This window comes from Syntrophorhabdaceae bacterium (genome assembly GCA_035541755.1).
In the GTDB taxonomy this organism is placed as follows: domain Bacteria; phylum Desulfobacterota; class Syntrophorhabdia; order Syntrophorhabdales; family Syntrophorhabdaceae; genus PNOF01.
The window spans coordinates 1-57,671 of record DATKMQ010000176.1; the positions used below are offsets into that span (position 1 = coordinate 1).

The window sequence follows — 57,671 nt, forward strand, 5'->3', positions numbered from 1 at the left end:
GAGCTTTATGGCATGAAGGAAATGTCCATCCACAATGTCATCAGGGTAGGCTATGAAATTCTGGGCCTCATTACTTTCTATACCATCGTAGGCAATCAAATGCGCGCCTGGACCATCCCCAGGAACACGACCTGTGTGCAAGCTGCCGGCAAGATCCATACCGATATGGAAAAGGGTTTTATCAAAGCCGAGGTGATCAACGTAGATGATTTTCTTAAGTGTGGCTCCGAGCACACGGCCCGTGAAAAGGGACTGCTCAGGCTTGAAGGCCGCGACTATATGGTCAGGAATGGGGACATTCTTCACATCAGGTTCAATGTGTCTTGACAAATGGGACGGGAGCGCCTGCTCGTGATGTGCAGTGAGGCGCCGGGAGAGAACAGAATGACTGACGCACCCGAAGAAATGAAATCCTTTTTCGACCTCAGAGTGGATGGCTATGATGAACACATGGCCTCCCGGGTTGAGGATTACAACAGTTTCTATGATAAGATTGGCGCCGCTTTCAAAAGTACAAATGAACCTATCGAAGTCCTGGACCTGGGTGCGGGAACGGGAATTGAATTACAATTCATTCTGGCCAATGCGCCAAATGCTAGAATAACCGCTATCGATCTATCCGAAGTGATGTTGAAAGAATTACTTCAAAAGTACGAAACTTTTAGTTCCCAGATTAGAACTATTGCCGATTCTTACCTTTCACTCGAGTTCAAGCCACGTACCTTCGATTATGTGGTGTCCGTGATGACACTTCATCATCTAACTCTGAGGCAGAAACGCGCTCTTTACAAGAAGGTGAAGAAGCTCCTTGTTCCGGGGGGTACATTTGTCGAAGGAGACTACGTCGTATTTTCCCTGGAAGAGCAAAGAAGACTTTTAAGGCAATTCCATTGGCAAAAGCGGAAGCATTCTTTATCGGAAGACAAACAATACCATATCGACATTCCTTGCAGTGAAGAAACACAGATCCGGACACTGAAAGAGGCGGGATTCCAGGAAGTCGATGTTATTTTTCGCACATCAAAATCAAATATCGTTGTTGCCAAAACGGAAAGGGCGTAATGCAGTTCTGTGCTTGCTGCCGCAGCGCCGTATTGTTCCAGACGATAAAGGAGAAATGAATGGCAAGGCACCATATTAAAACCGAGTATCTGGACATTAATACCGCTAAATGTACAGCCTGTGGTAAATGCGTCGAGGAATGCCCAAATGACGTCTTAAAAGTGGTAGGGATCAAATTCCTTATTAATCATCGCCATATGAAAGTGGATAAGCCCGAAGATTGTATTGGATGTTTATCATGCGCGCAAGCATGCCCGGAAGGTGTCATTAGACGAATTGCGTAAGGTGCAAAAGACTACCCGCCTCTGTACGAACCGGTTCCTATCGATAGAAAGTGCACATTGACAAAGGCGTATTAGCGGTGCGGAGGGGACGCGCGGAAGGCGCGCCGCTCCCTTATTCTACAGCTCTATCCATGATCTTCAATTTTGTCGAATTGGTACGGTGAGCGGTGACGGGCGCAACCGATAAGCGACATGCAAGCGCCGAAGGGTTACTCAGAAGAGCCTTTCCTGGATACCGTGCCTTGTTTGATCGTACGGGAGGTCATGGAAGTATCCTTCTGAACGGAAAAGCAGGAGGTACAATCCGTTCACGTTGTTTGTGTTGAAACATTTCTTGATATGTCGCTCGCGCCTGCCCTGCGTCCATTCAGGGGTCAGTGAGGTGAGTCAACCCTATCAGGACGAAACATGATGGCGGTTGTTTCCCGCCTATCTCCGTATCAGCGATTCAATCTTTTTGCCAGTTGCCTTGCCCAAAGTGTCAGCCAGAGAGTCACAAATAGTGTTGTCCCGATCAAAAACTTGAATGCCACCATTGCCCACAGCCAGATAGTGCGAATTTCAGGCCATGATGCACCTAAGCCCCATAGGCACTGCATTTGAGCGGGCTGCCTGGCCATGATTACTATGTAAGCAAGCCATTGAAAAAGTAGGATACAGTAGGCGATAAGGACAGTCCACCATCCGGCTACGGCTGCTGCCCGTACTTTTCTTATAAACATTTCATCCATACCTGCCTCCTCACTCTACTACCCGAATGTATGTATGGACTGCAGTTTAATCAACAGTTGTAAGAATCTGGCCTAAGACCTCCGGTCACTGCCACATAGCGCAACAGAACGGCTTGACAATGCCAGCATCCTCTTTTTCTTGCCCGAGTGCGGAAAAATAAACCAGGTTTCTAGATTGGGTAACGACCCGAAAGGCCGTCACGATGTGGTTGAGTTACCGGCGATATTGCAAGGACGACCGTTTCCTCCGTCCTTTCAACTCGTATTTGATAGTATCATGCAAGATGCCCGGCTATTAGCTTTCGGCTATTGGCTTTCGGCTATTGGCTGGCGACATTCATCTCATTTCTTAACTTTCATAGGTTCGTCGCAACAAATTAGATCGCACGTTTCAACACAATCACACAAGGCATCCACCGTTACGACCATACCACAGACGTTACAACTCAATTTGCTACCCTTCTTCAGTGTGGATCTCTTAGCGACCTTTGTTTTCTTAACTTGTTTTTGGGGTTGCTTCTTCACTACTTTCTTTGTTGGCATCGCACTACCTCCTTTTTTGCTCTGTTATGTAAAAATTGTTCCTAGATACGTATCATGTCAAGGGCTTTGCAGGATAACAACTAATTTCCGGCGGCAACGGGCAGGTTTTACGCGATCGAGCTGTGCACACTTCGTAGCTGAACCGTCCAAATCTCTCGCTTTGCAAACAAATAATCCTGATCCTCTGCTCAAATCCCCACCACTTAGTATCATTGGCGCGGCAGAACTATGATGATCTCAAGTCCTCCGTTCGTATTTGCCGCTTCAATCGTGCCACCGAGTCTTTCAATAGCTTTCCTGGCGATGGTGAGACCCAATCCCGAGCCCATGGCGGCGGATCGTTTCAGGCGGTAAAAAGGATCGAACATGCGGGAAAGCTCCTCAGGGGAGAACTCCTCGGAGGTATTCCTGAACCTCAACTCCGTCGTATTCGGCTTCCACGCCACCTCTACGAAAATGTCTTTTCCATCAGGACAGAATTTAATTGCGTTATCGAGAACGTTTGTGAGCGCCACGCGCAGCGTCTCCTTATCGGTAAGAAAGGAAGCACCCCGTGAGAGCTCGGCGGCAACATGAAGGCCTTTTCGTTCCACGACAGGATGGAATTTCTCGAGCAACTCGCTTGTAAGATCAGATGGATCGACCGGTTCAAGCCTGAGCGGAGACTGTCCCATCTGAAGCTTCGACAAGTCCAGGATACGACCGATGAGTGCGTCGAGCTCGTCTATGTCTTCCCGAATCCCGTCGAGGTGTTCGGTAAGATCCCTTGCGTCCAGAACTCCCTCTCCCGCCTTCTCGTGAAGCAGTTCTTCCGCAATCCGAATTCTTGTGAGCGGCGCTCGCAGCTCATGGGATATATTTGCGGTAAGCTCTTTTCCGCCTCTTATCATACCTTCGACCTTGTCCGCCATGTCGTTAAACGTCCGCGCAAGGTCGCTAATCTCGTCCTCACCCCGGACAACGACCCGATGAGAGAGGTCCCCTTCCGCGATCAGAGCGGCGGACAAACGGAGCTGCCCCACCCGTCTACGGAGCTGCCCCACCCGTCTGGTGATAAGCCCTGAAACAGGCATTGCGGCCAGGGCGGCGATTGCGCCTATCATGAATAGACCCACGGCAAAAAGGCGGCTGGGCGCAGAAGATGGCGGTCTCTTGAAGAGAATGTGGAGGTCTCCCACGTGTCTTCCCCAAGGGCTCAAAGGAATAACCGTATGCATATCGAATTCCCTCAAGGCATAGAGTCTGAAGAACCTGTAACTGCGGGGACGGGCCTGTCCCGAGGCTTCCGGCAGAGATGGGAGTTCGCCGGAAAAAGATTTAAGCACCAGCCTGCCGTCATTTCCTGTGAGCCATACCTCTGCGCCGGAAATCCTGGCGAAATCTGAAACAAATTCCTTGAGGAGGACATTCTTGGATAATTCAGTATCAGGAGAGGATACGATTTTATCCTCCGCAATCCCTTTGACCGACTGAACCTTTGACTTGACGAGCTCTTCGAATCGTACCGCAAAATGTCGCGCAGGAACCATGATGAAGAGAAGGAAGACGAGGATCTCCGTCATGAAGAAAACCACAAGAAAGGACAGAAATATCTTTGTATAGGTCGACCTGAGCTTCACCGAGAATCCACCAGCATATAGCCCGTGCCCCAGATGGTCTTTATTCGCCTGGGTGCTCCGGGGTCAACCTCCACTTTGGATCTAAGCTTGCTGATATGAACATCGATACTTCTGTCGAAGGCCGTGAAATCACGACCGCGGGCGAGCGTCATGAGCTGGTCGCGACTCATCACCGTGTTCGGGTTTTTCATGAGCACCTCCAGAATCCTGAACTCCGCGGTGGACAGTTCCATTTCCCTGCCTTCCACGGTAACGGTCTGCTTTGCCGTATTCAGGGAAATCCCTGCAGCATTGATGGTAGTATGGCGGATCTGTTCGTCCCCGTCTGTCTCTGAATGGATGGATCTTCTGAGGACTGCCTTGATCCTGGCAAGAAGCTCTCTGGGATTGAACGGCTTCGGCAGGTAATCGTCTGCGCCCAGTTCGAGCCCCACGATACGGTCAGTGTCGTCCCCCCTGGCTGTAAGCATGATAACGGGCAGCCGACCATAGTCCTTCCTCACCTCTTTGAGCACTTCCAATCCGTCTTTTCCCGGCAGCATGATATCCAGTATGACGAGATCGGGTAAATCCGTGGACAGGATGCCCGGCACATCGACACCGTCGGCCAGGCATCTGACATGGAATCCGTGATCTTTCAAGTACTCTCCAAGAAGCTTGCGCAGCTTTTCATCATCATCAATGATTAGAACCCTGTTTGCCACGAATGTCACCCCTTTTTGCATTCTTTTGCATCTATTTTACACTTTTTTTCACATCAGACAAACTGTCTTTACATTCGGGCGCTATCCTGTTTCCACAGGGCAACAGCCCACAAAGAACCGGGAGGAAGCAATGAAGATACGAAAACGTTTCGCGGTTTTTGGAAGTATGGTAGGTATAATTCTCGTCTTAATGGTCGCGGGCATAGCCGTGGCGGGCTGCGGTCAGAATTCCGGCCCGTTCGCCGGATGGTTCCATCGCTTTCACGTATCCGACCGAGATATGTCTGGCTTCATATTGAAACGGCTTGACCGTAAGATCAAGGAACTGAGTCTGACCCCCACTCAGAAAACAAAGTACGATGAGTTCCGGGCACAGCTGAAAGCACAAATGCTCGCTGCGAAAGAGGACAGAAAACAGTTCAAAGAGGCTGTTCGCGATGCACTTGCCAAAGAATCACCCGACGTTGCGATGCTCACCGCCATGATGAAGAAGAAGATCGAAAGCGCTTCCGTAACCCTGCAGGCCGATCTCGACCTTTTCGCATCCTTCTATTCAACCCTCGACCAGGGCCAAAAGCAAAAGGTCATTGCCGGGATTCAGAAAAGGATCGCTGCCAGAGATGCGTGTCGGGAGGAGGGACAATGAGAGATTTCACGAGGAGAGAATTCATGCGTGCCGGGGCGATATATGCCGGGTGCGCTGCAGGCTTGCTTGTGCTCGGCGGCAAGGCCCTCTCGGCACAAAAGGCAAATGCGGCCGGAGCCGATTTTGCCGAGTCGAGCTGCAAGTCCAAAGACAGAACAGGTAAAAAGATTCTTGTCACGTACGCGAGCCGCTATGGGACAACCGGCGCAGTGGCAGAGGCGATCGGACGAACGCTCTGTGATGCGGGCTTCGACGTGGACACACGCCCCGCTAAACATGTGGAGGACGTGGGGCGGTATGGCGCAGTTGTAGTCGGAAGCGCGGTAATCAGGGCATCGTGGCTACCCGACACCCTGGAGTTCATTCGAAAAAACCGCGACGCTCTCGCTAGAATGCCGGTCGCTTATTTCCTTACCTGCATCACCCTTCACGAAGACAACGCGGAGACCAGAAAGCTTGCCAGGACTTACATGGAACCCACGCTCAAGGCCGCGCCGGATGTACAGCCCGTGGACATGGGGTTCTTCGCCGGCGCCCTCGACTTTAGCAAACTGAACATGGTGGTTCGGATGATGATGAAGGCCAAAGGGGCACCGGAGGGAGATTTCAGGAACTGGAACGCAATCAGGTCGTGGACAGAGGGTCTCGTCGTGGCTCTTAACAGGCTAAACACGATGCCCTGAGCACCGCCTCGCAAATAGGGTGTCAATTGAGAAAGGACGCCTTAGACCAATCCGGGAGTGAAAGGCGGGTAATGTCCTAATTTGGTTCAAATTAGGACATTACCGAAAAGCGAGAGGCCTTGACGCTTAAGCTAAACGAATCCCGGAACTATTCTATGAGTGTTCCTTTTCCGGTCTTTTGATATTCGAGCACGATATGCTCGGCGAACGCCGCCCTGGCCTGCGAATTGGCTTGAAATCCACGGAGGTTGCACCAATCGATAAATGTTTCCGGATCGAAGTCTGCGCGAAGAGCGATATTGCCGGCACGCTTGATCTCTTGCCGCTGCCTTCGGACGAGGGTTTTCCAATCTTCAAAAGTCGCAGGCATATTTTCTGAATCGGTAAAGATTGTCAGCGCCTGATGATAGATGCGCTCATCCCTGAACCAGACAATTCCTATAATATGATTCATCCCCTCTTCTCGCTCGTTCGACGGATCCCCCGTTTAATGTGTAGAATTGCTCCTTACACCATCAAATCCGGTTAATATATTAATATTAAACTCGTTTCGATACATTTTCAAGTGCGCGCGAATGATACCTCCATGCGAGCAGCGTCAAATCGTAACGCGAATGGGGCACATGCTATGCGCTGTCCAAGTGCTTATATTCATGTTATAATGACAGGCGCTGCTACGCTTGTCGCATAAGGAGGAGATTATGGCAGAAACGACCGTGAAGATCGAAGGCATGAGCTGTCAGCACTGTGTAATGGCGGTGAAAAAGGCTTTGGGAGGCGTTCCGGCGGTGATTGAGAGTGACGTACAAATAGGAAGCGCGCGTGTAAAGTACGACGAATCAAAAACGAAAGAAACAGACATTAAGAGCGCTATCGAAAAGGCGGGTTACAAGGTCATCAAATAGAGAGGGTTTTCGCCCGAACTCCATGGAAGATAAGTATCCGGCCATTCAGAGCACAGACGATGCACAAAGTGAGGCCAGGGCTTTCTCTGCGTTATCGCTTGACCAAAAGCGAGCGTTCTTAAAGACGCTTGATAAGACGCATTCCGAACCTGCGGGAATATTTCTCAATGCCGTGTACCCTGTTGAAACAGACAAGGAGATCCTGAAACTCATTCGCAGGCTCCTCTTCAAGCTGAAGGCCGCCGGGGTTAAGGTCGAGGAACCGAAGGCGGTGGGAGACACGGTCTTAAGACGCATCGAGGAAGTGCGGGAGCACCGCGGTTTCCTCACAAATTATGACTACACCGAGACAAGGCTCGTGGTGGCAGGCTTCGAGTTAAAGAGGAATACCTATCTTTTTCTTAACGCCGAGATTCATTTCGCAAAAGGCCTCACAGAGCTTATGAGCGCACCGGTGGACAAGAAGGGTTTTGAGGGCATCCTCAATGAATACCGGAAGGACACCAGACGACCGATGCTTTTCGAAGAGATCTCTCCAGCCTACGCCGCGTGGCTCATCGAAGAGGGGTCTAACCGTTCCCACAAATTCAGGGATGAGATCAAGCCTCTGAAGTCCTTTATTGCCGGCGTGACCGCGGGTGTTGGCAGACCGGAAGATGTCTATGCGCTGAGCGTATCTGAAATGACCAATGCAGCGAAACTCGACGCCATCCTTGCCCACGATATTTTTGACCCGTTATCGATAACCTGGGATTCCCTCGGGGAAGATAGAAAACAATACTCAAGTGATGGCGCATCCTCCATCATCCTGCCGTCTCATATGGCGGCGCAAAGAAAGACTGAATATCTGGAAAGGCTCTCTCAACGCTCTGACATCAATGCTATGATCCCATTACTTAAACGCATGATGGAAGACTACGCATATCTTTTCTACTGCATGAAGGAATTCTCCTATTACCGGGGACTCATGGCGTATCTTGCCGGAGAGGCCGGGGCACACGATGTGCTCATCCACTTTCTCAAAAAATCTCTTGAAAAAAAGGAAGAAAAGCCCGAAGGCCAGGACACAGGCCAGGGGCTTATCATAAACCCATATGGGTAAGTTCGTCGTTAAGGACCGTTTCTACAATAAAGCCAAACAAGAGGGGTTCCGGGCACGCAGCGCCTACAAGCTCAAAGAAATTCAGGACAAATTTCACCTGATAAAGAAGGGCGACAAGGTACTCGACCTGGGATGCGCGCCGGGAAGCTTTCTTCAGATCCTCTCCGGCATTATCGGCGAACGCGGGCATGCCTTTGGCGTCGACATTCTGCCCACGCCCCCGTTGCCTGCCGCGAATGTCAGTACGACTTCAGCCGATATCCGGGCGGTAGATGTCAAAAACGTTCTCGCCGATCTGTCTCTCGATCATTTCGACGTGATTACCTGCGATATCGCCCCGAACCTCTCCGGTATCAGGGACGTTGATAACGCCAATATTGAAAACCTCTTCGAGGCCGTGCTGAAAATAGTGCGTGAAGGCGTAAAGCCCGGTGGAACTTTTATCTTCAAATCCTTTTTTACGGGAACACTGAAAAATATTACGGTAGAACTACAGAAAGTATTTGGAAAGGTTTCCCTCTATAAACCAACAGCCTCCCGGAGTGCAAGCGCCGAGGTCTACCTCATCTGCACGGGGAAAAAATAGCACAATAGACCTCCTCCAATTGAAAAGACAATGGTCGATATTACGAGAACGCGGGGCGCCCGCGAAAGCCCCCTCTCCGACAGAAAGAATCGTATAAACATATCTAAACTACTGCATACACTATACTTAGAAAGCATAGGTATGAAATAGGAAATCAACTGATACAAACGCCTTCTTTTTTTCTCCTATAATCTCCGTATGATGATTTTGACTGATAAGACGCATTATTCGACAATTGAGAAAATCAATCAGGAGGCGTTATGGAAAAAGGGATCGCTCTTCTTTAACGACTATGGAGGTGTCATGCAGAATCAAGGCTTGCGGTTCTCAATTTCATATGTAAAGTCCATGCGTCTATACTACGGCTTTGTGACAGGTATAGCCGGGTGGATCGGCGTCTCCTACTATAAATTTTGTGAACCGGACCAATTTCATGTGGGCAGGGGTATTCTTATCCTGATCGTGCTTTTTCTCAGCTGGGGCGTCAACCAGATTGTCAATGACTACATGGGACTTGCCGAAGATCGTATTAACGCGCCCAATCGTCCGATGGTGACCGGCGAATTGAATCCCTCCCTGGCCATTGGTATTTCGTTCTTACTGACCGTTGGAATGCTCGGTCTCTCCTGGCAACTTAACCCGTGGTCTATTATCCCCGTTATCCTGGGGGTTATCCTGAACATAGTTTACGAATACGCCAAGGCCTGGTCCCTGGTAGGAAACGGGGTATTCGGGTTAGCCATAAGCATGGCCACCGCGTATGGCTTTCTCGCCTCGGGCCCGCTCCCTGAGCCTCTTTTTACGAAGAACAGAATAGCCGCCATGATACTCGTGATAATCCTCAACGGGCTTATGACCTACTATACATACTTTAAGGACGTGAGAGGAGACAGGAGAGCGGGAAAAAAGACGTTTATCGTACGACACGGGCTGAGAGTGGCCAGATCAACAGGTATCGCCGGGGCTTTCCTGCCCACAGCGGTATACCTCTTTTTTCTGATAGCAAAATGGATGCCTTCAAGTGATATCCTCTTTATGGAACATTTTGTATTTTGCGGTGTCATAACGATATTCCTGCAGCTATGGACGGCCGTACTCTACTTCAAATATCCCTATGGTGAACGAACATACTTCAGCCTCGTCACAAATATAAGGGCCTGCGTGGCAGGACAGGTAGCTATTATCGCCATATTTAACGGAACTCTGGCGCTCTATTTGCTCTGTGGAAGTTACGTCTTCATAGGATTTCTCTTCGATCTTTACAGGGATGCCAGGTCGTAATATGAAACGAGACAGCTCACGGTATATTACAGGTTTCAGAAAAGCAATCCTCTACACATACATCAGTCTCAGCGTCATGCTCAAATATCTAACGCGACCGGCGCTCTTTCAATGGTCTCTGAGAGCGTTCTGTCTGTTTCTACTCAGGTCTTTCCGGCTCCTTCTCGCATTCCGACACCACAAGGCGGTCCGCGTGGAGGGCGGCTATAAACTCGATCTCTACCTGCCCGCATTTCCGTCCAAGGCCTTCTTTTCCGCGCTTGAGGGCAAGGTTATTCGTAAACCTCCATCCCCTGTCACAGTAGTCTTCTCAACTACCAAGGCCTGTCAATACAGGTGTTCTCATTGCTACCAGCGCAAAGATGAAAACGCGGATATGGATGAGACACTTATGGTCGATACGGCAAAAGCCCTTCAGGAAATGGGTGTAGCCATGTTCGACATTGAAGGAGGAGAGCCTTTTTTACGTTATTCCCGTCTCCTTTCCCTGATCAAGAGTCTCGATGAACGGTCCGAATTGTGGGTCAACACAACAGGGGCGGGCATAAAATCCGGCATGCTCGAAGAACTGAAAAAGTATGGCCTTTTCGGTCTCATGATATCGATCCATTCACCTGACCCAAAAAACCACGATGCACTCACCGGTGTTGAAGGCTCCTTCGATCTTGCCTGCAAGACCGTCGGGCAGTGTCGTGCCGTGGGACTGACCGCTGCGATAAACAGCGTGCTTTCTGAAGAGGAGGTGCGCATCGGTGGTCTTGATCGGCTCATGTTCCTCGCAAGAAAGCTCGATGCCGATTTTGTCCAGCTCATTCATCCTAAACCGGCGGGCATGTGGCTCGGCCATAAGCAAGGTATGCAGACCGATCCAGGACTTATCGCCTTTATTCAGCAGGAACATATCCGCTACAACAGTCATCGTTATGCCGACTATCCCTCCTTAAGCGCCCAGGTTTTTGAGGAATCCGAGAAGACCTTCGGCTGTACTTCCGGCGGTATCGACCGCTTTTACGTGAACGCGAGCGGCGAGATCCAGCCTTGCGAGTTTCTCAACATCTCTTTTGGAAACGTCCGGGACGAACCTCTCACAACCGTATTCGCCCGTATGAGATCGGCTTACACAGAGCCATGCTGTGACTGGCTCTGTGTAAGCCAGGGGGAAAATATTTATCATCTGATGGAACGTTATGAGACGCACGTTACTCCTCTTCCCTGGACTATCGTCAGCAAACTTGTCAAAGAATGGCACAGAGGGAAACCCACGCCGCTGTACGAAAAACTGGGGATTTACCGATGAAGTATCGTCTGGTCATGAACCCGTCTTCCCGCTCAGGCAGGGGCGTTCGACTCTGGGAGGCATGGAGGGACCGTCTTGCAAGGGCTTTAATCCCCTATGAATCCTTTGTCACGGAAAAGCAGGGAGATGCATGTCGGCTGGCCAGGGAATGCGAGGGGGAATCCGTGGTCGTCGCAGTGGGAGGCGATGGCACCATCAATGAAGTTTTGGATGGGATCCTGCAATCAGGGAACCCCGGCCTGCAGATGGGTGTGCTCTACGCGGGCACGAGTCCCGATTTCTGCAGATTTCAGCGTATTCCGGTGGATTGCGAAGAAGCACTGGACACGTTGCTCAAAGGCAATATAACTGAGGTTGATGTGTGCCGGATACGGTATACCGATGAAAAAGGGAATAATATCACGGCCCATTTCGGGTGCAGCAGCAATATCGGCATGGGTGCTGCAGTTGCCCGCTCTGCCAATCAAATGCGGCGATCTTTGGGTGATACGCTCGGTACCGGCGCCGCTCTCCTGAAGACCATCTTCAGCAGCCGGCCCGCGGATCTGGACATGATAATCGACGGGGAACCCGTGTCTCTGGCAAAGGTCAACAACCTCTCCGTGATCAAGAACCCTTATCTGGCATCGGGACTGAAACTGGATTTAAGCGTGAGACCTGACGATGGGAATCTATGGGTGATGGGTCTTTACGGAAAAAGCAGGTCAGGCTTTCTGCGGCTTTTGCCGGGCTGGTACACCGGGTCTGTTGTTCGTTATCCCGGAATTTATCTCAGGAAGATGCGTACAATCAAAGTCACTGCCGCCCCGAGGCAGGAAATAGAATTCGACGGCGATCCACGCGGGCGCCTGCCTGCAGAGATCGAATTATTACCCAAAGCGCTACGACTGAGGGGCGCCTCCTATGAAAGAGCATGAATGGATCGGACTCATTACACATGGATTGAAACGCGATGCACGTCAAAGAAACAGGCTCTTTGAATGCGATGCCGAGATCCTCGAAATGAACGGGCAGTTGTGGGCATTAACGCTCGACCAGTTCTCACCTGAAGAAGACATGTTTTCTTCTGAAGAACCGGAAATTCTCGGGGCCAATCTTGCGACGGCAACCATCAGTGATCTTTTCGCTGCCGGAGCAATGCCTGAGTTTTTTCTGCAGGGACTCACCATCTGTCACAGCGCCGACAAGGTGTTTGTCCGCCGATTGGCTCAAGGGATCGTAAGCGTTTTATCGAGTGTCGGCTGCGCCTTGTGCGGAGGAGACCTTGGAGAGGCCGAACAATGGCGGTTCAGCGGCTTTGCCATGGGTCGTGTTCGAGACAACAAACCTCTGTCCCGTATTTTACCCGAACGATCTCATTCCATCTGGGTTACGGGAAACTTCGGAGACGCCAACCTTGCAGTCCTTGAGAAAGGACCGACCCCCGTGTTTGAAGTCCGCAACAGGGAGGCTCAAGTCATTCACAAATATGGCACCGCCTGCATAGACACAAGCGGCGGTCTTGTGGATGCGCTGTGGTGGTTGCATACGCTCAATCCGGATACGCGCTTCGAGATCGATCTCAATCGCATCCCTCTGGCAAGCGGTGTCCGGGAGGCGGGAAAAGCCGAAGTTCCGATAGAAGCCTTTCTATTAGGCGGTGCTGGAGAATATGAACTCCTCTTCAGTGTGCCTGAGCCTATTACGTCTGAGATCCAGGATGCTTTGCAGACGATTCAGACAATTCGTATCGGAGAAGTGTACCCGCGTAGCCACGCCGGTCTGTATTTTCGGAAACAGGGTGTAGTTGTCTCCAGGATGGAGACTGAACCTCCGTGTCCCAGGGAGAACTTGAATCGGGAAGCCTATATTCAATCCGTCCTGAGCGTGGCGAGAAAGCTGGCCGGAGAATAAAAGGATATGAATTACAATCCTCTTTTTAAGCAGCTTAATTTACGAAACATAGTCTTAAAAAACAGGATTATTCGTTCCGCTACCTATGAAGGCTGGGGAGATCCGACCGGCGTCCCGCAACCCGGATTGGGTGATCTTTACGCCACACTTGCGCGGGGCGGAGTAGGCGCTCTGATTACGGGATTCGTTTATGTCTCAGCGGAAGGCCGGGCCATGCAGAAAAGACAGTGCGCTATGGACCGTGATGCAATGATCGAACCCTGGCGGCAGATAGTAGGCAGAGCAAAAGAGGCGGCAGCCGATTTGAAGATCTTCATGCAACTCGCCCATACAGGCCGGCAGACAAGAAGAGAAATAACGGGGCGAGAAGTACTCGGCGTTTCGTCAAAAAAATGCTCCTATTTCAGGCAAAGTGTCAGGCCACTCGACACGAGGGAAATATCTAGGATCATCGACGATTTCGCGCAAGCGGCCAGGCGGGCGCAGCAAGCTGGATTTGACGGTATTCAAATCCATGCGGCTCACGGTTATCTGATTCATCAGTTTTTATCGCCATTAACCAACCGGAGAAGGGACGAGTGGGCAGACAGGCCCTTATTTCTGGAGCAGATCGTCAAGCATATCAGGGGACATTGCGGCTCAGGCTTCCCCGTGCTCGTGAAGTTGAGCGCCATGGAAGACACCGAATGCGGCATCCGTTTGTCAGATACCATTCAAACCATTGAGCGCTTAAAACCTTTGCAGGTCGATGCCTGGGAGATAAGTTACGGCACCATGGAGTATGCACTGAATATCATTCGGGGAGCTTTGCCCTGGGATACGGCCTTTGAAATCAATCCACTTCTGTCCGGTATTCCCAAATGGCTGCGTACGGTCTGGAAAAAATGTTTCATGCGACAATACGTGAAAAGAATCATGCCCTTTTCGGAGGGATACAATATACCTTCGGCAGCGGAAATAAAAAGGCGAACCGGCGAAACCGTACTGGCAGTGGGAGGATTACATTCCGCGTCAGTCATGCGCGATAGTCTTACCCTGCATGGCCTCGATGCGGTTTGTATTTGTCGCCCGCTGATTTGCGAGCCGGATTTTCCCGAAAAGATCCGTCTCAAGTCTTCGAACCAGTCAGCCTGTACAAAATGCAATCTTTGTTTGATTCATTGCGATGGCACGACGCCGCTGCGCTGCTACGGCACAAGCGTAAGAAAGCATGGTGACTGAAATGAAACATTTCGAGGATTTTACGGCGTGTAGGAATCAGGATATTTTCCAAAAGGCGAACGATTTTTGTATCGAATCAGAAAACGAAAATCTCAAACCCTACGTGGATGCTTTGATGGTCCATACGTTAAGCGGAGCCAGGAGCCGCTCTTTACTCGAAGAGCGAGACGGCAACGTCCATGAAGTTATTATGCTCGGTTCCAATTCCTATTTTACACTCACGAGCCATCCGGACGTGGTAGCCGCTGTCAAATCGGCCTGCGATCAGTACGGCTACGGCGCTGGAGCCGTATCTCTGTATGCGGGCATGAGTGACCTGCACCTTAAGCTGGAAAGGCAGATCGCGGAGTTCCACAATACCGAGGACGCCATACTCTTTTCCTGCGGATATGCCACAAACGTAGGGGTGATCTCGGCGCTGTGCGGCCTCGGTGATGTAATTATCAATGACGCATTCAATCATGCCTCCATCTTTGACGGATGCCGCTTGTCCGGTGCTGACACACAGGTCTACCTGCACAGAAACATGCGCCATCTGGAAAAGGTACTCCGACGTATACCTCATTCGAAGAAAGGTCGCCTGATTATCACTGACGGGGTCTTCTCAATGGATGGTGACTTAGCTCCGCTTAATGAGATCGTGGATCTTGCCTCGAAGTATTCCGCTCGCGTCATGGTAGATGATGCTCACGGCCTGGGTGTTGTCGGCCCCACAGGTCGAGGCACCGCGGAAGCCTACGACGTCGTGGACAAAATCGACTTACACGTTGGAATGCTCAGTAAAACTCCTGGAGCCATAGGAGGTTACTGCGCAGGCACGAAGGCTCTTGTGCGTTACCTGCGTTTTTATGCCAGGACCTACTTTTTTTCCACAAGCCTGCCGGCTCCGGTAGTTGCCGGTCTTATAGAGGTCTTTAGATTGCTGCTCGAAGACAAAACGGACCGAAAACAATTATGGACCAACGTTAACCGATTACGCGAAGGTTTGATGAGATCAGGGTTCAATACGGGAAACAGTCAATCGGCTATTATTCCCGTTATTATCGGTGATGAGACTAAGGTTATCAATTTCTGCAACGATCTCAGGGTTAACGGTGTTTACACCAATATCGTTACATATCCCGCAGTGAGAAGAAAACAGTGCAGGCTGAGGCTCTGCGTCATGAGCACGCTCACAGAAAGACAGATCGAGCAGGTTTTAGAACTGTTCAGTACCCTCGGGAAGAAGCACGGTGTTATCTGATAATAAGCGATTTGTGTTTATAACGGGCGGCACCGGATTCATCGGCAGTTACACTGTAGATGAATTTATCGGCAACAATTGGCATCCCATCGTACTGGTTCACCGGACTGCAAGCCCGCAATTGAAAGAGATGGAACGCAAAGGACTCATCACCATGGTCACCGGTGATGCTGCGGACGAGTACGCCTTAAGATCAGCCTTCAATGAAACTATCCGCAAATGCCGCTGCGTTCCTGAACGCGTTGTCCATTGTGCCGGGCGGGCAAGCGACATGGGAAGAGATAAAGATTTCAAGGCAATCAATTTTGATTCTCTGAGATATCTGACAAGAATCGTGTCGGAATTTGGGGTAAACAAAATCGTGTTTATATCCTCCACGGACGTTTATGGGTTGAAGGATTTCAGTCACGAGCAGGAAGAGGAACTGACCTTTTTTCGTCATCCTAGTAATCCTTATCCGGCATATAAAATTGCGGCTGAGACATGGTTAAGGGCTCACCTCGCTCCTGAAAGATATTCGATCGTGAGGCCCGCCGCTGTGTGGGGAGCAGGCGACAGAACCCTGACGCCCCGATTTGTGGCGCTGCTTCGCAAAAGCCCATGGATAATCCACTTCGGCCCCTGGAAAGGCAAGAACCGCTGGCCTCTGGCCCACGTGAGAAATGTCGCCGCTGCAATTTATATCGCCGCAACAGATGAGGATCTTTCCGGAAAGGCCGTTCACGTGCTTGATACTGAATATACCTCTGTCGATGAATTCTACCGGATGCTGGCAATGGTTTATACACCCGGTAAAACGTTTCGTTCCGTGAGCCTTCCCTTTTGGATCGGGTATTCTCTTGGCTTCGCCGCCACTACATTGTCCAATCTGTTGCGTCGTGATTGCCCGATATTCGATCCAACCCTCTACGGTCTGTACTCGGCAAGTGCAAATCTCAATTTCAGCAACCGTCACTTTCTCGCATACATGAAGAGGGCAAACCGGCAACCGATTACGCGCGAGCAAGGACTGACAGAGCTGGCAAAAGAAGTAGAACAGCATACCCCGATAGTTCGTTCGTCTCGTCCCTCATAAAATCTGATGAAACGGAAGCGTCCTTACCCAACGATCACGGATATGTAACGGGGGACTCTCTTTCTTTTCATCTGGCCGTCGGTGTATAGTAGTATCCATGATCAACCTTACTCGCCGTGTAAGAAAGACGATCACGGCGCTTATAGGCGTTTTCATCCTTGCGCTCATTCCATTCTCTGCTATTGCGCAGCGACAGGAACCCTTTGCGATCGTCAGCGACACGCATATCAGGACGGGAAACTACAGCGTGTACTCCTCTTTCCTGCGTCTCATGGAACAGGAGAAGATCAACATGATTATCCACACCGGGGACGCCATCGATAGCCCCGGTGAGCTCCGCCAGTGGGCGAAGTTCCTTGAACTTACCGGACCGGATAAGACGCTCCATCTTGCACCCGGCAACCACGACATATCAGGCAGGAGGAGTCTCTCGGTTTATCTGCGTTTCTTTCCAAAAACATATTATTCCTTCTCTGAGGGAGATACTCTTTTCGTTCTCCTTAATACAGAGCTTCCAGGAGAAAAGGCCAGCATTACCGGGGAACAACTCGCGTGGCTCAGAACAGAGATCGGGAAATCGTTCAAATATAAATTCGTTTTCCTCCACGAGCCGCTCTATCCCATAATCGCAGGGCACGGCCTTGACAGGCATCCCAAGGCGAGAGACGACCTCCACCATTTGTTCGTTACCCACGGGGTTTCGCTTGTCGTCTCAGGCCATGATCACCTCTACGGCCGGACCATAAAAGATGGGATTCTCTACGTCACCGCGGCAACGCTCGGCGGATGGCTCCCCTTCGGCTCGAAAGATTACGAGGCCTTCCGATACATCGTGGCAGAAAGAAACGAATCTGGCTACTCATTTCGTGTGATCGATATGGAAGGTGCGACAAGGGATCAGTTTGTTGTGGGCCGCTAATCCCGCTCATTTTCGCTTGAATGGCTCGACCGGGTAGCAGCCGATCGGTAACTCCCGTTTGCTTCCGGCTGGTGTATCTCATTTTGTTCTGTCATACGGTGCCCTCGTATGCTAAACTAGCGGGATCATCGGGAGAGGGCTGTAATTGAATTGTCGGTTCAGTAAATAGCCACGCAATTTCGTCGCACCGTCCGTCATAGACCGAAGAAAATACGGTCGGCAAAGCCTGATGTCACTTCATGTGAGAAGTATCGCAAAAAAATGCCATAAGGATATCAGATTATGAATAACCATATAATCGGCTACGTAGCCGCCTTTCTCACCACCTTCGCAGGTATACCCCAAATCGTCCGTCTCCTCAAACTCAGGGAATCGAGAGACATATCACTGGCAACGGCGCTTTTTCTTGGCATCGGAGTGTTGTTGTGGCTCATCTATGGGCTCGCCATAGGCGACAGGCCGCTCATCGCTGCAAACTCCATCTCCCTGTGTATTTCCGCTGCCACGGTCCTTCTCGTGCTAAGATACCGCTAAAACGACCGCAGAATTACCGCCACCACCTCCCGTCGGTAATCGTCTCGAACTGCAGATAAGTGAGGCCGGTCCGGCTAAAGTTTTTCCTTATACCCTCCTCACCCATGTTGCTATGCTGTTCCGTTATCTCTTGACAACGAACCAATCACGGGCAAATAATGAAGAAGAAGAAGCCTGAGCAAGGCACGTCCGCCTCAATCATACCGGACTTGTACTTGGGGCGCGATGATGAGAGGTTCACCGGCTCTTCGGAGGACGAGCACCATGTCAACGAAGGAATTTATACGATGACGAGCAGCGTCAAACCTTTCGGGGCCGGCAGGAGCAGCTTCGAGTTCGTAGACACGGACCTCGTTCTTCATGCCCTTGCGCTTACGCCGTCAACCGTCTTTGTCGACCTCGGGTGTGGAAAAGGTAACTATACTTTAGCTGTGGCCTCAACTCTTCAGTCGCAGGGCCGGGTATACGGAATTGATGCATGGCAGGAGGGGCTTGACGAGCTGCGGGAGCGCGCAGCGCGTCTCAGTCTAAAGAATATCATTACCATTCAGGCGAACTTAAACGAGCACATACCGATCGAAGACGGTACGGCAGATATTTGCTTCATGGCAACCGTTCTTCATGATCTACTGCGAGACAGCACAGGCAACAAAGCACTAAGCGAGATAGCCAGGGTCCTGAAACCTACGGGTCGAATAGGTATCATTGAATTCAAAAAGATCGAGGACGGTCCCGGGCCACCGCTCAAGGTTCGATTATCTCCGGAGGAAACGGAGCAAATTATCTCGCCTTTCGGGTTTGTGAAGGACCGGTTGACAGACCTCGGGCCTTTTCACTATCTCATTACCGCATCTTTCGCAAAGAAATAGCGGTAGACGCATTGCAGCGCCTCAGGAACGGGTGTTTCTTCCACGAGACTTAAAGAAACCTGATGAGACTCCGAATATCCAGTTGTACGTACGTTGAAGGGCACAAGATGCGGCAGAGCGAGCGGATGCGCTTTCCCTAACGTGCCGTCATGCGGACACATAACATATAACACGGAACACCGTTTACATAAGCTCTTTGAGCTTCACGTAGTCCACCTTACCAGTCCCGAGCTTGGGTATGTCCCGTATATAGATGATCTCTCTGGGACAGGCGAGGTCGGACAAACCCCTCTCACGTATACGCTCCCGCACACTCTTCAATTCCGCGTCTTTATAGTTAGTGACGAGCACAAGCTTCTCGCCCTTCTTTTCATCTTCCACGGGCATAACGACAACCGTTCTGCGCTCGCCGTACAAGCCTGCCAGCGCTTCCTCCACGGCTGTAAGCGATATCATCTCTCCGCTCACCTTGGAGAAACGTTTGAGCCGTCCCACGATTTTGATATATCCCTGAGGGGTCAGCTCCACAATATCACCCGTTTCGTACCAGCACTCATCTTCAACGAGATATTTGTGATTCGCCTTTTCATTTTTCAAATATCCCTTCATCACATTTTTGCCTTTCACGAACAATCCACCCACAGTCCCCTCTTTGCTGTCAATGCCGGCGACGGGGACGAGTTTGCATTGCATGCCGGGAAGCAGCTTGCCTACGGTCCCGTATTCATATTCAAGGGCGCTGTTCATGGCAACGACAGGCGAACATTCAGTCGCTCCGTAGCCTGACATGACCCGCACTCCGTAGGTTTTCGCATAGTTCTCGAAGACTGCGTCATTTAAGGCCTCTGCGCCGCAGTATATATAGCGCATGGCACGAAAGTCATAGGGATGAGCCTTTCTTGCGTATCCGGCAAGAAACGTGTTGGTACCCATGAGAATGGTACACGCCTCATCGTAGACGATTTCGGGAACGATCCGGTAGTGGAGAGGGTTCACATAAAGATAGGCTTTCGCGTTGGCAAACAGAGGCAATATGGTGCCCACGGTCAGACCGAAACTGTGAAATATCGGCAGGGCGTTAAAGAAGTAGTCATCTTCGGTGATGTCAATCCTGGACAGTGTCTGATGGATGTTGGAGATGATATTCTCATGGGAGAGACAAACCCCCTTGGGCACACCTTCAGAGCCGGAGGTGAAGAGAATTACGGCCGTTTCCTTCTGTTCGCCGGATGTCATCTTTTTATGGGACCCGGGGAACGCGCCGGATATGAGTCCTGAGAGCTTTGCCTTGAGGCCGATTTTTGCTTTCAGGTCCTCCATATAAACGAGCTTCCTGCCATCGAATACCGAAGGCGCCAGTTTCACGCGGTCGAGGAATTGCCTTGACGTAACAATAGTCTTGAGATCGGCCAGGTCCATGGCATGTGCAAGTGCCCCGGGGCCGCTCGAATAGTTGAGAAAGACGGCAACCCTTTTGAAAATCTGAAGGCCCATGAAGACAAGGGCTGTGGCCGTCATGTTGGGAAGGAGCACCCCGATATTTTTATCGGGAAACCCCGCCAAATACCTGCCAAGCACAAGGGCCCCCGTGAGCGCTTTTCTGTAGCTCACCTGCACACCGGTCGCGTCTTTGTACGCCATCCGGCCCCCGTTCCTTTTGCACAGGTTGATAAACTCCCGACCGATAAGCGATGTCCGGTTGTGTTTTTCGTAGCGCATGCGACAGAGCATCTGGTAGATGGTATCCGCCGCGGCCTTCTTTTTCATCCTGGGGGCAAGACCATCGAGATTCATGGGCTCATGGATACGACCGACGGTCATGGTGAGGCGGGCGAAAATCTTTCTGCCTCGTTTCTTCCTGGAGAAGATCGTTGAATAGATGTTGTCGAGGTAGATCGGAAGTATATGGGCGCCCGTTTTGTAGGCCACAAACCCGGTGCCCTCGTAAATCTTCATGAGGTTTCCCGTGCTCGTCATACGTCCCTCAGGAAAGATAAGCAGGGCCGTACCCCTGTTGACCTCGTCGATAACTTCCTTCAAGGCATAAGGATTCATGGCGTCAATGGGCACGGTGTATTCATTCTGCATAAAAGGCTTAAAAAGCCTTTTCTTAGCCACGCCGCGGTCTACTATGATCTTCAAAGGAAGCTTGATATATGTCCATATGAGAAGTCCATCCAACAGGCTCGCATGGTTCGAGATGATGATGAGCTTTCCAAAGCTCTTCGGCACGTTCTCGAACCCTTCAATGACGATTCTGTGAATGAGCGTGAAATAGCATTTAAAAACGAACCTCAGCGTCTCAATCACGAGCACCCTGAAATGGCTTCTCTTATCTCCCACAGGTCACCCTCGAGAATCCTCCTCGCCTCATGTTATCACGGATCTTTTCTGTTGCCTTCACAATGATCTTCATGTCGTCTCTTTTCATTCCGGACATGATCTCGCGCACCCTCTCAAAATACCCGGGCTCGAGCTTATTAACCACATCTTAAGCCTTTTCTCGTTATCTTCACGATATTTATACGCCTGTGCCTGGGATCAGCCGCCCGCTCCACAAGAACAGCCCGCCGACTCTCTATCTATTACGTGCCGCGATTGTCTGTTCCCGAAGGTGCGCCATGAAACCGTAGGGATCGCTGACCAGCCGGAAAGCTATCCTTCGCCCGTTCGTAAGCCTCAGAATGATTTTCCCGAAGTTCAGTAGTTTTCCTAGACCGGGTTGGTAAATGTCGGCATCGGCTATTTCGATGAGAGGGATTTCCCATGATCGCTTGACCGGCATGAGCACCCGAATGATCACACGGCGGTCCGTAATGACAAATTCGCTCCTTTGAATGCTCAAATAAGCTAAGACCCCCCATATAACGGCTATGGCAACAAAAAGTAGGGCCGGCAGCCCCTTTGACGGCACGAGAAGTCCTGTTATGAACAGGAGCATGAGCGGACCGCCGAGTAGTGCCCCGTGAAGACCCGTGCGATACACTATCTTTTCGTTCGCCTCTAAAATTTCTTCTGCCGATGCCATGGAACCCCCCGCCGCGCGAGTAAGAGTATTTGGAACTCAGACCTTAATTTTATATCACGTATTCTTTTGTAAAGAAAGTTTCCTCATGAACTCGTAAAGACCTTATTTTCTTTACTTTTATGCCTATAGGCAATACTGCTGAAATATTGTATACTGTATTGAGACATGCAGCTGTCAAAGATTTTGCCGAAGAAGTTCAGCTCCCGACTTTTCCTGATGACCTTGGCTGCCGGTCTCATCCCCGTCGTGATCTTCACCCTCTTGCTCGAAATATACGGCGGCAGGTTTCGACAGGAAATCCAGCAAGCAATCCGACAAGCCTACGAAGAGCAGTGGACCCAGAGCGAGGCAGTGCTTAAGGAATCCGTGGGAACATTGATTGAGCAGAGAGCCACCGACGTGGCTCAGGAGCTTGAGCTAACCATGGAGTCTCACCCCTACATGACGCTCAAGGACCTGCAAAGAGACAACGCCTTTCGGGTGATCGCAGTACAGCCCGTGGGACGTACGGGCTATACGAGTCTTCACGAATCAGGCACGGGCATCATCCGATTCCATAGGATGGCCGCTATCGAAAACATGAGTCCAGGGAATTTAAGGCGCGATTTTCCCTCCATGTGGTCGATTATAGAAAAGAGTCTCGGCGGAGTCTCCGCGCAGGGATTCTACCAGTGGCAGGAGCCGGATGGAGCAGTAAAGCCAAAATATATGTATATCGCCCCGCTCCACGTAAAAACCGCTGACGGCGTTTTGTTGAGTGTAGCCGTAACCGCCTCTGTCGATGAGTTCACCCAGCCCATCAGAGACACGCAGGCGGTCCACAGCAAGACCGCTGAGTACTTAAGCATGGCCGCGGAAAGGCTGCTCAGCTCCTTCAGACACATGGGCCTTTTCTATATGGGCTTAGGCATTCTCATTATCGCCTTTGTCGCGTACGGCGTTGGCATCTATTTCTCCCGAGCTATCAGGCAGTTGAGAGAGGCGACGAACAAAGTCAACAGCGGTGATCTGAACGTAACGCTTACACCCTCCATGTCGGGCGAGGTCAAGACCCTTATGGAGGATTTCAACCGGATGATCCGTCAGCTCGCCGAAACCACGGTTTCTAAGGAGCTCCTTGAGGAAAGCGAGCGGCGCCTTATAGACGCCAATTATGAGCTTCAGCATGAGGTGAATGTCCGAACCCTGGCAGAAAAAGCCCTGGCCACGGAGAAGGAGCGGCTGGCCATCACGTTGGGCTCAATCGCGGACGGAGTTATCACCACAGACGCCGACGGCAAGGTCATTTTTCTCAACCGAACGGCGGAAGGACTCACGGGCTGGTCGCAGATAGAAGCTTTCGCCCGTTCCTTTACCGATGTTTTTCACGCCGTTGAGGAAAGGACAAGGACAGAGGTCGAGGACCCCTTGCGGAGCGTCGTTGAAACCGGCGAACCCATGAACGCTGAAAAAGTTGAGATTCTCGTAAGCAGGGATGGCTCAGAAAAGATCGTCACGCTAAACGGCGTGCCCATCAGAGAGAAAGACAGCACCGTGATGGGGGTTGTTGTCGTGTTCCGTGATATTACGGAAAAACGCAAGATGGAGGAGGAACTGCTCACAGTGCGCAAGCTCGAGTCCGTGGGCACGCTGGCCGGAGGCATTGCCCATGATTTCAATAACCTTCTCGCTGTGATTTTGGGCAACATCTCATTCGCAAAAATGCTGGTCGACCCTGCGAGCAAGGTGCACCGGCGCTTGACCGAGGCTGAGGAAGCAACCCTGCGGGGAAAAGATCTCACGTACAGGCTTCTCACCTTCTCAAGAGGCGGCGAGCCGTTGAAAAGGGTGATGGGCCTCAAAAATATTATAAAGGATTCCACGCGGCTCACGCTGAGTGGGTCCAACGTAAAGGCCTCTTTCGTCTTTCCCGACAACCTATATCGGGCTGAGATTGACGAGGGGCAGATGCGACAGGTAATTCACAATGTGGTCATAAACGCAAAAGAGGCCATGCCAGAGGGCGGAAAAATCATTATCAAGGCAAAAAATATAACACTCACGGCTCAGGACATGGTCCCTCTTGCTGACGGCGACTATGTAAAGATTTCCATAGAAGATCAGGGAACGGGTGTTCCCGCCGAAGATCTCGCGAGAATATTTGATCCTTACTTTACGACAAAAGACATGGGCAATACCAAGGGCATGGGGCTCGGTCTTGCTATCTGCTATTCCATCATCAAGAACCATAACGGATTTATCTCCGCCGAATCGCAGGTTGGGGTGGGGACAACCATCCAAATCTATCTTCCTGCATATCGGGAAGCGCTCAAGGCGGATGAGACCGAGGAACTACCGGATGATTCCTTACAGTTCAGGATTCTCTACATGGACGATGAGGAGGCATTGAGAGGTATTGCGCGAGAAATGCTCGAACATCTCGGTTTTCATGTTACCTGTGTCAGTGACGGCGCGGAGGCCTTTGAGGCCTACTCCGCGGCGATGCAATCGCGCAACCCCTTTGATCTCGTCATAATGGACCTCACCATACCTGATGGCATGGGAGGGAAGGAGGCTATTGAGAAGTTGCGTGAGATAGATCCCGGCGTTAAAGCTATCGTATCAAGCGGATATGCCAACGATCCCATTATCAAGAACTTCAAGGAATATGGTTTTCTCGGGGTGATTGCAAAACCCTATGATGTTGAGGCCTTGGATTCGGTCATCAAGAACGTTATGACGGAAGGAACATAAGACTTAAGCCCGTCAAGCGGTCAGGATCTTTTCCATCTCCACAATCTCGTCGTCCACGGTTTCCAGTTCGTACACGAATTTAAATACGTCCAGGTCGGCGATCTCCGGGACCGACTTTTCTATGGTCTTGAAGGAGTCGATCTCTGCCAGCACGACGCCGCTCTTGTCGCCGCCAAAACCAAAATAGCGAAGCCGGGCGAGCTGGTCCGCCAGGGAAATTACGGAAACGGCGGTCCGACTGTGCTCCGGGGCGCTTGTAACGGCATGGTGGAATCGGGTGACATCGGCAAAGATTTCAGGCAGTTTCCATTTATCCATCACAAACCCGCCGATCGTGTCATGGGATTCGCCGATGAATCGCTTTTCCGCTTCAATCATGGAAATGCATTCATCAAAGGTGGTCTGAATCACAATGGTATATATGTCATGGGCAAACCTGTCGAGGATCACCTTTCCCACGTCGTGGAGCAGACCCAGGAAATAGGCCGTATGCTGGTCTCCTGTTCTCAGTTCCCTGCATATCTTTCGCGCAATAACCCCCGTCGCCACCGAGTGTTTCCAAAAGTCGTTAGAATTAAAGGTCTGCTCGTTGCGGGCAGGCATCAAGGCCCGGTATGTACCGCAGGCAAGACATATCATAGTGATTTCTCTCATGCCGAGCATTTTGACGGCATGATCCACGGTCGCCACCTTATACGGGAGCCGGTAGAACGCCGAGTTGGCCACCTTCAGGACGTTCATGCTCATAGAAGGGTCCTTTGCCACGATCCTCCCTAAGGCCGTCATGTCCACATTTTCATCCTCCAGCGCCCTGAGTAATTCCGACATTACTACGGGAATGGGGGGAAGAAAGTCGATAATCGTCTCAATTCTTTTGGCAAAATCCTTTATCAATCCACACCGCCGCCGATACGCCCGGCCGCCTGCGCGTGGGCGCTCTATAATATGATCGGATGGATAGTAAGATTCCTTAAGTTTCGTGGATGGCAGGTTCATTCGGGCTTGCTAACGCGACTCTCATTTCTGTTGTCCGCCCTCGCAAGCCATTTTCCCGTTGAAAAATAGCCTGTATTGCAGTAAAAATGGAGATGGGTACCGGTCAACGGGAGGATCAAATTCCGTGACTATTGCCTTAAAACGCGTAACGGAGAAGAAATGGCCACGACAACTATCGCCTGGCCGCCGAGGTGCTCGTGAGAACTCGAGTGATCAACCATCCCATCTCTTTCCCAAAAGGGAACAATTCCATTGGCTCACGTGTCTCATAGAGTGGACGATAAAGGTTGCACGTCGGCCGATTCCGACGTCGAGTGCGTTTCACTGATCAAAGAAGGTCGACTTGAGGCCTTCGAGGAACTCGTGGAGAGATACCAGAAGAGAATGCTCAACATCGCATACAGGATGATCGGCGACTATGACGAGGCCTGTGAGGTTGTCCAGGAAGCGTTTCTGTCGGCCTATCGCGCTATAAAAAAGTTCAGAGGCGATGCCAAGTTCTCCACCTGGCTTACGGGCATCACCATGAACCACGCAAAGAACCGCCTGAGGCAGATCAAGTCCCGGTCTTATCATGAGGTTACGACCTTTGATGACCCCGTGGATGCCGCTTCCTCGGAGACAGTCTACGATACTCAAGCCCAGGATACGCCCGCGCTCGAGCAGTTGGAGCGGAACGAAATCCGCCAAAAGGTATGGGAGTGCATCGGCACCCTGGATCAGGACCATCGGGAGGTGCTGGTCTTACGGGATATTGAGGAGTTCTCCTACGAAGAAATAGGCCTTATTTTGAAAATCCCCGACGGTACGATAAAGTCCCGACTTTCTCGCGCAAGGTCTGCGCTCACACAATGTTTGAAAATGAAGAAGGTCATTGGTGATCTATGACAATAAAGATCCACGTCGAGGATAAACTGTCCCAATACATTGACGGAGTCCTTTCTGCCCGTGAGACAAGGCTCGTGGAAGAGCACCTCGCAGCCTGCGGTCCTTGCAGCGCGGCTTTCTCGGACCTCAAGAAGGCTCGGGAACTCGTGCATGACCAGGAAGAAGTGGACGTGCCTGCCTGGTTCACCAAAAAGGTCATGGCGCGCCTGGCCCAGGAAGTGGAACCCGAAAAAAACATATTCGAGAAACTTTTCCGTCCGTTGCGCATCAAGATTCCCATAGAGGTCATGGCCACCTGCATCGTTGTGGTGCTCGCCTTATACCTTTACAGAACCATGGGACCGGAGATGACGACACATGTGAACCCCCGGGAAAAGACTCCGGCCGCCCCGGAACAGACCATGAGGGAACCCCCCGCGGAGACCTCTTTGCCGGCCCGCCCGGACGAAGAGAAGACAAGAGGGATCTCAAATGGCCTCGCAATCGGTGAGACAGGAAAACCTGCCGGCCGCGCGCACGATACACGGACAGACGAGCTTAAGAAAGAAGAATCGGCCGCCGCAAAATCTTCAGAACAGGAAGCGGCATTAAGACAAACAGAGAAACCACAAGCGGCAGGTACACCCAATCAATCTGCGGCAGGCCCCGCACGGGAATCCGTTGCCACGGCAGTGCCACCTGACACTCAATCCCGGGGGATAGACCGGATGGCTCCTTTTTCAACCGGTTCCGCAACGCCGGGCACAGTGACGGCTAAGAAGGGACCACAAGCGTTTTCTCACGAACGTCCGATGCAACGTGCGATTCCCCGTGAGATCGTGATAAGTGTGTATACCGAATACAGAGAGGCAGCAACGGAGAAGATTGAGGCTGAGCTTAAGCGTTTTGGCGCACGCAACGTGAGCAAAGAAAACCGCGAAGACCGTGAAGTCTTCATCGCGCTGGTGGCCGGTCAAAGCGTTAAAGGGCTTTTCGATGCGCTCAAAACCGCAGGGGAAGTCCGCAGCGCAGATATTACGGCTAATACCTCGGAAGACTATACAACAGTCCGTATAGAGATAAGGGGCAGCCCCTGAGACGGCCGACCGGATAATCGGCTACTGGCTTGTGTTTTCCCTGTTTCCCTCTTTACCATTTTCTGAGATATCAGGCGGTTCTAATTTGTCTTTAAGCTTGTCGGAGACTATGGCGCCCGCCTGTTGCTCCGCCTCTCCCGATTTCTTTTTGGCGTCGTCCTTGACCTTCTTATAGGTATCGACGGCCGTCTCCATGCGTTCGCAGCCCGACAGAAAAACGGCGAAGAAAACGCTAACGATAATGCAGATAACCCTCTTCATAGTTCACCTCTATTACAGGATTCACAGCCCCCTTTGAGGTCATGAGTGTGGAACGGGGCACATAAAACCCTTGTCACTCCACCTCAAGCCTCGCGTCAACAGCAATCGCCCCCGCTCCCTCTCCCAGGAGAATGAACGGGTTGACCTCAAACGACCTGATCTCAGGGTGCTCGGCGAGAAGCCGTGAGATGGCGATAAGCGCTCGAATAAAAGCCTCTCTGTCATATGGAGGGCTTCCCCTGAATCCCTCGAGAATAGCGGACCCCTTTAGCTCCGAGATCATCTGCCTGGCCGTTTCTTCATCGATCGGCGCTACCCTGACCGCCACATCATTATAGACCTCAACGAATATGCCCCCGTATCCGCAGAGAATGGTCGGCCCGAACTCCGCATCGTGACGGCCGCCGATAATCATCTCGCATCCTGGCGGCGCCATCCGCTGAAGAAGGAAGGGCCCCGTTTCGATCTTGCGAAACGCCTTCGCGAGCATCTCTTCGTTCTCAATGTTGAGTACCACCGCGCCATGTTCGGTTTTATGGAGCACATTGGGCGAAGCGGTCTTCAGCGCTACCGGGAAGCCTATTTTACGGGCAGCATTGAGACCTTGCACCACGTCGGCTACGATAGTGAAGTCTGCCACGGCAAGACCGTATTGCCTGAGAAGATGAAAAATCCCGTCCACGGGCATAATACCGGGCGCAAGCGAGGAGGCAGCGGTCCGAGTGTCTGAAAACTTCCGGCCCGTGAGATTTCTCGCAGAAATACCCTCACGGCGACTGAAATGCTCATAAGACTGACGGAGCCCTTCAAGCGCTTCGTCCACGTGGGCAAAAACGGGGAAGTTGGCCGTCTCCGCGGTCGAAATTAGATCCGGCAAATCTTCTCGATGAGGCACCAGACAAAATACCACGGGCTTGCCGTATCGTTTCGAGAGCTCTGCTGAAAGGGAAACGAAGTGTTTGGTAGAGTCGAGCTCGACACGGAGCGCATAAGAATGCACTATGAGGACGCCGTCCACACCCTTTTCCCCAAGGGCCTCTTCGGTAATTTCCAAAAATACATTAATATCGAATATATCCCCCAGATCAACAGGGTTCGTCCTCCGTATGATCCCGGCCCTGGTCTTCTCTGAGAGCATCTCAAAAAAATGATCAGAAAAAGATGCCACGTGAAAACCATGCCGGTGGGCGCTGTCCGCAGCGAGCACGCCGTGCCCTCCGGAACGCGAGATGATGGCGAGGTTTTGCCCCCGTGGGTGCGGCAGAGCAAAGGCTTTGAAACATTCTATCATCTCCTTGATACTTTCAACGCGATGAACCCCAGCCTGTCTCGCCGCATCGTCCACAACCCGGTCATCGCCTGCAAGGGCTGAAGTATGGAACCTGGCTATTTCTCTGCTCGCCGGACTTCTGTTGGATTTGAGAAGAACGATGGGCTTACTCGTGCCCGCCGCCAGATCCATGAGCCTCCTCCCGTCGCAGATATTTTCTAAGTACATCCCGATCATTTCTGTGCCCGGATCGGAAATGAAGTATTCCAGAATATCATTCTCATCGAGGACGAGCTTATTGCCGACGCTGACCAGCTTGTTCACGCCAAGGCCGGCCATGTTACAAAGAACCATGGTATCATGGACAAGGCCGCCGCTCTGCGTGATGATTGATATAATTCCTTTCTTGGTCTCGTGAGGGTAGAGAGGAAAAAAGGGCAGGATCAGACCATTCTCGATATTTACAATGCCCACGCAATTCGGCCCAACGATCTTCATGCTCCATTTTCTTGCTGTCTCAAGAATCTGCGTTTCCAGGTTTTTCCGGTCCTCTCCGTATTCCGAGAACCCGCCTGTTTCGATGATGGCCCTACGCACGCCTTTTTGTGCGCATGTTTCAAGGGCCTCCGGCAATCGCCCCGCCGGAACCATAAGAACTGCCAGGTCGGGTGTGCAGGGTAAATCCCGCATATTCGTATAAATATCTCTGCCCTTCAGCGAGCCGCCTTTTGAGCCCACGAGATATACGTCTCCTTTAAATCCAAAGCGATGAAGGTTATCCATGATACCGCGAGCATTATTGGACGGGGAATTAGAGACGCCGATAATAGCCACGCTTTGAGGAAAAAACATCGTTCTCATAGACACTCCAGTATGATATATTTGCCTGCCATATTCACTGTAACCTGTCTTTATGCGCTCTTTCCCGCCCTCAAAGTCTTCAAGGCAAGCACGAGCCAGAGAAGCGCGTTTATCAAGAGCACCCCGGGAAGGATGAGGGTTGCCTTTTTGAGATCACCGTTCATGGAATCCGCGAGGCGCCCGATAATCTCCGGCGACCACATGTCGCCAAACAGATGGATCATAAAAATGGAAAGTGCCATAGAGCTTGATCGAAGGTTCACCGGCACAGTTTCTAGAATCAGTGTATTGACCGGTCCCGTACAGAGGAACAGGAAAAAGATGGAGATTGCGAGTAGCCCCATGGCGAGTGGTCTGTTGGACGAGGTGAGCGCGAAAAAAGATACGGGCGCTGCAAAGAATACCGAACCGGCAAGCATTAATGCGTACCCCGCGTGATTGCGCCTCTGCCATAAGGTCGCCGCGAAACCCCCGAGCAGTGTGCCCGCCAGCCCTGCTACCACGATCACCACTCCAAAGAAATTATCGGCCTTTAACGTGGAAAGCCCGTGGACCTGCTCCAGGAATGTAGGACCCCAGAAGGCGAAGGCCCCCAGCGCGAACGTGTATGCAACATAACCCCAGATAATGAGATTGAAATCCGCGTTGCCAAAAAGACCCAGGATATCCTTGAGACCAGGTTTTACGCGCGCCTCAACTCTGTTTTCATCTGATTCACCCCGTTCAGGTTCACGAAAAGGAAAGAGGATTAGCGCGAGCAAAAGCCCGGGCGCACCCGCCCAGAAGAAGGCGCTCCGCCAACCCCAATGTGCCTCGATCACGCCGCCAAGGATATAGCCGATAGCGGACCCCACAGGAATCGCTACATAAAAGATGGTAAGGGCGTTGTTCCTCTTCGCGGGACGCCAAGTGTCGGAGATGAGCCCCGGACTGATCGTGGCGTAGCTCGCCTCACCCACTCCCACAAGTACCCGAAAGCAGAGCAGCATGGTGAAACCCTGAGCAAAGCCCGTCAGAACGGTGCCAATGCTCCAGACAAAAATGCCGAGGATAATAAGACCCTTGCGGGAAATACGGTCTCCCAGATAACCGAAAAAAGGGGACGTAACAAAATAACCGATCATAAAGGCCGTAAAGAGCCGCCCGGAATCCCCGTAGCTGACGCCGAAATCGGCAGCCAGAGGCGTTCGGACTGCGTTCAGAACATACCGGTCCAGATAGTGAAAGAGATTGAGCCCGGTGAGGATGGACAGGAGGGGTGCCGCTCCGATCTTTCTATTCATAAAGGCTAAGAGATTCCTTTCTTTATCCGCCCGCCTGTATCGATGGGCATTCACATGGTGAAATAAACTACGTTCAATACATTATCAGGAATTGGAAACGTATTTGTCAAGCGACATAAAGCGCGGTAGTCGGGCCACCTCCGTGATGGGCTGAGGCTCAATCCGCTCATGTCGTTTTGTCGCTTTGCCTGCTAATCCAGCAGGCCTTGACCCTCGAGATTGCTCTGTGTGGGTAGGTATATACGCCATGTCGAGCTCACGGCGCACGAGAAAGAGAAACTCTTCGTAAGCACTAAGACGGCAATAAGGGGTAACTCGAACCGGGCAAGATCGACGAGTTATCGGGAACGCAATGTTGAGGACAGTCGCTCAACCGTATAGCTTGCGAAGGCACCAGGCCATCCTTTTCCCGAGCAGCGCTACTCCTTGAATGCCCTCTTCATCTTTTTCCACGTCTCCGATGTTTCTACCCACGCCAATACCGCGCCCAATTATGATCATCTGCCCGGCAAGAAAGAAATGGTTCATGGAGTCCATGGTGTGTATGGCGCCTGAGCGACGGACGGCGACCACAGCAGCGCCTACCTTGTTCTTGTACATTCCATCGTTAGCCATGGAGACGAAAGCGGTTCTGTCGATCAAGGCCTTCATCTCGGTTGTTACATCGGCAAAATAGACCGGCGAGCCGAGGATAATCCCTTCTGCCCTGGTCATCTTCTCGATGCATTCATTGGCGTCGTCATTTTTCACGGCGCAGCGCCCGTCCTTGTTTTCAAAACACTTATAGCAGGCAATGCAGCCGTGGATCGTTTTTTGCGATAGCTGCACCAGTTCCGTTTCCACCCCTACTTCTTCGAGTTGCCGGAAGATGTGGTTGATGAGGATGGTAGTGTTGCCATCCTTTCTCGGACTACCATTAAAGGCAACGACCTTCATACAATTTTCTCCTTTCCGATTATGGTAACCTTGTGACCTCGCGAGAAAGATGAGCCATTCCCGCAGGCTCTTACAGTTTGATATATGTCTTCGGGGCCAGGTTCGTTTCTCTCGTCCACACCGTGGCTTGAGCGTTTGCAATCCGGAAGACCTTGATCGCGGCCTGCCCGTGGGCATCGGCCACGGACTTCAGGAAAGGCCGTGCCGTGAGAACCTCTTCGGCCACACCCGGTCCTTCGAGGAATTCCGCCTTGCCGCTCACCCGCACCTGAATGCCGCTCTTAAAGTCATTGAAACAGAGCTCAACGTTGGGGTTTGCCACAAGCTGTTTGTACATGTCCTTCACTGTCGCAAGCTGGATGAGAATGCCTCTTTCGTCTGCTTTAAACATCTGCATCCCCCGTACACGCGGCGCGTTGCCCTCGACGGTCGCGAGAAAACAAACCGGATTTGATCTCACAAAGCTGATCACTTCTTCTTTAGTCATGTCTCTCTCCTTTTTGCTACTTTCTTTGTTGGCCCTATACTTATGCCGCACTCTACGAACGGCATGAAGAGCCTAATAAAAGCTCCCCACCCTGTCAAGGCCTTTCTCGTATCCAATCGGTACACCCCAATCCTGCCGCGAGGATAGCGACAATCTGAACACGCTTAAGACATCCCCCAGGCACATGAAAACCTACCCTTCCACCAGATCGGCCTCGGAATCGATCGAAAGGTAGACATGCCTGCCCACCATAAAACCGCCGTTCTCGATCTCCATGTTAGTCATCATGCCAAAATCCTCGCGGTTAATCCTGGTTACCGCTTTAAAGCCGAACGTAGTGTATAATCGGTCATCATCCTGGAATCGGGAAGGACCGGCTAAGCTCGTATCCAGAGTGACAAGGCGTGTCACACCGTGCAGGGTCAATTCTCCGTGGATCAGGCACCGATCGAGCGCAGATGCCTCCACGCTCGTGCTTTTGAATCTGATCACAGGGTAAGTTTGAACATCGAGATAGTTAGAGCTACGCAGATCCGCGTCTCGTTTCTCGACCCCTGTGTATATACCCGCCGCGTCAATCTCAGCCGTAACGGATAATGCGCTCATGTTCCGCGGATCGAAGTCGAGAGTGCCTTGTACTTTGCCCAACTGGCCTCGAACCCAGGTGACCATCATATGACGGACCCTGAATTGGGCGGCGGTATGATCGGGATCCAGAACGTATTTTGCCATAACTCCTCCTCCATATGAGAGTTGCAAAAAATACTTACCTCATCGCGAGATAATCTACATATTAATGCACTTTCGTCTTCTGTCAACGGTCGCCATTTACTTTACACGGTTACGGACCTGGACTTATATTAACTGTATGAGTCTGGCGCAAACCTCTACAAAGGAGCGTTGATGAAGGATTACGACGTCATAGTGGTGGGCTCGGGCTCAGGGCTTAATCTCGCCTACAGGGCGGTCTCCAAAAACCTGAAGGTGGCCCTTGTCGCAAGCCAGTACCTGGGTGGAACCTGCATGAATGTGGGCTGCGTGCCCTCCAAGACACTTTTGTATGCGGCCGACCTGGCCACACAGATCAGGGACGCCAGAAGACTCGGCGTGGATTCCCATGTCATGTCCATCGACTTTCCGGCCATCATGGAAAGAATGCGGCAGACGAGGAATAGGGGCGTCGCCTTCATCCGGGACGACCTCAAGGGCACTGAGAACCTTGATTTTTACGAATCCGAAGGGCGATTTGTGGACAATTACACCATAGAGACAGAAGAAGAGCGCATACGGGGCAGCAAAGTATTCATCGCTTCGGGCGCCCGGCCCGCTATTCCACCCATCAAAGGGCTGTCGGACGTACCCTATCTTACCAATGAATCGGTGCTTGACCTCAAGAAACCCCCTCAGAGCATCGTGATTGTCGGCGGCAGTTACATCGGCCTCGAATATGCCCACTTCTTCGCAGCCGTGGGCTCGGCGGTCTCTGTCGTGGAGTATAGTGACAGGTTTCTCACTTTTGAAGAACCGGAAATATCGGCGCTTATCGAAAAATCCATGAAGATGAGGATGAAGATCTATCCCGGTCATGAAGCGCTCTCTGTCTCGAAAAGCGGAAACGGCGTTCTCCTTGCCGCCAGGAACCGGAAAACCGGCGAGGAGAAGGCAGTGGAGGCTGAAACCCTTCTTGTGGCAGCAGGCAGAACCTCGAACGCCACACGCCTCAACGTTGAAAGAACAGGGGTTGCTCTGACGCCCGCCGGATTCATCCGGGTCAATGATTATCTCGAGACGAGCAAGAACGACATCTGGGCTTTGGGGGATGCCACGGGGAGAGCGATGTTCACCCATGCGGCAGACCATGAGGTCGGCGTTCTGTGGCATAATGTGCTGAAAGGCGATACGAATAAAGAAGACAGAATAGAAATGAATTTTGACGCCGTTCCCCATGCTGTTTTCACTATGCCACAGATAGCTTCCGTGGGACTTACCGAGGAGGCTGCCGGAAAGAACCATGATATTCTCGTGGGAGTCGCCCGGTATGCCGATATTGCGCAGGGTGATGTGAGACTTGAGGAGGAAGGATTCGCCAAGGCCATAGTGGAAAAAGGAACGGAACGGATACTCGGCTTTCACATTATCGGCCCTGAAGCATCGAACCTGATTCAGGAGGTCGTGAATGTAGTGGCCCGCAGGGACAGCTATCGGATCATCACCGAGTCCATGCACATATTTCCGGCGCTCTCTGAGCTCATCCCCGAGACCTTAAACCGGCTCGAAGAAAAGGCGCGGTCGTGACTGGACAAGATCCCGATTCTCACTACTCAAGGCATCGCGCCGTTTTCACCCCTTCGTAATTTCAACAGTGGCAGACAGGCGGCAGCAAAATTGCCTCTGAAAGGAGAATGCTCGACATGAATCAGGAAATACGACAGATTGCTCTCGGCTTTGTCAATACGTATCTCGTAAAGGTGGAGGGTGGCCATCTGCTCATCGACACCGGTCTTGGAGAACAGTGGTCGCGGCTTGAGACCGAGTTGCGCGGGGCAGGCTGTTTACCCGAGCAGTTGAAGCTCGTCGTGCTCACCCACGGGGACGTGGATCACGCGGGAAATTGCGATACGCTTCAACAGAAGTACGGCGTGAAGGTCGCCATGCATGCAGGCGATGCAGAGATGGTAAGAACGGGCCGGTTTGGGAGACGTCGGGCCAAGGGCATCACCTTCAAAGTTCTTCACTGGTTTGGCGGACGCGCACGCCGGAACTTTCGAATCTTCGAGCCCGATATTTTGTTGGAACACGGGCAGACGTTAAATCAATACGGGTTGTCGGCGCGGATCATACACGCCCCGGGGCACACCAAAGGATCGATTGCAATATTGACCGAGGACGGGCAACTTTTCGCCGGTGATACGGTTTCCAATCGCGACAAACCGGATAGCGCGCCCTTTATTGAGAATGCGGAGCAACTCCGCGACAGTCTGACGCTTCTCAAAGGGCTTGGTGCACGTACTGTCTATCCCGGGCACGGAAAACCCTTTTCCGCTCAGGCAATGGCCTCGATCACTGTGTAATACTCGACGTGCGATCAATCGGGTGACACTCGCCTGAGCAATGTCCGGTATTGGGACGGTCAAGGGCAGAAGACCCGCGAACGCTTCATCCCAATCGATCCGCCTTAGCTGTCCGGCTGATCAACCGCAAAGGGGTCGTACAGAGATTCAAGAAGGTTTTGAATTCCAAAGGACTTTGGCGCTACCGCTATTAACTGAAAAGGCTCCAGGTATCAGAGCATTTGTCCCGTGGGGGCCATATTGTCGGGAGGTGGCGAGCCCGTCTGCGCCAGGACCTGTTTTCTCTCGCATGTCTTTGATTTGTCCACATTTTCGCAGTACATGCGCACCCATGTTGCGGCGCGCACCCCGGCGTCAGCTCTATAATGACGAAAAAAACCACATATTTGTAAGAACTCACACTTGTCCCGCACCGAAGATTCCTCCCTCGTCTATCGACGAGCTTGCTATTTAGGCCGTTGGCTTAATCCGTGCTTCTCTTCAAGTATATCGGCCACATTCCGCGGCGCTTAAGTCTCCCGATACAAACTCTCCGGATAGCAAAATTGTGTCCGGACAGAACTGTTGCATGAACCGTTCCGGTCTCTCTGCTGCATTCGATCTATCCGGCAATTCGTGCCTTCGGGGAAGAAATCTTTCGGTTAAATCTTCATCTCGAGATTGATCATGTCACCCCGTTTGAAGCCCATCTTGTCGAAAAACTGGAGGAGATCCCAATCTTTCCAGTTGACCACCACATAGATCGTGTCGATACCCACCTTCCTGAACATAGAAGTCATCTCTTTGAAGAGCAGTCGGGCGATACCCTTATTCTGGTGTTCCTTGCGCACGCCGATCGTGTCGATCCAGGCGAAGTTCTCGGGGATGCCGTATTCCCAGCCGCTCGCCTTGCCGAGAATAAAGCCGATCACCTTCCCGTCGATTTCAGCTGCGAGCGACGGCACCCCGGACGTCTCGGCAATTTCCAGTCTGGTTGCCCAATAGGCTTTCCTTCTGGTACCGAGAAGAGATTCGTCGATCTCCGTCACTGCATCGAGGTCCTTCATACTGAGGACTCTGAGTTTCACAGGCCCAGAGAAATCCATAGCGTATACCTCCCGATGTTATGTTATGTTCTTCTCATTTACAGCAAGTATAGCAGGCAAAAGCTGCTTGTCAAGAAAGGTGGTCTTTTGCAAGAAGGGATAGCGGCGAAAAGCTCTGCGCAAGGGCGGATAAGGCACTCACCATTTAGCACCCAGCGCTAAGCATCCGGTTTATGAGCCGGCTTGTGCGAAGCCTTAGCGCCTTTCTTCTGAATACCGCAAAAGCCGTCAATGAGAACGTCAAAGACCATTTGTGAAAGCTGCTCGGGGCTCACGGGACTCTTGGGGTTATACCAGGAATAGATCGAATTACACATGCCGAGCAGGATAAAGCTCATGGCCGTCACCTGATTTCTCTTGACCGAGGTGCCAAAATATTCGGAGAGTACTTTGGCGGTAATCCGAAAGTACTCGCTTTCTTTAGCTATGACCTTATTTAACGATTTCGGCTGAAGGTTTTGCGCTTCATGGAAAAGCGTTTTCGCCTCAGCCATATATTTGGGATATAGCGCCACGTGCCGGAAGATCAGTCTTCTTACCTTTTCCAGTCCGTTGTCGATTTCACCAAGCTCCTCCCACAAATCTTTGAGCACAATATCCATGAAATTGTCCAGGATATAGTAGAGAAGCTCAGTCTTACTGGCAAAATAGTGGTATATACCGCCCTTGCTCAGCCTCGCAGCGGCGGCGATATCCTCCATGCTTGTTTCGGCAAAACCCCTCTTACTGAAGAGCCTGGCTCCGATCTTCGCAATACTGTTCATTCGCTTCACAAGACGCGCGCTATTATCTCTCATAGATTCCTTGGCATCATCAGTCCTTTTTGCCTATTTCACCGCCCACCTTGCATCCTTCTACAGGGAGACGGGCGATCTACTTTCCCGCCCCCCGTAGGGATGTTCTTTTCATGCTTCAAGGGGAATTTCCATTAAACGACCTTCTGCCTTCCTCAAATGCCCGAACGTTCAGCTCAAGAATCTTTTTCGGAAGAAGATCAGTCAATGCGTTCGACCACATCTTATCTTTTATTTCCGGGAAGAAATTAGCAAATGCCCCCACGAGAACCACATTGGCGGCCTGCGCATTTCCGAGCCCGAGTGCAATCTTCTGGCCTTCAACGAGGTGCACATTTTTCTTGAAGTGTTTCTTAAAGACCGCCGCAATGTTTTCAGGGTAGGCGGCCAGGCCAAGATTAACCCCGGGCGGCAATATCTTCTGATCGTTGATCACTATCTTCGCGCCGTCCTTGCAGTAGTTGATATACCTAAGCGCCTCCAAAAGCTCAAAGGCAAGAAGATAATCCACATCCCCATACTTGATCAGGGGCGAATATACTTTCTTGCCGAATCTGAAGTGCGTGGTAACATCTCCGCCTCTCTGGGCCATCCCGTGGACCTCGCTCTTCTTCACATCGTAGCCCGCATCCACAAAGACGTGCGCAAGGATGTTACTGGCAAGGATAGCGCCCTGCCCGCCGACACCGGAGAGCAATATATTGGTTACTCTGTTATTCTCCATCATCCACCTCCTCACGCCTGTCCCGGAAGGATAGCTTCAAATTTACATATCTGCGCGCAGAGACCGCAACCGGGGCATTGAAGCCTGTTGATTGAGACGGTCCCTTTCCTCTTCTTGCCATCTTTCGTGGCACCTTCTTTTTCCACCCAGCTGATGGCCGGGCATCCGATTTCCAGGCAGGCCTTGCATCCCCTGCAAACGTCCGTATCAATCGTGTAATAGGGAAATTGGAACTTTCTCTTTTCTCTTCTGTGAAGCATGCAGGGCCCGTTTTCGGTGATGATAACGGAGGCCTCATCCCGGTTCAGCTCCTCCTTTATCGTTTCCATTGTCTGAGCCACGTTGTAGGGATCTACCTTGCGCACGTTTTTCACGCCCAGCGCTTTGACAAGTTCTTCATAGTTGACCATGTTGGCGGGCTCACCTCTCAACGTGTAACCCGTACCTGCGTGTTCCTGGAGGCCGGTCATACCGGTAATCCGGTTGTCGAGAATAATGGTCGTCGAATATCCCTTGTTGTAAACCGTGTCCATGACCGGGCCGATTCCGCCATGAAGGAACGTAGAGTCGCCTATCACGGCGCACATCTTTCCCAGGCCTTCCTGACCAAAGGCCTTACCAGCCCCGTATGCCTGCCCTACGCCCCCGCCCATACAGATGCAGCTATGAAGGGCCTGCAGAGGGGGACCCGCTGCGAGCGTGTAGCACCCTATGTCGCCAAAGACGAAGGTGCCGAGCTTTTTCAGAGAATAGAAGAGCGCCCTGTGGGAGCAGCCCGGACACAGGTTCGGAGGTCTTTTCGGGAGATCATCCAGTTTCTCCCTTATCTTTGGTCCCTTATAGGCCTTCCCCTTGAGAGAGCTTTCGACGATCTCAGGGGAAAGCTCGTACATGTTGGGGATAAGGTCTTTGCCATGAAAAACTTTGTAGCCAAGGGCCTTGATCTCCGTTTCCAGGAAAGGATCGAGTTCCTCGACTACAATGACCTTTTGCACCTTCTTGAAAAATTTGGCCAGCAATTTCTTAGGCAGCGGCCACACCATGCCGAGCTTGAGGTAAGAATATTTCGGGAAAACCTCTCTCGTATACATGTAGGCGGCGCCTGCCGAGATAACCCCCACGCGCGGATCGTTAATCTCCATCACATTATAAGGAAACTCATCAGCATAAGCCTCAAGGTTCCTCATCCGCTCCTCAATAATCTTGCGACGCACGCGCACGTTAGCGGGAACCATCACATATTTCGTTGCCTGCTTCGGATCGAGGCCAAGGGGTACGGGCGCCGCCTGCCGCTCGCCTAACTCAACCAGGGAGTCTGAATGGGAGACCCTGGTCTCGCCCTTTAACAAGACAGGTGTGTCAAACCTCTCGCTTATTTCAAAGGCAATCTTGGTGAAGTCTTTACATTCCTGCGCGTCGCCCGGCTCCAGCATGGGTACCTTCGCAAACCGCGCCCAGTTGCGGCTATCCTGCTCATTCTGGGAACTGTGGACATTCGGGTCATCAGCAACAACTATGACAAACCCTCCCTTGATGCCCGTATAAGCAAGCGTCATGAAAGGGTCGGATGCGACGTTTAGTCCCACGTGTTTCATGCAGGCAATGGATCGTGCGCCCGCGAATGCAGCACCGGACGCTACCTCCACGGCTACCTTTTCATTTGGAGACCATTGGGAGGTGATCTCCTTGTACTGTGCAATCTCCGCGAGTATCTCGCTGCTCGGGGTTCCCGGATAGGCGCATGCCACGGTAACGCCGGCCTCCCACGCTCCTCGCGCAATCGCTTCATTTCCTTGCAGTATTTTTTTCATGTATTCCTCCTGGCCGGCAATCCCTGTCGGCCTTGAAGCATGGGATGCGTCCCTTCAGGACGCATCCCCACGGTTGTCACTTCTGGTTCGCTTTAAGGAAATCAAGGCAGAATTTCAGGGCCTCATCCCCGGGCAGTCCCTTGGCCTTCGCATTCTTCAAATAATCGTCGAGAAGAGGTTTTACCCTTTCTGCCCACCGTGCATCTTCCTCTTTGGAGAGAGCGATAAGCTTGACCCCTTTCTGTTTGGCAAAATCATAACCCTCTTTATCGACCTCATCCCATACGGCACCCTGCTTCCCCATCCATTCCGCACTTACCTCGTCGAAGATCTTCTGAATGTCCGGAGGCAGGGAGTTCCATTTCGCCTTGTTCATGACGACAAACATACTGGAGGTGTAGGCAGCGCCAAAATCCTGGGTGGTGTACGCTACGACTTCACCCCACTTCCAACCTTGCATGGCCTCCATGGGGGAGAGCGCCCCATCCACTACACCGGTTCGGAGCGCATCGTAGGTTTCCCCCATCGTGGTACCCACAGGAGCTCCTCCCAGTGCCGTGACGATCTTTGCCGCGAGCCCTGTGGCCCTGATCTTCTTGCCTTTCAAATCGTCAAGCTTTGCAATGGGCATTTTTGAGTGGAGGATGCCGGGACCATGCGCATGGAGAAAAAGTACCTTTGTCTCGTCGAGTTCTTTTGGTTTGAACTTAGCATAGAAAGCATTTACGAGGTGCGTGGCCTGGGTGCCTGATTTATATCCCAACGGGAGATCGATAACCTCCATCAGGGGAAATTTTCCCATGGTGTATGCGAAGACACTCTCGCCGATATCGGCAATGCCCTTCACGACATTGTCGTAAGTCTGGGCAGCCGGCGTTAAAACGCCGTTGGGAAAATAGGTGATTTTCACCCTACCGTTGGTTCTCTTCTCTATCTCCTTGCACCACTGTTCGGCAAGTACGCTGTTCTTGTGTGGAGCGGGGAAGAAGTTCGAGTAGTTCAACGTGATCACCTTCTGCTGGGCTGAAGAAACTACGGGAAGCATGACGAGACAGATTGCGAGAACAAAGGCCGTCACCATGAAACTTACAATAGATCTTCTTTTCATAAAACCCTCCTTGATCTTTTATACATTACATGAAGTAATGTAACCCTGCTCTACTGCTACAACCTTTTCTCTTCACCATACGGGTCTCACCTCTCCCGCCTTATGCGTGCGGGCCCATAGGCATCAGAAGCCCGGGAAGCCAGGTCGCCAATCCAGGAAATATAAAGAGGAGGATTGCTGCGACCACAAGACTGATGAGAAAAGGATACACACCGCTATAGATCACGCCAAATGGGACTTTAGTAATCTGTTTTACCACAAAGACGTTGATCGCAACGGGAGGAATCACAACGCCTACCATAACGGTAATACCGATCATCATGCCGAACCAGAGCGGATTATACCCGAGCTTCTCAATGGCCGGATAAAAGATCGGCGTCGCGAGAATCATAAAGGCGAGGTCGTCGATGAAGGACCCTCCGATTTCATAGATGAACGCGATAAAAATCATTATGACCCAGGGAGCAAAGGGAAGTCCCACGATCCAATCAGCAGCGATCATAGGTATTTTGGTTACGGCGATAAAATGGCCGAGTACCGTCGAGCCCGCAATGAGCATCATAACCATACAGGCCGTTCTCAGCGATTCTATAACCGCTTTCCAGAATGCTTTGAGATTTAGATCTCTTTTCGCGAAGGTGAGAACTAAAACGAGAAAGGTCCCCACACTGCCCGCTTCCGTGGGGGTGAAGAAGCCGCCCAGAATACCGCCGATAACGAGCAGGAATATGAATATCACCCATATGACTTCGGGCAAGGATTTGAATCTCTCCGCCCACGTGTACTGTGAGCCTTTCGGTGCAACTTCCGGATACATCTTGCACCAGGCGTAGATTATAAGGATAAAGAAGAAGGCCACGAGCAGACCGGGCACAATACCCGCGAGAAAGAGCCTGCCGATTGACTGGTCCGTGATGACACCGAAGATGATCAGGGTAACGCTTGGCGGCAGAAGTATGCCAAGCGTACCTACGGACGCAACGATCCCTGTGGAGAGTTTTTTTGCATAACCGTATCGGTCCATCTCGGGGATCGCCACGCTCGCAAAAGTGGCCGCTGTGGCCGGAGACGATCCGCAGATGGACTTGAAGGCTGTGGCCCCTGCCACCGTGGCCATTGCAAGTCCGCCGGGAACGTGCCCCATGAATTTATTCGTTGCATCGAAGAGTCGCTTGGCAATCCCAGAATTAAAGGCAACTTGACCCATGAGAACGAAGAGGGGGATAACGGTGAAGCTGTAGGTGTCAAGAACGTCGAAGAAGTCTTTGGCCAAAAGATTCAGTGAGGCCTGCCATGATATGAGATACCCGAACCCCAGGAATCCGATAAGGATCATGGCGAATCCAAGCTCTATGCCAGTTAGGAAGAGAATCAGTACTAATCCCAATGCGATAATGCCTACGGTCACCTCATTCATAGTCGCCTCCGATAATCTTGAGAACATCGCCGATCAACACCAGGAACTCAATGAAACAGCAGACACCCAGGCCGTAGGCGACGGGATAAAACGGAAGCTGCCGGGTGAGGGTAACTTCGCCGGACTTGTAAAGTTCCCCCGCATAGAGGAAAAGATTATACCCGATAAGCACGAAGAGCGCGAGACTGAACACCCTCGTGGTGATGTTGAAAACTGCCCTGCCTGCAGGACTAAACCGCTGGTAAAAGAAATCTACGAAGATATGGCCTCTTAGCCATGAAGTGATAGGGATTGCAAACCCGATCACCACCGCCCCACCGAGGCCGACAATTTCATATGTCCCCACAATGGGATGGCCGAAACGCCTGAGAATAACGTCTGCGACGGTGAGGAGCATGATAAAGACCAGGGCTACGCCCCCGACCACCTGTAACGCCTTGCTCAGTTTCTCGATGATTCCCAGATATCCCCTCGAAATGCCTTCCATAGAACCCCCTTAAAAAGTTTTGGCAACTGATCTTGCGCAATGAAATGGTCACACCGCTGCTCAACCATTTCGGCGCCCCAATCATTCTTCTCTTAACTAATGCATTATCTTCTATCTTCCTTTCTCAGGAGAGAACTAAACTCCCTGCTTTTCTGTTCCACCGCCATCCGCACGTCGCCCCCTCCACCAGCAGAAGCTCGCACCCGCAAGCGGGTACCCGGCCTCCCCTTCTCGCTCCCTTCGGGAGCTACAATCCGGGTCGTTCCACTTACGTATGGTCCTTCCACATACCGTATTTCTCTCGCAACAACTATTCCAGGGACTCACGTCGCCCCCTCCACCAGCAGAAGCTGTCGGAGCCTCCCCTTCTCGCTCCCTTCGGGAGCTACAATCCGGGTCGTTCCACTTACGTATGGTCCTTCCACATACCGTATTTCTCTCGCAACATTCTGTGGAGGATCTTGCCGGCACCGGATCTAGGCATTTCTTCGTCTTTGATGAAGATGACGTTCTTTGGCACCTTGAATCCGGCGATCTTGCCCTTGCAGTGCGCAGAAATCTCCTCCGGCGTGGCTGTCTGTCCTTCATGGAGCACCACAATTGCGGTTACCTGCTCTCCCCACTTCTCATGAGGCACACCGATGACCGCCACGTCTTTGACTTTGGGATAGCTACCCAGGCAATTCTCCACCTCGGAGGGGAAGATGTTCTCACCACCGGAGATGATCATGTTTGCTTTTCTGTCTACAAGGTACACATATCCTTCTTCGTCTTTATATCCCATGTCGCCGGCGCTGAAATAGTCGCCCTTCATGGCAGCGGCTGTCTTCTCGGGGTCCTTCCAATACGCCTCGAACAGCATGGCACTGCTCGAATAGAGTTCCCCGACCACGTTCGGTTGAGTGACAAGATGTCCTTCTTCATCATAGAAACGTATGAGGTCCGTGCCGATCACTTCGCGCCCGCAGGAGCCAAGTTTGGTAAGCTGTTCATGCGGCTTGAGTACGGTGACAATGCCGGCTTCGGTGGAACCGTAGGCCTCATAGAGCTCCGAGTTGGGAAACATCTTGAGCACGCCAAGCTTGGTGTCTCGTCGGGCCGGGGCTGAAGAAATAAGGAGTTTCTTCACCGATGAGAGGTCGTATTTCTTCTTCACGTCATCGGGGAGCGCCAGCATCATGATGTAGTGGGTAGGCACGAGCGACGTGAAGGTGACCTGTAAGTCCTGAAAGGTCTTGAGCAGGTTTTCGGGATTGAAGCTCACCATGTTGTATGGCGCCACACATCCGCCCACCCACGTCACGACATAGGAGTAGAACAGGGAGTTGACGTGACAGCAGGGCATAACGAGAAGGTTACAATCGTCAAAATTAAACTGGTGGTCATAGATCATAATAAAATACTGCGCGAAGAGGTTGGCATGGCTCTTCATCACGCCTTTGGGTTTACCCGTCGTGCCTCCCGTGTACATGATGACCCAGATATCGTCAGGGTCCACGGTTGCCGGGGGCTCTTCGGGGCTCGCCTGAGAAATCGCCTCCTCGTAGGGGATGAAGCCGGGATAGGTCTCATTGCCTATGGCAAAAGAGATATAGTGTTCGACGGTAGGGATGTTCTTGCGCATGCCGTTCACCTGGTTGATCCAGGGAAATTCCTTGCCATCGGCTCCGTCCTTACCGCCCTGCACGATGAAAACCTTGCATTCGCTGTGGTTGATGTTGTACTCCATCTCCACGGCCGAGAGACGGAACATAAGGGGTACGCAGATGAACCCTCCCTTGGCCGCGGCAGTGTATATCTCCATCCATTCGACGCAGTTATAAGCGAGCACTGCGAACCGATCTCCCTTTTTCAATCCAAGTTTTGTGAGCGCATTGGCAAGCCGACAGGAGCGGTCATTCCACTCTTTGAAGGTGTATGATTTGTAGAGGTCCTTGATGCCTACCTTGTTCGGCCATTTGAAGGCGTTGACCCTCGCTATATCTTTCGCTGTCATCCAGTGACCGTTCTTCATGGGACCCTCCTTATAAGGTTTTTTTATTCGACGAGCTCCAGCAGGTGATAGACCTTCTGGGGCATCTTATTGGACAGCACGTTATCGATGAGATTGATCATGCAGCCCGGGCATGCCGTAACCACGATATCCGCTTTGGTCGATTGTATCCCATCCATCTTCTTTGAAGCGATCTTCTTGGAGAGATCGTAGTGATAAACACTGAAAGAGCCTCCCATGCCGCAGCACATATCCGCGTTAGGCATCTCCACGTAGGTAAGTCCCTTCAACGCCTTGAGGATCGAGCGCGGCTCATCCTTGATGTTCTGGTATCGGACAAGGTGGCAGGGATCGTGCCATGTTGCGGTCTTGCCCTCAAATTCCTTGCGCAAAGTGAAAGACTCCGGGGGGACTTTCAAAACATTAATGACAAACTCGGTGGCGTCTTTGACCTTCTTTCCAAATTCCTCGTAGAGGCGCCTCTGCTCCTCCGTATCGGGAAGGTACTTGACGTAATCTTTGAGCGTGGAGGAGCAGGTGCCACAGGCGGTGACAATATAGTCCACGTCCTTGAAGGCTTCAATGTTTTTTTCGGCAAGGAGCCTGCCCGTCTCGAAATCGCCCGAGAAGTAGATGGCCGCGCCGCAACAGTTCTGGGCCTCAGGTATTCTAACCTCGACGCCGTGTTTGGTGAGCACGTCGATGAGTTTGAACCCGAGCTCAGGATAGATGAAGTCTGTGGCGCAGCCCATGAAGAAACCCACCTTCATTTTCGGGGTCTCTTTCGGCTTATAGACAGGCTTCACCTGATCGCGCAGGAACTTCTTGGCGAGGTGCGGGATGTTCCGCTTATGACCTAATGCCTTCAAGAAGTCGGGAAGGTGGCGGATATTCCCTTCGGTCTTGGGTAAAAGCCACTGGAAGGCTGCGGCGAGTTTGACCAGACGTCCGAAAAGGTTTCGATTTGCCATGATCTTCCGGAAGAGGACATTTTTGATGAGGCCCAGGCCCTTTTTTCTGACCATCTCGGCGCGGGCAGCCACGACAACCCGATCGATCTGGGTCTTGGAAGGACAGTTGGCCACGCAGCGTTTGCAGAGCAGACACTTGCCGATGATCTCGCCCAATTCAGGCGTGAACTCCTGGGCACCGGCTAAAGCCTGTTTCACCAGATAGTTCTTACCGCGGGCAACCGAGGTCTCCGTCCTCTCTTCCTGGTACACGGGACAGAAAAAGCTGCAGAAGCCGCACTTCATACACTGGTCTGCATAGGAAGAGATTTTTGCGAGTTCTTTCAAATCATTCATAACGACTCCTCTTCTAGTCCCAGATTTTGCCGGGGTTCATAATGTTCGCCGGATCAAGGAGCGATTTGATGCTCTTCATCATATCGACCACCACCGGCTCAACAGCGCGGCGGAAGAATTTCTGCTTCTCCAGGCCGATACCGTGCTCGCCGGATATGACGCCGCCCAGCTCCATGGTAGCCTCGAAGATCCCATCCATGGCCTTGACGGCCCTTTCGTAATGATCCTTGTTCTTGATGTCGGTTAAGATAGCTGGGTGAAGATTGCCGTCTCCGGCGTGCCCCAGTACCACAATCTCGACATTGTATTTCTTGGCAAGCTCTTTACAGATCTTCATGAGGTCCGGGATCTTGTTTCTCGGGACCGCCACGTCCTCAGCCATGACCGTGGGAGACTTACCATATACGGCGGCAAAGCCGGCGCGACGGGCGAGCCAGTATTTATTGGCTTCGTCAACTGTCTCGGCAACGCGGACATCCTTGGCTCCGTACTGCTTGGCGATACTGCTCACCTTCTCGGTCTCCTTTTCAACAGCTTCGGGAATACCATCCACCTCGAAGAGAAGAATGGCATCTGCGTCCTTAGGCAGGCCAATGGGCATCATCTCTTCGATGCGGTTAATAACCCAGTTGTCCACGAACTCGATCTTGCCCGGCACAACCCCTTTTTCGAGGATCCGGAAGACCGTCTCACCGGCGAGCGTCATGTCGTCGTAAACAGCAACGATAGTCTTTCTTGCCTGGGGCAGCGGATTCAGCTTGAGCTCGGCTTTGGTGATAACGCCCAACGTGCCTTCCGAGCTGATAAAGATGTGGAGGAGATCGTAGCCCACCACGTTCTTGAGAGTGCGGCCCCCGAGGTGAGCGATCTCACCCGTAGGCAACACCACTTCGACACCCAGGATATACTGCTTAGTGACCCCATACTTGACGCAGGCCGGACCGCCGGCATTCTCCGATATAATGCCTCCCAGGGTGGCGCCTAAAAAGCTCTGGGGATCAGGAGGGAAGAAAAGGCCATCCTTGGCAAGCCTCATGTTCAGGTCCTGGAGCACCACCCCCGGTTCCACGGTGGCGGTCAGGTTCTCTTTGTCGATCTTGAGGATCGTGTTCATCCTCGTCATGGTGAGGACGATACCCCCCTGAATGGGCACGGATCCGCCACTCACGTTGGTGCCTCCTCCGCGCGGTGTCACCGGTATTTTGTCGCGGTTGGCGATCTTTATGATCTTCGAGACCTCCTCCGTGCTTTTTGGGAATACCACCACATCGGGCTCATGAATCCAGCTGGTTGTTCCGTCGTAGGAATAGGCCTTCAAGGACTCCGGAGTAGTAAGGACGTTGTCCTTGCCCACGATTGCGGTGAGTTCTGATAGTACAGATTGGTTGAGCATTTAGGACCCCCGTTTCTTTAGTGTCGGATATGTTTCCTGCGCCCGCTTATTCAGGACACGGTAACATACCATGTTTGGATAGCTTCTTCCTATATGGAAGAAATCGACGCGCCGCTTCAGCATGTTTCATGATCCCTTGGCATACTTTTCCCGTAATTTTGGTTTCTCTATTTTACCGGTCGGATTCCTCGGTACCTGGTCGAAGATGATACGATACGGCCGTTTGTAGCGGGGCAGATTCTGGTCACAGTAGGCGCGAATTTCCTCCTCGGTCAGCGTCTCTCCTTCTAACGGGGCGATGACCGCGCAGGCCACTTCTACCAAGCGTTCGTGAGGAATTCCGATAACTGCCACATCGTGCACCTTCGGATGTTTTAGAATGACCTCTTCCACCTCGACCGGATAGATATTCTCTCCCCCGCTGATGATAAGGTCCTTCTTTCTATCCACGAGGTAGATGAACCCCTCTTCGTCAACCCTGCCCAGATCGCCCGTATGCAGCCAACCGTCTTTCACGATCGAAGCGGTCAATTCCGGATTCTTGTAATACGCCTTCATGACACCGGCGCCCTTCAACACCACTTCCCCCACCTCTCCCTGCTTTACGTCTTCTCCTTTCTCGTTTACGATCTTTCCGTCCCACATGATCGCAGGTTTACCGATAGCGCCGACCTTTCTCTCGTTCTCCATCCCCAGATGAATGGGGCCAGGTCCCATGCTCTCACTCAAGCCGTAATTTGTATCGTACTCCATCTGAGGAAAATAGGCCTTGAGACGTTTGACCAGACTCGGAGGGATGGGCTGAGCCCCCATGTGGGTCAAGCGCCAGGAACCCAAATCGTAGTCCTTGATCTTGAGTTCTCCCTTGTCAAAAGCCTCGAGCAGATCCATGGCCCAAGGCACAAGCAAGAACACAACCGATATGCGTTCTTTCGCTATCGTCTCCACCATGAAACGGGGGCTAATCTGCTCGGTCAAAAGCACACTGCAGCCGCCCGCCGCGATCATTCCAAACATATGTCCGATGGCCACGTGATACATCGGAGGCATCATAAGAAAGTGGTCTTCATGTTTCAGGTTGTGGTTCGTGGCTTCGGTAATGGCGGTGCACATGATGCTCTTCTGTTGTATGAGCACCGGTTTTGGGGTTCCCGTGGTGCCGGACGTAAAATAAAGGGCGCACTCGTCTTCGTCCTCCAAGGCCACATTCGACGAGCCGTAAGAGCCGCTTTTCAAGACATCCTCCATAGCCTCCATCCCGCTCGCCCCTTCCGCCCCGATGCAGACATAGAACTTCACGGAAGAGAGTTCGCCACGGAGGTTTCCTATTCGTCCCGCATATTCCTCGTCGAAGAAAAAACCCACCGGTTCCGCCGTTTTCGCGCAAAACCGGATATCATCGTCAGTAAACCGGAAGTTAAGCGGCGTTGCCCACGCGCCTGTCTTCAGGATGGCGAAGTATACCTCGAGCCATCTTGCCGAATTCTTTCCAAGAAGGAAAACCTTGTCTCCCTTCCGAACCCCCTTCTTTAAAAGGCCGCTGGCAAGCCTGCTCGTCCTCTCTTCAAAGTCCGCCCAGCGAATCTCCTCCCTCGTGCCCGATACCGGTTTCACCTCTACGATCACAGGATCTTTCGGATATATGCGGGCTTGTTTTGCCACAATATCAATAATATTCATGCCATACCTCCGGTGAATTATAAACCTTACGATAAAATGGTCTTATTACCGTTAGTCTTACTAACCATACATGACATTGATTATTTGTGCGCAATCACGGAAAAACTGAACAATGGCCATATGTTATAACCATCCTACCAGTCGGTTTGTATCCGACTGTTTAGATTGTAGCTTAGGCCATTTTCGCTGTCAAGAAAATTCTTTGAAAATCATTTCCACGCTTCTAAACCCTATGTAAAATAGTTTGAATTCAGGGCATTTCTCCGCGCAGGTATCGTCGTCTCAGCTCTTCGGGAAATTTCTCGATGGCGTACCGCAGCATGGTCCTCGGCATGATCGTGTAGTGTGATCTCAAAAACTCTTCCTCGACACCCCTGTCACGTTTACCCACTTCTCGGAGCATCCAGCCCACGGCTTTATGGATCAAGTCCTCGGGATCTCCGAGGAGGAGTTCCGCAACGCGGAGTGTTTCGCCAAACTCCCCGCGTTTTATGTAATAGAATGTGGCGAGCACGGAAATTCTCCTGTCCCAGAGAAGCCGGGATTGAGCGAGGGCGTAAAGCGTTGATTTGTCTCGACCCTCTAAATATGGGCCTACAATGCGGTGAGCTGAGAGGTCTACGAGATCCCAATTATTCACGTGTGCTGTATTGGCGAGATATAAGTCAAAAACTTGTTTCCTCTGAGTATCGTCTCCGCGCTCGAATGCGCACACCAGAATAAGAAGCGCGACGAGCCTTGCCTCATGTATGGTACTGTGGAGAAGCTGGAGTGTCTCTGTGGAGGAAAGCGCCTGATATTCACCGGCAAGCTTTCTCATCACGGGCACGGTGATACCGAGGAAGATGTCCCCTTCCCCATACTCTCCTTTGCCCGTCTTGAAAAATCGCTGCAAGACCTGCGCTTTTTCTGCGCTTCCGAGTTGCTCTAATCTTTCCAGTATATCCGACGCTCTCACTTAGACCCCGTACTTAGAGTATCATACTGCGCTGTCGCATCCGAAATCCTTTCGTGAAAGGTCAAGGCGGTTTCTGCGACATTTACTCATTCTGCCCCGGATAGCCTCTCAATTTCAAGCACTACATCACATTGCGGATTGCCCCGCAATCGTCTTACATGTCGAAGACAAGGTATTAGCAAGAAAAGGGCTTACCGGCCCACGCCCTCACATCCGCCTCGCGCGCTCACATATACTCTGTTTTTTCGCTTGCACCGCTCACGGGAGTGGCGGTCAGTACACATCATTCCAGATATAAATCTCAATTCAGGAGTACAGAAGGATCATAAAAGAATATTGACATCTTTGGTAAATGCGCGCAAGATGGATAAAGCGATTATGGACTCTGTTATTTTGTCTTCTGAAGGCAGAGTCACTATCTTCCCATAATTGGGGTTATAAGATCAAAAGGAGGAAACTATGAAAAGATCATTTGCAGTAGTCATCATTTTAATTGTGGTTTTCTGTTGTTCTGCAACTTACTCGTTTGCAGAGAACACGGTGCAACCCTCATCAAAGTATTCCGTGAAGGTTTTTCGCAACGGCAAGGAGATCATAGCCAACGCCACGGGTACTTACGAAACAAAAGAAATAGCAGGTGATACTACGACTTTTGTCATATCGCCTCCGGTAGAGGCCACGGAGATAGCCATAGACTGGACTTACAGTTTTCGCGGGCGGATGGTACAGAGATCTGTAAAGGAGCCATTCAAATCGACTGCCTCTGATGCTCAAACGACAATAATAATGCACGGCCCTGTCGTCCCTAACAGCCAAAGCAAGATGACCGGTCGCATATCAATAAAACTCAAGGGAGGAGAAGAGATACCACTTACTTTGACCGTGGGTGAATAACATACAGAGCGCGGGTGACTACCACAATAAACGGGTAGTTTTTGGCGAGCACTCATTTTATGGAAAGATTAACTTTCGGGGTGAAATGACCGGGAGCAGTTCGTTTTACTCGCCGTATCCGTGCTCAATAACCCGTTATGCGAAGACGCGGTCCGGTAAACAACTGACCAGGGAGGTTTATATGAGAGATGTAGAATACATGCATGTTGCCGAAGACAGCATGAACAAAATCAAAGAAGGTGCCTTCTTGACCGTAAAGTCCGCTAAGGGGCTAAATACGATGACCATCGGCTGGGCTAGCTTCGGGGTCATCTGGGGTAAACCGATCATGATGGTGGCAGTCCGTTCCAGCCGACACACGTTTGCGATCATCGAGGCAGCCGAAGATTTCACCGTTACGGTGCCGGCGGGCGACATGCGCAGACAGACCGCTTATTGCGGTTCAAAATCGGGCCGTGACGTGGATAAGTTCGCTCAGTGCAATCTGCAAACGAGTGAAGGCCGTCGCGTCGTATCGCCCATAATCAAAACAGAGGGGCGGCACTACGAATGCGCCATCATTTACAAATCCGCCATGAACCCGACCCATTTTCGCAAGGATTATGATCCATCCCTTTACCCGAAGAAGGATTATCACACCCTGTATTTCGGTGAGATACTGGCGTGCTATGAAACAGATTGATGTCGAACACCCTGATGCCTCACTCATTCGAACCCGGAGCCTGACGGTCATTTGCCATCGATCTTGCGATTTCACCGTATACCGTGTATTATAACAAGAGGTTGGGAAAGGGTGTACGGCAGCTTAATGGGCTGCCGCGCCACTTATTACTGAAATTCAAAGTCATTCGGGGGTAGAATATGGACACGATGAAAGCGGCCTCGAGAAATGCAAACCATCGGATTTCGCGAATTCTCATAGTTATGTTATTCGTCGGAATGTTCGCTGTCGTCTGCTCGCCGGTATGCGCGGAAGATAGTACCTCAACGGCGGCCAATCCAGGTCCCGACCAGATAGTCTACGCCCCGGCGAATGGAAAATCCGGTCCGGTGATTATAGCCATTTCCGGGCAGTCAGGCCGCACCGCGTATCAGCCCTACGCAACGGAGCTGGCCAAACTTGGATACTACGTGGTCCTAGTCGAGGGAAAAGATATCTTAAACCCGGAACACACCGGTCCCGCCAATTTGACCAAAACAATTGAGCGGGCGCAGCATGCGCCGAATGCTATCCCGGGCAAGGTAGCCGTTATAGGGTTTTCGTTGGGTGGCGGAGGCGCGCTATATAACGCAGCAAATATGCCAGAGGCAGTTTCAGTGGTCATTGTCTACTACCCGTACACCCGTACGTGGGCGAACAATATGGAAGCTCTCGTCAAACGCTTCAAGGTTCCCGTGCTGATGTTTGCAGGTGGAGTTGATCATTACCAGAACTGCTGTGTAGTGGAATCCGCGCATGCGATGGAAGCGGCCGCGAAGGCAAATAAAGCGCCGTTTGAACTGGTGATATACCCCGAGGCCGATCATGGATTCAATACCCAGTTCGATCTCCATGCCAAACGAAATCCGACCTATCGATCCGGGGACACTCAGGATGCGTGGCGTCGCACACTCGAGATGCTTACGCGTTACCAGCCGGTGCAATAGGGCTCTGGCGCGTGTATCGCCCTCAAGAGATCAATCGAGTTGATCGTTCGCATCCGGCACACTCTGTATCTACCCGGAGTCGAAGTTCTTTATCGCGTACCCAAGATTTAGTCTCAAGTGTGACGTGCCTCCAGCTTCTGTTGCTTGTTGAGATTTCACTTCTCGAAACCAGCAGGATTACAAGCCGGTTGCGGGCCCCCGAAACCATGCGGCTTTTGTCGGGGTTTGAGTTATCCATCGACCTGTGTTAGGATGAAACGAATGAATGGCAGAAAGCTATACGCATTGGGAGAATCCACGGAGAGTTCCGGTGGCCGCAGTCAATTTACATGGGTGCATACATGGAGCAAGTAAGGCTCGGTCGCACCGGTTTGTCGGTCAGCCGAAGCGGATTCGGCGCCATCCCGATCCAGAGGATCGGCCTTGAGCACGCAAAGCGTCTATTAAGGACTGCATATGATCGCGGAATAAACTTCTTTGATACGGCAAGGTCGTATACCGACAGCGAAGAGAAGATCGGGTTTGCGCTCTCGCACGTGCGGAAAGATATAGTCATTGCAACGAAAACTCCGGCTACAGATAGAAACGGTGCATTAAAGGATGTCGAAACGAGCCTACGCAACTTGCGTACAGATTATATCGACATCTATCAGCTCCACAACCCCGCAGCCCTGCCCGATCCCAGCGATGCGATGAGCGCATACGCTGCATTGCTCGAAGCAAAGAAACAGGGGAAAATCCGTTTTATCGGGATCACCAACCACCGGTTGGGGCTGGCCCGTGAGGCCATTGCATCCGGTCTGTATGATACCATTCAGTATCCCCTATCGGAGCTCGCAAGTGACGCTGATTTAGAAGTGATTGAAGACTGCCGGAAACACGATCTCGGTGTAATCGCGATGAAGGCCTTAGCGGGGGGCCTGCTCACCAATGCGGCTGCCGCCTTTGCTTTTCTGCGACAATACGAGAACGTGGTCCCCATCTGGGGAATGCAGACCGAATCGGAACTCGATGAATTCCTGCGATATGAAAAGCAGCCACCGGTATTGGACAAAAAGATGTGGCAGATCATCGAGCAGGATCGGGCCGCGCTCGCCGGATCTTTCTGTCGGGCCTGCGGCTACTGCATGCCCTGTCCGGCCGGAATTCCGATTCCCATGGCGGCCAGGATGCCATTACTTTTGAGACGCATGCCTTTTCAACAGTTTATGAAGGATGAGTGGCATAAACAGATGATGCTGATCAAGGATTGCCAGGATTGCGGGCACTGCAAAGAACAGTGTCCCTACCATCTTGATACCCCGGCGCTCCTGCGGGCGGCATTCGATGACTATGAAGCATTCTACAAGGACCACCACCCTCGGGATTAAGCGGGTTAAACCATAGGGGTTTGAGCCCCCTCTCGCATTTGCTTCAACATCAAACCTTTCTTGAGATCAGGACAGGTAGCTTATGATAGACCCGGCCAAGACCTCCTTTGGCGATCCGTAAGAGCCGCCGAGGCCATGTAGGTCGAGGCGACCTTTCCACCAAGATCATAGGTTAAAGCGCTTAAGCGCAAACCCATTGAATGCTCCTTGACTACCCCGGGATTCCCGTAAGGTATACGGGAAGAACGGCGTGAGTGGACGAACGCGTGGAAGCGGTAAGATGGATGTGCGATGGACTGGCGTAACTCGTTGACCGAGGATAATACTCGATGTATATCCGAGGACACGAGGGACGGCAGGACGCGCAGAGGCGCTTACCCGAACACGCGTTTGTCCAGACATATAACACCCCTGGGTTTAAGTATCAAAGTTGGCTGCTGACTAAATTTGTTCTATTTTAATCACAGTCTGTATCGCCGTTCTCATTATATCGCCCCCTCCCCTAAGAGTTGAATGGTTCGATCCATGTACCCCTTGTCACCGCCATATTTCCTTGCATATTCCTTTCCCATTTCTTTGTTGATATGCCATATTGCTGTTAAGGCATCCCCTCTGATCCAAGCCGACTCGGTTTGATCGTTGATTATCTTTTCGAGCGCAGGCAGAGCACGCGCATCTCCAATGGTTCCGAGGACGATTATCGCATACCGTCTTTTTGGCATATTCCTGTCTGCTATCTCGGCAGCCACATACGGCACAATAGGCTTACCTGCTTGCAGCAAGAACCGATCGTTTATAGACTCGGGGGCGTCATCCGAATAGAACTGTTGAAGCACCTGTTTTGCGTCCTTTTCGGATATTGTTGATTTAGAACAGTAAACGAAGCCCATTGCTAGGACCACTGTTGCTGCAAGGTAGAAAAGGTATTTTATGTACATCACTGGCCTCCCGTGAATACTATTCGAAGGCATTGTACAGTTAAAGGTATACTACGCGCGCAAAACAGACAGCATGAATGGTGAAATGTCTAAGATGAATGGATATCATCATTTCATATCAGATTTGAAAAAGAGGTGTCAAGACGTTTTTGTGACGATCAATCTAATGCGCAGAGAAGTATACAATCTTGCATCGTTTTTGCAATATTAAGTTCTTGTGAAGGCGCTTCCCGGGGCATAAATTAAACCATAGCACCAGTTGACAGCTTCTTTCCGCGCCCTTAATCTTCGCGACTAATATGCAGCCAACACGTTAGACCGAAGCCCTGTCTCCGAAACCGGGCGGGCTTCGCCGTAAGAAAGCCGCAAGAAAACTGTTATCTCAATCCGGCGACGTACTGTTCAAAACTATCCACCCCCTTTTCAAGCTCGCTCACCGCCCTGGTGCATAGGGCATCACACCCTTAAGTAGCTATGAACACCCACATGGCAAACGCGACAGGAACAAGAAAGTAAGGCGCTGAAGCCGCTTTCATGTTACAATAGATAGAGCCTGCCGAATCAGTTAGGCTGATAAAGGCCCGAAAAAATGAGGTTACGATGCACGAGCTTCCAATCAGCGAGACCCTATCGAAAATAGCGCCCATAGTGCTCTCATTCTTTCTCGGCTTTTTCCTCAAGAAACGTCGGCTCTTTACGCCCGAACACGCCGAAATCTTTCTCAAGCTTATCTTTTATGTCGCGCTTCCTCCGCTCGTTTTGCTCTCCGTACTCCGCACGGAGCTTTCTCTCGAATTGTTCTATCTGCCAGTCACGTGCATTATCGTAGTTCTCGTGGCTTTTCCGATAGTGCGTAGCGTAGGCAGCCGGTCGTTCCACCTGAATAGGCCTTCGCTCGGCGTATTCATCGTGGGCCCGCTCATCGTCAATACCACCTTCGTTCTCCCCTTTCTCCTTGCCGCGTACGGACCGGAGGCCATAGCCCGGCTTTCTATATTCGATGTGGGCAACAACATTATGATCTACAGCCTTGCTTACTACTCGGCCCACCGGTACGGATCGGACAGCGGGTCACGTACCATTCTAAAGGTCATCTCCCAGTCGCCCCTTCTCTACGCGCTCTTGTTGGGGCTTATCCTCAACGCGGCAAAGGTTTCTCTCCCTCCCGTGTGCCTGAATTTCTTTCACGGGCTTGCCGACATGGTGACCCCGCTCGTCATGCTCTCGCTCGGCATCTATTTCAGCCCTGCGGTCACGCGGATCGGTCCCACTTTTGCGTCGATCGCCATAAGGATGGCTGTCGGATTTTTCACGGCTCTCATATGCGTATCCCTCCTCGGAGTCCACGGCCTCAGCCGTGTGGTGATTCTCGTGGCGAGCGCTGCACCTGTGGGATTCACCACGCTCACCTTTGCGGCGATCACGGGCCTCAACACGGAACTCGCTGCAAGCTGCGTTTCGTATTCGATTCTCATAGGGCTCCTCACCACTCCTCTTATCATCTTTTTCGTTTCGCATTGAAAGGTTCAATTTACACGTTGGATGGTGGAGTTATCTGAGACACGATTTACTTGCAATCGGCCCTTCGCGGATCTTCCTTAATCCGCCTTCTCAATAATAACCGTTTTGATGTTGGTGAACTCTCTGATGCCGTAATGCGAAAGCTCCCTTCCGATGCCTGATTTCTTGGTACCTCCGAAAGGTAGCCGTGGGTCTGACTTTACCATTCTGTTAACCGCAACAAATCCGGCGTCGATCCTCCGGGCAATCTTCTCGGCCCGATCGAGGTTAGAGCTCCACACAGTCGCACCGAGGCCGAATTCCGTTGCATTGGCGAACTCGATCGCTTCTTCTTCATCCTTCACCACAAAGATGGGTGCGATGGGGCCAAACGTTTCCTCGCGGGCAATCGCCATGCTTTGATTGGTGTTGACGATCACGACAGGTCTCATGAAATATCCTTTAGACGGCACCTGTG

General features: G+C 51.6%; 55 protein-coding genes (1 of these 55 running past the window's edge). 27 read left to right on the forward strand and 28 right to left on the reverse strand.

Annotated features, from left to right (window positions below; translation table 11 throughout):
* On the forward strand, window positions 1–327 hold a 327-nt coding region (locus tag VMT62_17435), incomplete at its 5' end, for a DUF933 domain-containing protein (protein ID HVN98212.1).
* A 57-nt stretch (window positions 328–384) separates the two neighbouring features.
* Entirely contained in the window at window positions 385–1,062 is a 678-nt protein-coding gene (locus VMT62_17440; GenBank protein ID HVN98213.1) for a class I SAM-dependent methyltransferase, read from the forward strand.
* A gap of 724 nt (window positions 1,063–1,786) precedes the next feature.
* On the opposite strand, the gene VMT62_17445 is transcribed toward VMT62_17440, so the two are convergent.
* From VMT62_17445 to VMT62_17455, 3 genes are all read right to left on the reverse strand, one after another.
* Window positions 1,787–2,077: a hypothetical protein gene (locus VMT62_17445; GenBank protein HVN98214.1), complete on the reverse strand. Its 291-nt coding sequence runs from the start codon at window positions 2,075–2,077 to the stop codon at window positions 1,787–1,789.
* Window positions 2,078–2,829: 752 nt separating this feature from the next.
* Entirely contained in the window at window positions 2,830–4,239 is a 1,410-nt protein-coding gene (locus tag VMT62_17450) for a HAMP domain-containing sensor histidine kinase (protein ID HVN98215.1), read from the reverse strand.
* On the reverse strand, window positions 4,236–4,964 hold the full coding sequence (locus VMT62_17455; GenBank protein HVN98216.1) for a response regulator: 729 nt from the start codon (window positions 4,962–4,964) through the stop codon (window positions 4,236–4,238). Before VMT62_17455 ends, VMT62_17450 begins: the two co-directional genes overlap by 4 nt.
* Before the next feature lie 109 nt (window positions 4,965–5,073).
* Between VMT62_17455 and VMT62_17460 the strand changes: the two genes are divergently transcribed.
* The gene (locus tag VMT62_17460) at window positions 5,074–5,589 is read left to right on the forward strand and encodes a Spy/CpxP family protein refolding chaperone (GenBank protein HVN98217.1); all 516 of its coding nucleotides are present in this window, start codon (window positions 5,074–5,076) and stop codon (window positions 5,587–5,589) included.
* Window positions 5,586–6,272, forward strand: coding sequence for a flavodoxin domain-containing protein (locus VMT62_17465; GenBank protein ID HVN98218.1), 687 nt, complete (start codon window positions 5,586–5,588; stop codon window positions 6,270–6,272). The genes VMT62_17460 and VMT62_17465 overlap by 4 nt, the downstream gene beginning before the upstream one ends.
* Window positions 6,273–6,420: 148 nt before the next feature.
* Here VMT62_17465 and VMT62_17470 read toward each other — a convergent pair whose 3' ends face one another.
* Complete coding sequence (locus VMT62_17470; GenBank protein ID HVN98219.1) at window positions 6,421–6,726, reverse strand: hypothetical protein; 306 nt, start codon at window positions 6,724–6,726, stop codon at window positions 6,421–6,423.
* A gap of 247 nt (window positions 6,727–6,973) precedes the next feature.
* Between VMT62_17470 and VMT62_17475 the strand changes: the two genes are divergently transcribed.
* The 13 genes from VMT62_17475 to VMT62_17535 all read left to right on the forward strand — a co-directional run bounded on the left by VMT62_17475 (window position 6,974) and on the right by VMT62_17535 (window position 19,197).
* Entirely contained in the window at window positions 6,974–7,177 is a 204-nt protein-coding gene (locus VMT62_17475) for a cation transporter (protein HVN98220.1), read from the forward strand.
* Window positions 7,178–7,199: 22 nt separating this feature from the next.
* Window positions 7,200–8,279 (forward strand): hypothetical protein, encoded by a 1,080-nt coding sequence (locus tag VMT62_17480; GenBank protein HVN98221.1) that lies wholly within the window; start codon window positions 7,200–7,202, stop codon window positions 8,277–8,279.
* Window positions 8,272–8,865 (forward strand): RlmE family RNA methyltransferase, encoded by a 594-nt coding sequence (locus VMT62_17485; protein ID HVN98222.1) that lies wholly within the window; start codon window positions 8,272–8,274, stop codon window positions 8,863–8,865. The genes VMT62_17480 and VMT62_17485 overlap by 8 nt, the downstream gene beginning before the upstream one ends.
* Before the next feature lie 303 nt (window positions 8,866–9,168).
* Window positions 9,169–10,146: a UbiA family prenyltransferase gene (locus VMT62_17490; GenBank protein HVN98223.1), complete on the forward strand. Its 978-nt coding sequence runs from the start codon at window positions 9,169–9,171 to the stop codon at window positions 10,144–10,146.
* Between the two features lies 1 nt (window position 10,147).
* Entirely contained in the window at window positions 10,148–11,443 is a 1,296-nt protein-coding gene (locus tag VMT62_17495) for a radical SAM protein (protein ID HVN98224.1), read from the forward strand.
* On the forward strand, window positions 11,440–12,360 hold the full coding sequence (locus tag VMT62_17500) for a diacylglycerol kinase family protein (GenBank protein HVN98225.1): 921 nt from the start codon (window positions 11,440–11,442) through the stop codon (window positions 12,358–12,360). Before VMT62_17495 ends, VMT62_17500 begins: the two co-directional genes overlap by 4 nt.
* A complete protein-coding gene (locus tag VMT62_17505) occupies window positions 12,347–13,336 on the forward strand; it encodes an AIR synthase related protein (protein HVN98226.1) in 990 nt (329 codons plus the stop codon). Before VMT62_17500 ends, VMT62_17505 begins: the two co-directional genes overlap by 14 nt.
* Before the next feature lie 6 nt (window positions 13,337–13,342).
* A complete protein-coding gene (locus VMT62_17510; GenBank protein HVN98227.1) occupies window positions 13,343–14,557 on the forward strand; it encodes an NADH:flavin oxidoreductase in 1,215 nt (404 codons plus the stop codon).
* Between the two features lies 1 nt (window position 14,558).
* Complete coding sequence (locus tag VMT62_17515; protein HVN98228.1) at window positions 14,559–15,800, forward strand: aminotransferase class I/II-fold pyridoxal phosphate-dependent enzyme; 1,242 nt, start codon at window positions 14,559–14,561, stop codon at window positions 15,798–15,800.
* Window positions 15,790–16,875, forward strand: coding sequence for an NAD(P)-dependent oxidoreductase (locus tag VMT62_17520; protein ID HVN98229.1), 1,086 nt, complete (start codon window positions 15,790–15,792; stop codon window positions 16,873–16,875). The genes VMT62_17515 and VMT62_17520 overlap by 11 nt, the downstream gene beginning before the upstream one ends.
* 97 nt (window positions 16,876–16,972) lie before the next feature.
* On the forward strand, window positions 16,973–17,794 hold the full coding sequence (locus tag VMT62_17525) for a metallophosphoesterase (protein HVN98230.1): 822 nt from the start codon (window positions 16,973–16,975) through the stop codon (window positions 17,792–17,794).
* Window positions 17,795–18,076: 282 nt separating this feature from the next.
* Window positions 18,077–18,328: a SemiSWEET transporter gene (locus tag VMT62_17530; protein HVN98231.1), complete on the forward strand. Its 252-nt coding sequence runs from the start codon at window positions 18,077–18,079 to the stop codon at window positions 18,326–18,328.
* Window positions 18,329–18,486: 158 nt separating this feature from the next.
* Complete coding sequence (locus tag VMT62_17535; GenBank protein ID HVN98232.1) at window positions 18,487–19,197, forward strand: class I SAM-dependent methyltransferase; 711 nt, start codon at window positions 18,487–18,489, stop codon at window positions 19,195–19,197.
* A 183-nt stretch (window positions 19,198–19,380) separates the two neighbouring features.
* Here VMT62_17535 and VMT62_17540 read toward each other — a convergent pair whose 3' ends face one another.
* From VMT62_17540 to VMT62_17550, 3 genes are all read right to left on the reverse strand, one after another.
* Complete coding sequence (locus VMT62_17540; protein ID HVN98233.1) at window positions 19,381–21,540, reverse strand: AMP-binding protein; 2,160 nt, start codon at window positions 21,538–21,540, stop codon at window positions 19,381–19,383.
* Window positions 21,530–21,685: a hypothetical protein gene (locus VMT62_17545; protein ID HVN98234.1), complete on the reverse strand. Its 156-nt coding sequence runs from the start codon at window positions 21,683–21,685 to the stop codon at window positions 21,530–21,532. The genes VMT62_17540 and VMT62_17545 overlap by 11 nt, the downstream gene beginning before the upstream one ends.
* 90 nt (window positions 21,686–21,775) lie before the next feature.
* Window positions 21,776–22,225, reverse strand: coding sequence for a PH domain-containing protein (locus tag VMT62_17550; protein HVN98235.1), 450 nt, complete (start codon window positions 22,223–22,225; stop codon window positions 21,776–21,778).
* A gap of 165 nt (window positions 22,226–22,390) precedes the next feature.
* Here VMT62_17550 and VMT62_17555 point away from each other — a divergent pair, with 165 nt between their 5' ends.
* Window positions 22,391–24,958 (forward strand): ATP-binding protein, encoded by a 2,568-nt coding sequence (locus tag VMT62_17555; GenBank protein ID HVN98236.1) that lies wholly within the window; start codon window positions 22,391–22,393, stop codon window positions 24,956–24,958.
* Window positions 24,959–24,970: 12 nt separating this feature from the next.
* Here VMT62_17555 and VMT62_17560 read toward each other — a convergent pair whose 3' ends face one another.
* A complete protein-coding gene (locus tag VMT62_17560) occupies window positions 24,971–25,954 on the reverse strand; it encodes an HDOD domain-containing protein (GenBank protein HVN98237.1) in 984 nt (327 codons plus the stop codon).
* 273 nt (window positions 25,955–26,227) lie between these two features.
* On the opposite strand from VMT62_17560, the gene VMT62_17565 reads away from it, so the two are divergent.
* Both VMT62_17565 and VMT62_17570 read left to right on the forward strand, forming a co-directional pair.
* On the forward strand, window positions 26,228–26,842 hold the full coding sequence (locus tag VMT62_17565; protein ID HVN98238.1) for a sigma-70 family RNA polymerase sigma factor: 615 nt from the start codon (window positions 26,228–26,230) through the stop codon (window positions 26,840–26,842).
* Window positions 26,839–27,918, forward strand: a complete 1,080-nt coding sequence (locus VMT62_17570) for a DUF2275 domain-containing protein (GenBank protein ID HVN98239.1) — start codon at window positions 26,839–26,841, stop codon at window positions 27,916–27,918. Before VMT62_17565 ends, VMT62_17570 begins: the two co-directional genes overlap by 4 nt.
* A 21-nt stretch (window positions 27,919–27,939) precedes the next feature.
* Here the strand turns inward: VMT62_17570 and VMT62_17575 are convergent, their stop codons facing one another.
* The 6 genes from VMT62_17575 to VMT62_17600 form a co-directional block, all read right to left on the reverse strand.
* Window positions 27,940–28,179, reverse strand: a complete 240-nt coding sequence (locus VMT62_17575) for a hypothetical protein (GenBank protein HVN98240.1) — start codon at window positions 28,177–28,179, stop codon at window positions 27,940–27,942.
* A gap of 73 nt (window positions 28,180–28,252) precedes the next feature.
* Window positions 28,253–30,310, reverse strand: coding sequence for an acetate--CoA ligase family protein (locus VMT62_17580; GenBank protein ID HVN98241.1), 2,058 nt, complete (start codon window positions 30,308–30,310; stop codon window positions 28,253–28,255).
* Window positions 30,311–30,360: 50 nt separating this feature from the next.
* Window positions 30,361–31,593: an MFS transporter gene (locus tag VMT62_17585; GenBank protein ID HVN98242.1), complete on the reverse strand. Its 1,233-nt coding sequence runs from the start codon at window positions 31,591–31,593 to the stop codon at window positions 30,361–30,363.
* 369 nt (window positions 31,594–31,962) lie between these two features.
* Window positions 31,963–32,529, reverse strand: a complete 567-nt coding sequence (locus VMT62_17590; protein HVN98243.1) for a flavodoxin family protein — start codon at window positions 32,527–32,529, stop codon at window positions 31,963–31,965.
* A 70-nt stretch (window positions 32,530–32,599) separates the two neighbouring features.
* Entirely contained in the window at window positions 32,600–33,016 is a 417-nt protein-coding gene (locus VMT62_17595; protein ID HVN98244.1) for a pyridoxamine 5'-phosphate oxidase family protein, read from the reverse strand.
* Window positions 33,017–33,208: 192 nt separating this feature from the next.
* A complete protein-coding gene (locus VMT62_17600) occupies window positions 33,209–33,748 on the reverse strand; it encodes a YceI family protein (GenBank protein HVN98245.1) in 540 nt (179 codons plus the stop codon).
* A 171-nt stretch (window positions 33,749–33,919) separates the two neighbouring features.
* Between VMT62_17600 and VMT62_17605 the strand changes: the two genes are divergently transcribed.
* Entirely contained in the window at window positions 33,920–35,311 is a 1,392-nt protein-coding gene (locus VMT62_17605) for a dihydrolipoyl dehydrogenase (GenBank protein HVN98246.1), read from the forward strand.
* A gap of 116 nt (window positions 35,312–35,427) precedes the next feature.
* Window positions 35,428–36,087 carry an MBL fold metallo-hydrolase gene (locus tag VMT62_17610; protein ID HVN98247.1) on the forward strand — a complete coding sequence of 220 codons (660 nt, stop codon included), beginning with the start codon at window positions 35,428–35,430 and terminating at the stop codon, window positions 36,085–36,087.
* 641 nt (window positions 36,088–36,728) lie between these two features.
* Here the strand turns inward: VMT62_17610 and VMT62_17615 are convergent.
* The 12 genes from VMT62_17615 to VMT62_17670 all read right to left on the reverse strand — a co-directional run bounded on the left by VMT62_17615 (window position 36,729) and on the right by VMT62_17670 (window position 50,844).
* Window positions 36,729–37,172 carry a GNAT family N-acetyltransferase gene (locus tag VMT62_17615; protein ID HVN98248.1) on the reverse strand — a complete coding sequence of 148 codons (444 nt, stop codon included), beginning with the start codon at window positions 37,170–37,172 and terminating at the stop codon, window positions 36,729–36,731.
* Window positions 37,173–37,330: 158 nt separating this feature from the next.
* Window positions 37,331–37,969, reverse strand: coding sequence for a TetR/AcrR family transcriptional regulator (locus VMT62_17620; GenBank protein ID HVN98249.1), 639 nt, complete (start codon window positions 37,967–37,969; stop codon window positions 37,331–37,333).
* Between the two features lie 115 nt (window positions 37,970–38,084).
* Window positions 38,085–38,693 carry an indolepyruvate oxidoreductase subunit beta gene (locus VMT62_17625; GenBank protein HVN98250.1) on the reverse strand — a complete coding sequence of 203 codons (609 nt, stop codon included), beginning with the start codon at window positions 38,691–38,693 and terminating at the stop codon, window positions 38,085–38,087.
* An 8-nt stretch (window positions 38,694–38,701) separates the two neighbouring features.
* The gene (gene iorA / locus VMT62_17630; protein HVN98251.1) at window positions 38,702–40,501 is read right to left on the reverse strand and encodes an indolepyruvate ferredoxin oxidoreductase subunit alpha; all 1,800 of its coding nucleotides are present in this window, start codon (window positions 40,499–40,501) and stop codon (window positions 38,702–38,704) included.
* 76 nt (window positions 40,502–40,577) lie between these two features.
* The gene (locus tag VMT62_17635; protein HVN98252.1) at window positions 40,578–41,609 is read right to left on the reverse strand and encodes a TRAP transporter substrate-binding protein; all 1,032 of its coding nucleotides are present in this window, start codon (window positions 41,607–41,609) and stop codon (window positions 40,578–40,580) included.
* A gap of 100 nt (window positions 41,610–41,709) precedes the next feature.
* Entirely contained in the window at window positions 41,710–43,026 is a 1,317-nt protein-coding gene (locus tag VMT62_17640; GenBank protein ID HVN98253.1) for a TRAP transporter large permease, read from the reverse strand.
* Entirely contained in the window at window positions 43,019–43,513 is a 495-nt protein-coding gene (locus VMT62_17645) for a TRAP transporter small permease (GenBank protein HVN98254.1), read from the reverse strand. The genes VMT62_17640 and VMT62_17645 overlap by 8 nt, the downstream gene beginning before the upstream one ends.
* Before the next feature lie 406 nt (window positions 43,514–43,919).
* Window positions 43,920–45,527, reverse strand: a complete 1,608-nt coding sequence (locus VMT62_17650) for an AMP-binding protein (GenBank protein ID HVN98255.1) — start codon at window positions 45,525–45,527, stop codon at window positions 43,920–43,922.
* A 23-nt stretch (window positions 45,528–45,550) separates the two neighbouring features.
* Entirely contained in the window at window positions 45,551–46,813 is a 1,263-nt protein-coding gene (locus tag VMT62_17655) for a (Fe-S)-binding protein (GenBank protein HVN98256.1), read from the reverse strand.
* 13 nt (window positions 46,814–46,826) lie between these two features.
* The gene (locus VMT62_17660; protein ID HVN98257.1) at window positions 46,827–48,206 is read right to left on the reverse strand and encodes an FAD-linked oxidase C-terminal domain-containing protein; all 1,380 of its coding nucleotides are present in this window, start codon (window positions 48,204–48,206) and stop codon (window positions 46,827–46,829) included.
* A 126-nt stretch (window positions 48,207–48,332) separates the two neighbouring features.
* Window positions 48,333–49,886 (reverse strand): class I adenylate-forming enzyme family protein, encoded by a 1,554-nt coding sequence (locus VMT62_17665; protein ID HVN98258.1) that lies wholly within the window; start codon window positions 49,884–49,886, stop codon window positions 48,333–48,335.
* A gap of 250 nt (window positions 49,887–50,136) precedes the next feature.
* Window positions 50,137–50,844, reverse strand: coding sequence for a DNA alkylation repair protein (locus tag VMT62_17670; protein ID HVN98259.1), 708 nt, complete (start codon window positions 50,842–50,844; stop codon window positions 50,137–50,139).
* Window positions 50,845–51,303: 459 nt separating this feature from the next.
* Between VMT62_17670 and VMT62_17675 the strand changes: the two genes are divergently transcribed.
* The 4 genes from VMT62_17675 to VMT62_17690 all read left to right on the forward strand — a co-directional run bounded on the left by VMT62_17675 (window position 51,304) and on the right by VMT62_17690 (window position 54,755).
* Window positions 51,304–51,738 (forward strand): hypothetical protein, encoded by a 435-nt coding sequence (locus tag VMT62_17675; protein ID HVN98260.1) that lies wholly within the window; start codon window positions 51,304–51,306, stop codon window positions 51,736–51,738.
* A gap of 181 nt (window positions 51,739–51,919) precedes the next feature.
* A complete protein-coding gene (locus VMT62_17680; protein ID HVN98261.1) occupies window positions 51,920–52,420 on the forward strand; it encodes a flavin reductase family protein in 501 nt (166 codons plus the stop codon).
* Between the two features lie 179 nt (window positions 52,421–52,599).
* A complete protein-coding gene (locus VMT62_17685) occupies window positions 52,600–53,385 on the forward strand; it encodes a dienelactone hydrolase family protein (protein ID HVN98262.1) in 786 nt (261 codons plus the stop codon).
* 341 nt (window positions 53,386–53,726) lie between these two features.
* Window positions 53,727–54,755: an aldo/keto reductase gene (locus VMT62_17690; GenBank protein ID HVN98263.1), complete on the forward strand. Its 1,029-nt coding sequence runs from the start codon at window positions 53,727–53,729 to the stop codon at window positions 54,753–54,755.
* 485 nt (window positions 54,756–55,240) lie between these two features.
* Here the strand turns inward: VMT62_17690 and VMT62_17695 are convergent, their stop codons facing one another.
* Window positions 55,241–55,693 (reverse strand): hypothetical protein, encoded by a 453-nt coding sequence (locus VMT62_17695; GenBank protein ID HVN98264.1) that lies wholly within the window; start codon window positions 55,691–55,693, stop codon window positions 55,241–55,243.
* Between the two features lie 600 nt (window positions 55,694–56,293).
* Between VMT62_17695 and VMT62_17700 the strand changes: the two genes are divergently transcribed.
* On the forward strand, window positions 56,294–57,214 hold the full coding sequence (locus VMT62_17700; GenBank protein ID HVN98265.1) for an AEC family transporter: 921 nt from the start codon (window positions 56,294–56,296) through the stop codon (window positions 57,212–57,214).
* Between the two features lie 77 nt (window positions 57,215–57,291).
* On the opposite strand, the gene VMT62_17705 is transcribed toward VMT62_17700, so the two are convergent.
* Window positions 57,292–57,671 carry the 3' portion of an NAD-dependent succinate-semialdehyde dehydrogenase gene (locus VMT62_17705; GenBank protein HVN98266.1) on the reverse strand. It continues 994 nt past the right edge of the window, so 380 of the gene's 1,374 nt are visible here — the last part of the coding sequence; the start codon falls outside the window, past its right edge — the gene reads right to left on this strand; the stop codon is at window positions 57,292–57,294.

What these genes read in the sequence shown, in the direction of transcription:
- VMT62_17695 (HVN98264.1), bottom strand. Translation starts at nt 55,693, where the DNA reads ATGTACATAAAATACCTTTTCTACCTTGCAGCAACAGTGGTCCTAGCA.
- VMT62_17455 (HVN98216.1), bottom strand. Translation starts at nt 4,964, where the DNA reads ATGCAAAAAGGGGTGACATTCGTGGCAAACAGGGTTCTAATCATTGAT.
- VMT62_17675 (HVN98260.1), top strand. Translation starts at nt 51,304, where the DNA reads ATGAAAAGATCATTTGCAGTAGTCATCATTTTAATTGTGGTTTTCTGT.
- VMT62_17515 (HVN98228.1), top strand. Translation starts at nt 14,559, where the DNA reads ATGAAACATTTCGAGGATTTTACGGCGTGTAGGAATCAGGATATTTTC.
- VMT62_17640 (HVN98253.1), bottom strand. Translation starts at nt 43,026, where the DNA reads ATGAATGAGGTGACCGTAGGCATTATCGCATTGGGATTAGTACTGATT.
- VMT62_17650 (HVN98255.1), bottom strand. Translation starts at nt 45,527, where the DNA reads ATGAAGAACGGTCACTGGATGACAGCGAAAGATATAGCGAGGGTCAAC.
- VMT62_17660 (HVN98257.1), bottom strand. Translation starts at nt 48,206, where the DNA reads ATGCTCAACCAATCTGTACTATCAGAACTCACCGCAATCGTGGGCAAG.
- iorA (HVN98251.1), bottom strand. Translation starts at nt 40,501, where the DNA reads ATGAAAAAAATACTGCAAGGAAATGAAGCGATTGCGCGAGGAGCGTGG.
- VMT62_17525 (HVN98230.1), top strand. Translation starts at nt 16,973, where the DNA reads ATGATCAACCTTACTCGCCGTGTAAGAAAGACGATCACGGCGCTTATA.
- VMT62_17510 (HVN98227.1), top strand. Translation starts at nt 13,343, where the DNA reads ATGAATTACAATCCTCTTTTTAAGCAGCTTAATTTACGAAACATAGTC.
- VMT62_17665 (HVN98258.1), bottom strand. Translation starts at nt 49,886, where the DNA reads ATGAATATTATTGATATTGTGGCAAAACAAGCCCGCATATATCCGAAA.
- VMT62_17585 (HVN98242.1), bottom strand. Translation starts at nt 31,593, where the DNA reads ATGAATAGAAAGATCGGAGCGGCACCCCTCCTGTCCATCCTCACCGGG.
- VMT62_17475 (HVN98220.1), top strand. Translation starts at nt 6,974, where the DNA reads ATGGCAGAAACGACCGTGAAGATCGAAGGCATGAGCTGTCAGCACTGT.
- VMT62_17655 (HVN98256.1), bottom strand. Translation starts at nt 46,813, where the DNA reads ATGAATGATTTGAAAGAACTCGCAAAAATCTCTTCCTATGCAGACCAG.
- VMT62_17635 (HVN98252.1), bottom strand. Translation starts at nt 41,609, where the DNA reads ATGAAAAGAAGATCTATTGTAAGTTTCATGGTGACGGCCTTTGTTCTC.
- VMT62_17550 (HVN98235.1), bottom strand. Translation starts at nt 22,225, where the DNA reads ATGGCATCGGCAGAAGAAATTTTAGAGGCGAACGAAAAGATAGTGTAT.
- VMT62_17555 (HVN98236.1), top strand. Translation starts at nt 22,391, where the DNA reads ATGCAGCTGTCAAAGATTTTGCCGAAGAAGTTCAGCTCCCGACTTTTC.
- VMT62_17610 (HVN98247.1), top strand. Translation starts at nt 35,428, where the DNA reads ATGAATCAGGAAATACGACAGATTGCTCTCGGCTTTGTCAATACGTAT.
- VMT62_17615 (HVN98248.1), bottom strand. Translation starts at nt 37,172, where the DNA reads ATGGATTTCTCTGGGCCTGTGAAACTCAGAGTCCTCAGTATGAAGGAC.
- VMT62_17500 (HVN98225.1), top strand. Translation starts at nt 11,440, where the DNA reads ATGAAGTATCGTCTGGTCATGAACCCGTCTTCCCGCTCAGGCAGGGGC.
- VMT62_17465 (HVN98218.1), top strand. Translation starts at nt 5,586, where the DNA reads ATGAGAGATTTCACGAGGAGAGAATTCATGCGTGCCGGGGCGATATAT.
- VMT62_17680 (HVN98261.1), top strand. Translation starts at nt 51,920, where the DNA reads ATGAGAGATGTAGAATACATGCATGTTGCCGAAGACAGCATGAACAAA.
- VMT62_17505 (HVN98226.1), top strand. Translation starts at nt 12,347, where the DNA reads ATGAAAGAGCATGAATGGATCGGACTCATTACACATGGATTGAAACGC.
- VMT62_17645 (HVN98254.1), bottom strand. Translation starts at nt 43,513, where the DNA reads ATGGAAGGCATTTCGAGGGGATATCTGGGAATCATCGAGAAACTGAGC.
- VMT62_17485 (HVN98222.1), top strand. Translation starts at nt 8,272, where the DNA reads ATGGGTAAGTTCGTCGTTAAGGACCGTTTCTACAATAAAGCCAAACAA.
- VMT62_17470 (HVN98219.1), bottom strand. Translation starts at nt 6,726, where the DNA reads ATGAATCATATTATAGGAATTGTCTGGTTCAGGGATGAGCGCATCTAT.
- VMT62_17575 (HVN98240.1), bottom strand. Translation starts at nt 28,179, where the DNA reads ATGAAGAGGGTTATCTGCATTATCGTTAGCGTTTTCTTCGCCGTTTTT.
- VMT62_17495 (HVN98224.1), top strand. Translation starts at nt 10,148, where the DNA reads ATGAAACGAGACAGCTCACGGTATATTACAGGTTTCAGAAAAGCAATC.
- VMT62_17690 (HVN98263.1), top strand. Translation starts at nt 53,727, where the DNA reads ATGGAGCAAGTAAGGCTCGGTCGCACCGGTTTGTCGGTCAGCCGAAGC.
- VMT62_17490 (HVN98223.1), top strand. Translation starts at nt 9,169, where the DNA reads ATGCAGAATCAAGGCTTGCGGTTCTCAATTTCATATGTAAAGTCCATG.
- VMT62_17460 (HVN98217.1), top strand. Translation starts at nt 5,074, where the DNA reads ATGAAGATACGAAAACGTTTCGCGGTTTTTGGAAGTATGGTAGGTATA.
- VMT62_17605 (HVN98246.1), top strand. Translation starts at nt 33,920, where the DNA reads ATGAAGGATTACGACGTCATAGTGGTGGGCTCGGGCTCAGGGCTTAAT.
- VMT62_17700 (HVN98265.1), top strand. Translation starts at nt 56,294, where the DNA reads ATGCACGAGCTTCCAATCAGCGAGACCCTATCGAAAATAGCGCCCATA.
- VMT62_17590 (HVN98243.1), bottom strand. Translation starts at nt 32,529, where the DNA reads ATGAAGGTCGTTGCCTTTAATGGTAGTCCGAGAAAGGATGGCAACACT.
- VMT62_17560 (HVN98237.1), bottom strand. Translation starts at nt 25,954, where the DNA reads ATGAACCTGCCATCCACGAAACTTAAGGAATCTTACTATCCATCCGAT.
- VMT62_17445 (HVN98214.1), bottom strand. Translation starts at nt 2,077, where the DNA reads ATGGATGAAATGTTTATAAGAAAAGTACGGGCAGCAGCCGTAGCCGGA.
- VMT62_17440 (HVN98213.1), top strand. Translation starts at nt 385, where the DNA reads ATGACTGACGCACCCGAAGAAATGAAATCCTTTTTCGACCTCAGAGTG.
- VMT62_17580 (HVN98241.1), bottom strand. Translation starts at nt 30,310, where the DNA reads ATGAGAACGATGTTTTTTCCTCAAAGCGTGGCTATTATCGGCGTCTCT.
- VMT62_17570 (HVN98239.1), top strand. Translation starts at nt 26,839, where the DNA reads ATGACAATAAAGATCCACGTCGAGGATAAACTGTCCCAATACATTGAC.
- VMT62_17595 (HVN98244.1), bottom strand. Translation starts at nt 33,016, where the DNA reads ATGACTAAAGAAGAAGTGATCAGCTTTGTGAGATCAAATCCGGTTTGT.
- VMT62_17620 (HVN98249.1), bottom strand. Translation starts at nt 37,969, where the DNA reads ATGAGAGATAATAGCGCGCGTCTTGTGAAGCGAATGAACAGTATTGCG.
- VMT62_17625 (HVN98250.1), bottom strand. Translation starts at nt 38,693, where the DNA reads ATGATGGAGAATAACAGAGTAACCAATATATTGCTCTCCGGTGTCGGC.
- VMT62_17535 (HVN98232.1), top strand. Translation starts at nt 18,487, where the DNA reads ATGAAGAAGAAGAAGCCTGAGCAAGGCACGTCCGCCTCAATCATACCG.
- VMT62_17480 (HVN98221.1), top strand. Translation starts at nt 7,200, where the DNA reads ATGGAAGATAAGTATCCGGCCATTCAGAGCACAGACGATGCACAAAGT.
- VMT62_17685 (HVN98262.1), top strand. Translation starts at nt 52,600, where the DNA reads ATGGACACGATGAAAGCGGCCTCGAGAAATGCAAACCATCGGATTTCG.
- VMT62_17530 (HVN98231.1), top strand. Translation starts at nt 18,077, where the DNA reads ATGAATAACCATATAATCGGCTACGTAGCCGCCTTTCTCACCACCTTC.
- VMT62_17600 (HVN98245.1), bottom strand. Translation starts at nt 33,748, where the DNA reads ATGGCAAAATACGTTCTGGATCCCGATCATACCGCCGCCCAATTCAGG.